The 56,835-nt window shown below is 66.4% G+C and carries 53 protein-coding genes and 4 tRNA genes (2 of these 57 cut by a window edge); 29 read left to right on the top strand and 28 right to left on the bottom strand.

Translation table 11 applies throughout. The annotated features are described in order from the left end of the window. The 4 genes from ACQP1G_RS43525 to purM all read left to right on the top strand — a co-directional run. On the top strand, positions 1-524 hold the 3' portion of the coding sequence (locus ACQP1G_RS43525; RefSeq protein ID WP_433209341.1) for an ABC transporter permease. 487 nt of this gene lie to the left of the window's left edge; only the last 524 of its 1,011 coding nucleotides appear in the window; the start codon falls outside the window, past its left edge; it ends in the stop codon at positions 522-524. Between the two features lie 35 nt (positions 525-559). Then, positions 560-1,654, top strand: a complete 1,095-nt coding sequence (locus ACQP1G_RS43520) for an ABC transporter permease (protein ID WP_433209338.1) — start codon at positions 560-562, stop codon at positions 1,652-1,654. Further along, positions 1,651-3,336 carry an ABC transporter ATP-binding protein gene (locus ACQP1G_RS43515; protein WP_433196179.1) on the top strand — a complete coding sequence of 562 codons (1,686 nt, stop codon included), beginning with the start codon at positions 1,651-1,653 and terminating at the stop codon, positions 3,334-3,336. Before ACQP1G_RS43520 ends, ACQP1G_RS43515 begins: the two co-directional genes overlap by 4 nt. A gap of 363 nt (positions 3,337-3,699) precedes the next feature. Beyond that, on the top strand, positions 3,700-4,779 hold the full coding sequence (gene purM, locus ACQP1G_RS43510; protein ID WP_433196177.1) for a phosphoribosylformylglycinamidine cyclo-ligase: 1,080 nt from the start codon (positions 3,700-3,702) through the stop codon (positions 4,777-4,779). An 844-nt stretch (positions 4,780-5,623) separates the two neighbouring features. Here the strand turns inward: purM and ACQP1G_RS43505 are convergent. The 4 genes from ACQP1G_RS43505 to ACQP1G_RS43490 form a co-directional block, all read right to left on the bottom strand. Next, a complete protein-coding gene (locus ACQP1G_RS43505; RefSeq protein WP_433196175.1) occupies positions 5,624-5,836 on the bottom strand; it encodes a DUF3073 domain-containing protein in 213 nt (70 codons plus the stop codon). 175 nt (positions 5,837-6,011) lie between these two features. Beyond that, on the bottom strand, positions 6,012-6,965 hold the full coding sequence (locus tag ACQP1G_RS43500; protein ID WP_433196173.1) for an asparaginase: 954 nt from the start codon (positions 6,963-6,965) through the stop codon (positions 6,012-6,014). After that, entirely contained in the window at positions 6,962-7,663 is a 702-nt protein-coding gene (locus ACQP1G_RS43495) for an MOSC domain-containing protein (RefSeq protein WP_433196171.1), read from the bottom strand. Before ACQP1G_RS43495 ends, ACQP1G_RS43500 begins: the two co-directional genes overlap by 4 nt. Next, complete coding sequence (locus tag ACQP1G_RS43490) at positions 7,663-8,778, bottom strand: YgfZ/GcvT domain-containing protein (protein WP_433196169.1); 1,116 nt, start codon at positions 8,776-8,778, stop codon at positions 7,663-7,665. The genes ACQP1G_RS43495 and ACQP1G_RS43490 overlap by 1 nt, the downstream gene beginning before the upstream one ends. A gap of 150 nt (positions 8,779-8,928) precedes the next feature. Here ACQP1G_RS43490 and ACQP1G_RS43485 point away from each other — a divergent pair, with 150 nt between their 5' ends. The 6 genes from ACQP1G_RS43485 (at position 8,929) to ACQP1G_RS43460 (ending at position 17,472) form a co-directional block, all read left to right on the top strand. Further along, positions 8,929-9,846: an aminodeoxychorismate lyase gene (locus ACQP1G_RS43485; protein WP_433196167.1), complete on the top strand. Its 918-nt coding sequence runs from the start codon at positions 8,929-8,931 to the stop codon at positions 9,844-9,846. Between the two features lie 176 nt (positions 9,847-10,022). Continuing rightward, entirely contained in the window at positions 10,023-11,519 is a 1,497-nt protein-coding gene (locus ACQP1G_RS43480; RefSeq protein WP_433196165.1) for a cytochrome ubiquinol oxidase subunit I, read from the top strand. Between the two features lie 9 nt (positions 11,520-11,528). After that, on the top strand, positions 11,529-12,560 hold the full coding sequence (gene cydB, locus ACQP1G_RS43475) for a cytochrome d ubiquinol oxidase subunit II (protein ID WP_433196163.1): 1,032 nt from the start codon (positions 11,529-11,531) through the stop codon (positions 12,558-12,560). 2 nt (positions 12,561-12,562) lie between these two features. Next, entirely contained in the window at positions 12,563-14,455 is a 1,893-nt protein-coding gene (gene cydD / locus ACQP1G_RS43470) for a thiol reductant ABC exporter subunit CydD (RefSeq protein ID WP_433196161.1), read from the top strand. Between the two features lie 68 nt (positions 14,456-14,523). Next, entirely contained in the window at positions 14,524-16,677 is a 2,154-nt protein-coding gene (locus tag ACQP1G_RS43465) for an ATP-binding cassette domain-containing protein (RefSeq protein ID WP_433209335.1), read from the top strand. Positions 16,678-17,031: 354 nt separating this feature from the next. Continuing rightward, the gene (locus ACQP1G_RS43460; RefSeq protein ID WP_433196159.1) at positions 17,032-17,472 is read left to right on the top strand and encodes a hypothetical protein; all 441 of its coding nucleotides are present in this window, start codon (positions 17,032-17,034) and stop codon (positions 17,470-17,472) included. A gap of 184 nt (positions 17,473-17,656) precedes the next feature. Here ACQP1G_RS43460 and ACQP1G_RS43455 read toward each other — a convergent pair whose 3' ends face one another. The 6 genes from ACQP1G_RS43455 to ACQP1G_RS43430 form a co-directional block, all read right to left on the bottom strand. Next, entirely contained in the window at positions 17,657-18,364 is a 708-nt protein-coding gene (locus ACQP1G_RS43455; protein WP_433196157.1) for an FABP family protein, read from the bottom strand. 182 nt (positions 18,365-18,546) lie between these two features. Beyond that, a complete protein-coding gene (locus ACQP1G_RS43450; protein WP_354959398.1) occupies positions 18,547-18,852 on the bottom strand; it encodes a DUF1416 domain-containing protein in 306 nt (101 codons plus the stop codon). 4 nt (positions 18,853-18,856) lie between these two features. After that, complete coding sequence (locus tag ACQP1G_RS43445; protein WP_433196155.1) at positions 18,857-19,690, bottom strand: sulfurtransferase; 834 nt, start codon at positions 19,688-19,690, stop codon at positions 18,857-18,859. A 31-nt stretch (positions 19,691-19,721) separates the two neighbouring features. Continuing rightward, on the bottom strand, positions 19,722-20,207 hold the full coding sequence (locus ACQP1G_RS43440) for a DUF4395 domain-containing protein (protein WP_433196153.1): 486 nt from the start codon (positions 20,205-20,207) through the stop codon (positions 19,722-19,724). 323 nt (positions 20,208-20,530) lie between these two features. Continuing rightward, a complete protein-coding gene (locus ACQP1G_RS43435) occupies positions 20,531-20,971 on the bottom strand; it encodes a thioredoxin family protein (protein ID WP_433196151.1) in 441 nt (146 codons plus the stop codon). After that, positions 20,968-21,774 (bottom strand): LmeA family phospholipid-binding protein, encoded by an 807-nt coding sequence (locus ACQP1G_RS43430; protein WP_433196149.1) that lies wholly within the window; start codon positions 21,772-21,774, stop codon positions 20,968-20,970. The genes ACQP1G_RS43435 and ACQP1G_RS43430 overlap by 4 nt, the downstream gene beginning before the upstream one ends. A gap of 249 nt (positions 21,775-22,023) precedes the next feature. Between ACQP1G_RS43430 and ACQP1G_RS43425 the strand changes: the two genes are divergently transcribed. The 6 genes from ACQP1G_RS43425 (at position 22,024) to pstB (ending at position 28,006) form a co-directional block, all read left to right on the top strand. Continuing rightward, positions 22,024-22,791, top strand: a complete 768-nt coding sequence (locus ACQP1G_RS43425; protein ID WP_433196147.1) for a winged helix-turn-helix transcriptional regulator — start codon at positions 22,024-22,026, stop codon at positions 22,789-22,791. 82 nt (positions 22,792-22,873) lie between these two features. After that, positions 22,874-23,785 (top strand): mycothiol synthase, encoded by a 912-nt coding sequence (gene mshD, locus ACQP1G_RS43420; protein WP_433196145.1) that lies wholly within the window; start codon positions 22,874-22,876, stop codon positions 23,783-23,785. Positions 23,786-24,032: 247 nt separating this feature from the next. Further along, entirely contained in the window at positions 24,033-25,148 is a 1,116-nt protein-coding gene (pstS, locus tag ACQP1G_RS43415) for a phosphate ABC transporter substrate-binding protein PstS (RefSeq protein WP_433209332.1), read from the top strand. A gap of 91 nt (positions 25,149-25,239) precedes the next feature. Further along, on the top strand, positions 25,240-26,232 hold the full coding sequence (gene pstC / locus ACQP1G_RS43410; protein ID WP_433196143.1) for a phosphate ABC transporter permease subunit PstC: 993 nt from the start codon (positions 25,240-25,242) through the stop codon (positions 26,230-26,232). Next, positions 26,232-27,137 (top strand): phosphate ABC transporter permease PstA, encoded by a 906-nt coding sequence (gene pstA / locus ACQP1G_RS43405; protein ID WP_433196141.1) that lies wholly within the window; start codon positions 26,232-26,234, stop codon positions 27,135-27,137. The genes pstC and pstA overlap by 1 nt, the downstream gene beginning before the upstream one ends. Positions 27,138-27,229: 92 nt before the next feature. Continuing rightward, the gene (pstB, locus tag ACQP1G_RS43400; RefSeq protein WP_355181844.1) at positions 27,230-28,006 is read left to right on the top strand and encodes a phosphate ABC transporter ATP-binding protein PstB; all 777 of its coding nucleotides are present in this window, start codon (positions 27,230-27,232) and stop codon (positions 28,004-28,006) included. Between the two features lie 93 nt (positions 28,007-28,099). Here pstB and ACQP1G_RS43395 read toward each other — a convergent pair whose 3' ends face one another. Further along, positions 28,100-28,585, bottom strand: a complete 486-nt coding sequence (locus ACQP1G_RS43395) for a MarR family winged helix-turn-helix transcriptional regulator (protein ID WP_433196139.1) — start codon at positions 28,583-28,585, stop codon at positions 28,100-28,102. Between the two features lie 104 nt (positions 28,586-28,689). Here ACQP1G_RS43395 and ACQP1G_RS43390 point away from each other — a divergent pair, with 104 nt between their 5' ends. Then, complete coding sequence (locus ACQP1G_RS43390) at positions 28,690-30,213, top strand: FAD-dependent oxidoreductase (protein ID WP_433196137.1); 1,524 nt, start codon at positions 28,690-28,692, stop codon at positions 30,211-30,213. A 78-nt stretch (positions 30,214-30,291) separates the two neighbouring features. On the opposite strand, the gene ACQP1G_RS43385 is transcribed toward ACQP1G_RS43390, so the two are convergent. Further along, entirely contained in the window at positions 30,292-30,687 is a 396-nt protein-coding gene (locus ACQP1G_RS43385; RefSeq protein ID WP_433196135.1) for a nuclear transport factor 2 family protein, read from the bottom strand. Positions 30,688-30,776: 89 nt separating this feature from the next. On the opposite strand from ACQP1G_RS43385, the gene ACQP1G_RS43380 reads away from it, so the two are divergent. Next, entirely contained in the window at positions 30,777-31,223 is a 447-nt protein-coding gene (locus tag ACQP1G_RS43380) for a MarR family winged helix-turn-helix transcriptional regulator (protein WP_433196133.1), read from the top strand. A 494-nt stretch (positions 31,224-31,717) separates the two neighbouring features. Here the strand turns inward: ACQP1G_RS43380 and phoU are convergent, their stop codons facing one another. From phoU to dusB, 3 genes are all read right to left on the bottom strand, one after another. Next, a complete protein-coding gene (gene phoU / locus ACQP1G_RS43375) occupies positions 31,718-32,380 on the bottom strand; it encodes a phosphate signaling complex protein PhoU (protein WP_433196131.1) in 663 nt (220 codons plus the stop codon). A gap of 101 nt (positions 32,381-32,481) precedes the next feature. Continuing rightward, positions 32,482-34,809: an LCP family protein gene (locus ACQP1G_RS43370; protein WP_433196129.1), complete on the bottom strand. Its 2,328-nt coding sequence runs from the start codon at positions 34,807-34,809 to the stop codon at positions 32,482-32,484. 236 nt (positions 34,810-35,045) lie between these two features. Beyond that, on the bottom strand, positions 35,046-36,167 hold the full coding sequence (dusB, locus tag ACQP1G_RS43365) for a tRNA dihydrouridine synthase DusB (RefSeq protein ID WP_433209329.1): 1,122 nt from the start codon (positions 36,165-36,167) through the stop codon (positions 35,046-35,048). A gap of 307 nt (positions 36,168-36,474) precedes the next feature. On the opposite strand from dusB, the gene ACQP1G_RS43360 reads away from it, so the two are divergent. Continuing rightward, the gene (locus ACQP1G_RS43360) at positions 36,475-37,671 is read left to right on the top strand and encodes an MFS transporter (protein WP_433209326.1); all 1,197 of its coding nucleotides are present in this window, start codon (positions 36,475-36,477) and stop codon (positions 37,669-37,671) included. After that, a complete protein-coding gene (locus ACQP1G_RS43355; RefSeq protein ID WP_433196127.1) occupies positions 37,665-38,717 on the top strand; it encodes a hypothetical protein in 1,053 nt (350 codons plus the stop codon). The genes ACQP1G_RS43360 and ACQP1G_RS43355 overlap by 7 nt, the downstream gene beginning before the upstream one ends. A gap of 34 nt (positions 38,718-38,751) precedes the next feature. Here ACQP1G_RS43355 and ACQP1G_RS43350 read toward each other — a convergent pair whose 3' ends face one another. Continuing rightward, positions 38,752-39,957 (bottom strand): acyl-CoA dehydrogenase family protein, encoded by a 1,206-nt coding sequence (locus ACQP1G_RS43350; RefSeq protein ID WP_433196125.1) that lies wholly within the window; start codon positions 39,955-39,957, stop codon positions 38,752-38,754. A 125-nt stretch (positions 39,958-40,082) separates the two neighbouring features. Here ACQP1G_RS43350 and ACQP1G_RS43345 point away from each other — a divergent pair, with 125 nt between their 5' ends. Together ACQP1G_RS43345 and ACQP1G_RS43340 are read left to right on the top strand one after the other, a co-directional pair. Then, complete coding sequence (locus ACQP1G_RS43345; RefSeq protein WP_433196123.1) at positions 40,083-41,873, top strand: CoA transferase; 1,791 nt, start codon at positions 40,083-40,085, stop codon at positions 41,871-41,873. Next, complete coding sequence (locus ACQP1G_RS43340) at positions 41,870-43,498, top strand: class I adenylate-forming enzyme family protein (RefSeq protein WP_433196121.1); 1,629 nt, start codon at positions 41,870-41,872, stop codon at positions 43,496-43,498. The genes ACQP1G_RS43345 and ACQP1G_RS43340 overlap by 4 nt, the downstream gene beginning before the upstream one ends. Positions 43,499-43,654: 156 nt before the next feature. Here ACQP1G_RS43340 and ACQP1G_RS43335 read toward each other — a convergent pair whose 3' ends face one another. The 9 genes from ACQP1G_RS43335 to ACQP1G_RS43295 form a co-directional block, all read right to left on the bottom strand. Next, complete coding sequence (locus ACQP1G_RS43335) at positions 43,655-44,452, bottom strand: metal ABC transporter solute-binding protein, Zn/Mn family (protein WP_433196119.1); 798 nt, start codon at positions 44,450-44,452, stop codon at positions 43,655-43,657. Beyond that, positions 44,431-45,273: a metal ABC transporter permease gene (locus ACQP1G_RS43330; protein ID WP_433196117.1), complete on the bottom strand. Its 843-nt coding sequence runs from the start codon at positions 45,271-45,273 to the stop codon at positions 44,431-44,433. Before ACQP1G_RS43330 ends, ACQP1G_RS43335 begins: the two co-directional genes overlap by 22 nt. Beyond that, positions 45,270-45,905 carry an ATP-binding cassette domain-containing protein gene (locus ACQP1G_RS43325; RefSeq protein ID WP_433196115.1) on the bottom strand — a complete coding sequence of 212 codons (636 nt, stop codon included), beginning with the start codon at positions 45,903-45,905 and terminating at the stop codon, positions 45,270-45,272. Before ACQP1G_RS43325 ends, ACQP1G_RS43330 begins: the two co-directional genes overlap by 4 nt. Next, positions 45,905-46,555 (bottom strand): sigma-70 family RNA polymerase sigma factor, encoded by a 651-nt coding sequence (locus ACQP1G_RS43320; protein ID WP_433196113.1) that lies wholly within the window; start codon positions 46,553-46,555, stop codon positions 45,905-45,907. Before ACQP1G_RS43320 ends, ACQP1G_RS43325 begins: the two co-directional genes overlap by 1 nt. A gap of 383 nt (positions 46,556-46,938) precedes the next feature. Continuing rightward, complete coding sequence (locus ACQP1G_RS43315; protein ID WP_433196111.1) at positions 46,939-47,520, bottom strand: hypothetical protein; 582 nt, start codon at positions 47,518-47,520, stop codon at positions 46,939-46,941. Positions 47,521-47,572: 52 nt separating this feature from the next. After that, on the bottom strand, positions 47,573-48,232 hold the full coding sequence (locus ACQP1G_RS43310; RefSeq protein ID WP_433196109.1) for a YcnI family protein: 660 nt from the start codon (positions 48,230-48,232) through the stop codon (positions 47,573-47,575). Positions 48,233-48,360: 128 nt separating this feature from the next. Then, the gene (locus ACQP1G_RS43305) at positions 48,361-49,038 is read right to left on the bottom strand and encodes an MspA family porin (protein ID WP_433209323.1); all 678 of its coding nucleotides are present in this window, start codon (positions 49,036-49,038) and stop codon (positions 48,361-48,363) included. A 63-nt stretch (positions 49,039-49,101) separates the two neighbouring features. Continuing rightward, complete coding sequence (locus ACQP1G_RS43300) at positions 49,102-49,770, bottom strand: MspA family porin (protein WP_433196107.1); 669 nt, start codon at positions 49,768-49,770, stop codon at positions 49,102-49,104. A 566-nt stretch (positions 49,771-50,336) separates the two neighbouring features. Continuing rightward, positions 50,337-51,179 carry an SDR family oxidoreductase gene (locus ACQP1G_RS43295; RefSeq protein ID WP_433209320.1) on the bottom strand — a complete coding sequence of 281 codons (843 nt, stop codon included), beginning with the start codon at positions 51,177-51,179 and terminating at the stop codon, positions 50,337-50,339. 209 nt (positions 51,180-51,388) lie between these two features. On the opposite strand from ACQP1G_RS43295, the gene ACQP1G_RS43290 reads away from it, so the two are divergent. Next, a complete protein-coding gene (locus ACQP1G_RS43290) occupies positions 51,389-52,042 on the top strand; it encodes a hypothetical protein (RefSeq protein WP_433196105.1) in 654 nt (217 codons plus the stop codon). A gap of 121 nt (positions 52,043-52,163) precedes the next feature. On the opposite strand, the gene ACQP1G_RS43285 is transcribed toward ACQP1G_RS43290, so the two are convergent. The 3 genes from ACQP1G_RS43285 to ACQP1G_RS43275 all read right to left on the bottom strand — a co-directional run bounded on the left by ACQP1G_RS43285 (position 52,164) and on the right by ACQP1G_RS43275 (position 54,237). Next, positions 52,164-53,126 (bottom strand): acyl-ACP desaturase, encoded by a 963-nt coding sequence (locus ACQP1G_RS43285; RefSeq protein WP_433196103.1) that lies wholly within the window; start codon positions 53,124-53,126, stop codon positions 52,164-52,166. A gap of 279 nt (positions 53,127-53,405) precedes the next feature. After that, entirely contained in the window at positions 53,406-53,993 is a 588-nt protein-coding gene (locus ACQP1G_RS43280) for a DUF937 domain-containing protein (RefSeq protein WP_433196101.1), read from the bottom strand. 171 nt (positions 53,994-54,164) lie between these two features. Continuing rightward, positions 54,165-54,237 (bottom strand) — tRNA-Lys (locus tag ACQP1G_RS43275). 850 nt (positions 54,238-55,087) lie between these two features. Between ACQP1G_RS43275 and ACQP1G_RS43270 the strand changes: the two genes are divergently transcribed. The 6 genes from ACQP1G_RS43270 to ACQP1G_RS43245 form a co-directional block, all read left to right on the top strand. Then, the gene (locus tag ACQP1G_RS43270; RefSeq protein ID WP_433196099.1) at positions 55,088-55,753 is read left to right on the top strand and encodes a TetR family transcriptional regulator; all 666 of its coding nucleotides are present in this window, start codon (positions 55,088-55,090) and stop codon (positions 55,751-55,753) included. 93 nt (positions 55,754-55,846) lie between these two features. Next, positions 55,847-55,919 (top strand) — tRNA-Glu (locus tag ACQP1G_RS43265). A 29-nt stretch (positions 55,920-55,948) separates the two neighbouring features. Then, a tRNA-Asp gene (locus ACQP1G_RS43260) sits at positions 55,949-56,022 on the top strand. A gap of 58 nt (positions 56,023-56,080) precedes the next feature. Continuing rightward, positions 56,081-56,154: transfer RNA gene (locus ACQP1G_RS43255), tRNA-Phe, on the top strand. A gap of 240 nt (positions 56,155-56,394) precedes the next feature. Next, positions 56,395-56,577 (top strand): DUF6374 family protein, encoded by a 183-nt coding sequence (locus tag ACQP1G_RS43250; RefSeq protein ID WP_433196097.1) that lies wholly within the window; start codon positions 56,395-56,397, stop codon positions 56,575-56,577. A 74-nt stretch (positions 56,578-56,651) separates the two neighbouring features. Next, positions 56,652-56,835 carry the 5' portion of an SPOR domain-containing protein gene (locus ACQP1G_RS43245; RefSeq protein ID WP_433196095.1) on the top strand. It continues 14 nt past the right edge of the window, so the window shows 184 of its 198 coding nt (coding positions 1-184); the start codon lies at positions 56,652-56,654; its stop codon lies off the right edge, out of view.

The raw sequence follows: 56,835 nt of genomic DNA, 5'->3' as shown, positions 1-56,835 counted from the left end.
CCGGCCGGGCGAGCACTCCCGTCGAGCTGCAACTGCAGCATGTTTCGCCGAAGACCAACATCATGGTGGTCGACGCAATCCTCTACGGGGACACCGGCAATCTGATCGATGTGCTGAAGCATGCGATATTGCCCGCGGTCGCACTCGGTCTGTTGACAGCGGGCATCTTCCTGCGCCTGGTGCGCGTCAATCTGATCCAGACGCTGCGCAGTGAATTCGTAGATGCCGCACGGGCACGCGGACTTTCGGCGCGGGTGGTGACGGGGCGACATGCCGTGCGCAACGCAATGATTCCGATCATCACGGTGATGGGTATGTATATCGCGACACTGCTCGGCGGTGCGGTGCTCACCGAGACCACCTTCGAATGGAAGGGGCTGGGCTATCAGCTCGCGGAATATCTGCATCAGCGCGATTTCATCGCGGTGCAGGGGATTGTCGCGTTCCTGGCGCTGGCGGTCGCGGTCATCAGCTTCCTGGTCGATGTCATTGTCGCGCTGATCGACCCGAGAGTGAGGTTCTGATGACCGCTCCGGAATTGGCGAACGAGCCACTGGTGATGCCGCCGGTGCCGTCGACGCAGCGCAGGCGGATCCCCGGATTACGGCTGTTCACCATGACCGCCGGATTGCAGCGGGTGACGCTGATCGTCGGACTCGGTCTGGTCGCGGTATTCGTCTTCGTGGCGATCTTCGCCCCGCTGATCGCGCCGTATGGGCTCGCCCAGAACTCTTCGGACGGTGTCGCCTTCGTCCCACAGCAACCGCCATCGGGTCAGCATTGGTTCGGTACATCGGTGCGCAGCGAGGACGTGCTGTCCCGGGTGATCTTCGGTGCCCGGACCGCGCTGTTCGTGATCGCGATCTCGTTGCTGATGTCACTGGTCGTCGGGGTACCGCTGGGATTGGTATCCGGATACATCGGACGTGCCCTCGACCGGGTGCTCGTACTGTTCATGGACGCCATCTACGCGTTCCCGACCCTGTTGCTCGCGATCGTCGTCTCCATCGTGGTCGCGGGTGGGCAGTCGAGCAGCTTCGGCGGCGTGCTGTCGGCGGCTGTTGCGATCACGGCGATCTATGTGCCGCAATACTTTCGAGTGGTTCGCAATGCGACCGTCGCGGTGAAGAACGAACCGTATGTGGACGCGGCCAGGGTTACCGGCGCATCCACCACTCGAATCATGTTCCGGCACATCCTCGCCAACGTCACCCAGTCGCTGCCGGTGATCGTCACCCTCAACGCGGGCGATGCCATTCTGACGCTGGCCGCGCTCGGCTTCCTCGGCTTCGGCATCGAGCCGACCCAGGCCGCCGAATGGGGCTACGACCTCAATAAGGCGCTCTCCGATGTCTCCAATGGCATCTGGTGGACCGGCATTTTCCCTGGCACCGCGATCGTCTTGGTCGTACTCGGCCTGACGCTGGTCGGTGAGAGCCTCAACGAGGTTCTCAATCCGTTGCTGCGTACTCGCCGGGCGCTGAGTCCGGCCACCGTCGCCGGCGACAGCGCGAGCGTCGGGGCCAGCGGTTCGATCGCCGGACTCGAAAAGGATGTTCCCGCAACCGAACTCACCGTCGCCGAACTGGATCTGCTCGAAAGCGATAGCGCCGCCGACAAAGACAGTTCCGCAGGGGAAGGAGTATCGCAATGACGGAAGCGGTCGCCGAGACCAAGCGTCCGGCGCTGTCCATCGAATCGCTGTCGGTCACCTTCGCCACCGACGCCGGGCCCGTTTACGCGGTCAGCAATGTCTCCTATGAGGTGTTCCCCGGCGAGGTACTGGCCATTGTCGGGGAGTCCGGCTCGGGCAAATCGGTGAGCTCGCGCACCGCAATCGGGCTGCTGCCGCATACCGCGCGGGTCGATGGCCTGGTCACCCTCGGCGCGGACAAGGTCACCTCGATGAGCGAGCGGCAGCTCACCGCCCTGCGGGGCGGGGCGATCTCGATGATCTTCCAGGAGCCGGGTCGAGCACTCGATCCGCTGTTCACGGTCGGCTATCAGATCTGCGAAGCATTGCGGGCGCACAGCGATATGAGTCGCAAGGCCGCCAAGGCCCGCGCGATCGAACTGCTGCGCATGGTCGGACTGCCCGATCCGGAGCATCGGGTGGACTATTACCCGCATCAGCTCTCCGGCGGCCAGAAACAGCGCGTGATGATCGCGATCGCGATTTCCTGCGAGCCGAAGGTGATCATCGCCGACGAACCGACCACCGCACTCGATGTCACCGTGCAGGCCGAAATCCTGGAGTTGCTACGCGATCTGCGCGATCGCATCGGCAGCGCCATCGTGCTGATCACGCACAACATGGGTGTGGTCGCCGATATCGCCGACCGGGTGGTGGTGATGCGCGACGGCAAGGTGGTCGAGCAGGCGCCGGTGGACGAACTGTTCGCACAGCCGAAGCAGGAGTACACCCGCAAGCTGCTCGCGGCGGTCCCGCATCTCGGCGCCGAGCAGTTGGAGCACGGCAGCGTCAAGGAGGTCGCCGACGCCGAGCCGGTGCTCGAGGTATGCGATCTGGTGGTGCAATTTCCCGGCCCGTTCGGCCGACCGCCTTTCCGTGCGGTAGACGAGGTCAGCCTGTCCATTCGACCTGGTGAAACCCTCGGCCTGGTCGGCGAATCCGGCTCGGGCAAGTCGACCATCGGCCGCTGCGTCGCCGCACTGCAACGCCCGACCTCCGGGGTCGTGAAGGTGCGCGGCCAGGACATCGCGGATCTATCGCAACGGCAGCTGCGGCCGATCCGCCGCCGCTTCGGCTTCGTCTTCCAGGATCCGGCCAGCTCGCTGAATCCGCGGCTCACCGTGGGCGAATGTGTTGCGGAACCGCTCATCGTGCACAAGGCGGGCAATTCCGAGGAGATCCGTGCCCGGGTACGTCACATGCTCGATGACGTGCAGCTGCCGGCGGGCACCGAGCGCCGCTATCCGCACGAACTCTCCGGTGGCCAGCGCCAGCGCGCCAGCCTCGCCCGCGCACTGGTGCTGGATCCGGATCTGTTGGTCGCCGACGAACCGACCAGCGCACTGGACGTCTCGGTGCAGGCGGCGGTGCTGGAGCTGTTCGGCAAGCTGCAGCAGGAGTGCGGCTGGGCCTGCCTGTTCATCAGCCACGATCTGGCCGTCGTCGACCAGTTGGCCGACCGGATCGTGGTGCTGCGCGACGGCGCGGTGGTCGAGCAGGGTGATCGTGATCGCATCCTGCGCCACCCGGAGCAGGAGTACACCCAACGACTGGTGGCCGCGGTGCCGGTGCCCGATCCGGTGGAGCAGCGTCGTCGTCGGGCGTCGTCCGCAGCGCTCTTCGCCACCGAGCAACTCGAATGAGCAACAGCGGCGCCAGGCGGGCATACAGATCTGTGACGTGGCGACTGATTTCGTACGAACATGGGTAACTCGTCGGGTATGCCCAGAACTCGTCCTAACCGTCGGTCCGGTGACCCGAGCTCATGGCACTTACGACCGGCAAAAGGTTCGGGGAGGCGGGCGAGCACATGGGGCAACTCGTCGGGCACGACCAGAAAGTGCTGCTCACTCAACTGTCGGCCCGGTGCTCGAGTCTCCTGGCACCGACGACCGGCCGAAGTCCCGGGGAGGGCAGGGGAGCCAACTCGCTGCAAGCTCGTTATCTGACTCCGGTAGCGTGAGCTGGCATCTATCCGCCGATTCGGTTTGGAGCTCTCCCCGAAAATGACTGAACAGACCCCCAGTGGTGCCGGTGCTTCGTACGCCGCGGCAGGCGTGAACATCGAGGCCGGTGACCGCGCAGTCGAGTTGTTCGGGCCATTGGCGAAGAAGGCCAGCCGACCCGAGGTGCAGGGTGGGCTCGGCGGATTCGCCGGACTGTTCGCGCTGAAGGGTAGCTACCGCGAGCCGCTGCTCGCGGCCTCCACCGACGGGGTCGGCACCAAGATCGCGGTCGCGCAGGCGATGGATAAGCACGACACGGTCGGCCTCGACCTGGTCGCGATGGTCGTGGACGATCTGGTGGTCTGCGGCGCCGAGCCGCTGTTCCTGCAGGACTACATTGCCATCGGCAAGGTCGTCCCGGAGAAGGTGGCCGAGCTGGTCTCCGGCATTGCGGAGGGCTGTGTCCGTGCGGGCTGCGCGCTGCTCGGCGGCGAGACCGCCGAACACCCCGGCCTGATGGATCCCGACGACTACGACCTGTCGGCAACCGGCGTCGGCGTTGTCGAAGCCGATTCGGTGCTCGGTCCGGACCGGGTGCGCCCCGGCGATGTGGTGATCGCCATGGGCTCATCGGGTCTGCACTCCAACGGCTACAGCCTGGCCCGCAAGGTGCTGCTCGATATCGACCGGATGTCGCTGACCGGGCATGTCGAGGAATTCGGCCGCACACTCGGCGAGGAACTGCTCGAGCCGACCAAGATCTACGCGAAGGACTGCCTCGCGCTGATCGCCGAGACCGATGTGCGCACCTTCGCCCACGTCACCGGTGGTGGACTGGCCGCGAACCTGGCCCGGGTACTGCCCGCGGGCATGGTCGCCGAACTTGATCGCGGCACCTGGAACCCGGCGCCGGTGTTCAAGATGATCGCCCAGCGCGGTCGGGTCGATCGGCCCGAGATGGAAAAGACCTTCAACATGGGCGTCGGCATGGTCGCCGTGGTGGCGCCCGAGGACGTCGACCGGGCCCTGGCCGTACTGACCGCACGGCATATCGCCTGCTGGACCCTGGGCACCGTCAAGAAAGCCAAGGACGCCGACGCGGTGCGTGCCGTGCTGGTGGGCGAGCACCCACGCTTCTGAATTCTTGGCGGCGCGGGCGCCGCGTGTTCGCGGCCCCCTTGGTCTCGCGTCCGAGCCGTCGAGACTCGCGCCTGCGGCGCATCGCTTCGACGACTCGGACGCGAGACGGGCCGCGAACGGGTCGCTCGTAAGACTCGCTCCGTGGTGGTCGCCGAGGTGCGGATCGTCAATACCCGGCGTACACCAGCCCAGCCGTCGGGACTCGAGACCTCGTCGTGTGCGCTTCGACGGCTGGGATGTGAGACGGGTCGCGAACGGGTCGCTGGTAAGACTCGCTCCGGCGGGGTCACCGAGGTGCGGATCGCTAGTACCCGGCGTACACCAGCCCAGCCGTCGGGACTCGAGACCTCGTCGTGTGCGCTTCGACGGCTGGGATGTGAGACGGGTCGCGAACGGGTCGCTGGTAAGACTCGCTCCGTGGTCGCTGAGGTGCGGATCGTTAGTACGCGGTGTGCAGCGGCCTAGCTGTCGAGACTCGAGACTTTGTTGCATGTGTTTCGACGGCTCGGATGCGAGTTGGGTCGCTTGTAAGACTCGCTCCGTGGGGGTTGCCTCGTGCGGGCAGTTCGGCTCCGGAGGTATGCGCGCCCAGCGGTCGAGACTCGCGATTGCGTTTGCAGGTGTTTCGAACGGCTGGATGCGAGTCGGGTCGCGAACGGGTCGCTTGTAAGACTCGCTCCGTGGGGGTTTCGTTGTGGCGCACTGAGATACACACCAGCGTCCCGCATCGTTCGATGCGGGACGCTGATGTATTGCAAGCCCCGAGTGGCTAGTCCGGTAACGCGATGTCAAAGGCTGAAGGGGGAGGCCCGTCGGCCTCCCCCTTCACACGTTTGATTTCGAGTCAGCGGCGCCAGTCGTTGTAGTCGTCGTCCTCATCCCAACGGGTTGAGGACTCGTCCGCGTCGTGCTCATCGGACAGCACACCACCACTCAGTTGGGAGGTGGGGCTACCCGAAAGCTCGCGCTGAAGGCTCGCGAAGTCAGTCGGCGCTGAGCTGTACTTCAGCTCGCGTGCGACTTTGGTCTGCTTTGCCTTAGCCCGGCCACGGCCCATGGCTGACCCCCTCGCGTCACTGCGGGGCGGCCTGGGGTTTGTTGGCGGCCCCGTTCGAATTAATACTCTTCCTGACAGACACTTTAGCGTGTGTCAGGCGGTCGCGCTTCCAGGAGTGGGGGAAGAACTCCCGAAGTGGTGCCGTTTGCCCGGTTGTCGCCATCCGGCCGCCCCCTTACACCACCCCGGGGATCGCTCGGATGACCCCGACTCTGGCACCGCCGCCGAGCACCGGAGGCGCCGCGAGTTCGGCGTGTACATCGGACCACTCGACTCCCATGCGATGCAAAATGGCCAGCGTCAGGGGGATTCGCGCGCGGTCGTGACCGTCGGCGATCTTGTACGCGAAGGCTGTTCCATCCGGTAGCGCGCCCGCGTGCACACCGTCCGCGCCGATCTTGCAGACCAGGCCGGGGGTCGCTCGCATGGTCAGCAAATCGGGTGCGTTCGTGCCGGAAATCACTCGCGGATGGGCGCGGATCGCATCGGCGACCCGACGCTCCGGCGAACCGGGGGCGGCGGTCGCCATGGTCGCGAAGGCGCGGGCCAGATTCACCAGCGAGACCGGGATGATCGGCAGTCCGCAGCCGTCGATGCCGAGATCGGTTTCGGGTTCACCGGTGAGTTCGGTAATGGTGGCGATCACCGATTGCTGCAGCGGATGGCCCTGGTCCAGGTAGTTCTCGGTGGGCCAGCCATTGATGGCGCAGGTGGCGAGCATGGCCGCATGCTTGCCGGAGCAGTTCATGTACACCCGGCGCGGTTCGGCGGATTCGTGTAGCGCCGCGGCCCGGGCATGTTCGTCTTGCGGCAGGTCGGGCGGGCATTCGAGGGCCTTCTCGTCGAAACCGAACCGGTCGAGCAGGCGCTGCACCAGCGCGATGTGATCCGGTTCGCCGTAGTGCGAGGCGGTCGCGATGGCCAGCTCCGCGTCGTCGAGCGGTTCGAAACCGTTGCGCAGTAAGGTGATCGCCTGCATGGGCTTATTGGTGGAGCGCGGGAAGATGGGGACGTGCACCTCGCCGAGTGCGAGGGTCGGTTCGCCGTCGGCGCCGAGGATCACCACCGAACCGCTGTGCACGCATTCGCGAAAGCCCGAGCGGACGACCTCGACGAGTTCGACGGTCATAGCTGGGCTCCTGTCCTCGCGTCATCGCCCCGCTGTTCGCGGGCGCGGCGAGCATTGGCGTGGCGGCGGCCGTGCCGTTCGATCTGCATCCGCACATCGTCGGAGATGGTCGGCTCGTCCGCGAGCAGGATCGCGAGCAGATCCGGATCGTCGCCGACGAACAGGTCGCGGACGGTGATCCCGTGCGCTGGCGTGTGCACGATGCGCACCTCGTCACCGGCTCCGATCGTGCCCTCGGTGAGTACGCGCAGGTAGGCGCCGGTATCGCTCTGCAGTGTGAAGCGCTTGACCCACTGCGCCAGACCGGACCAGTGCTGGAAGGTGGCGCAGGGCACCCGGGGTGCGCTCACCTCGAGCAGCGTGTCGCCGATCGCCCAGTGCGCGCCGATCACCGCATCGCTGACGGCCAGACCGCTGATGCGCAGGTTCTCGCCGAACCAACCCGCGGGCAGTTCGCGGCCCAACTCCGCGCCCCAGCGGCGGGCATCTTCCTCGGCGTAGGCGTAGACGGCCTGGTGTACACCACCGTGATTCTTGGTATCGCACACATGATCACCGTCGAGGCCGAGCGCACGCACGGCGACACGGTTGGGGATCGGCCGTTTATCGATCGCGGTGCGACCCACTGTGGACGGCACCGCCAACTCCGCGTGCACGACGCAGACCGCCAGCACTCGGGCGGAGCTATCGGGCTGCATCAGCGGCCACGCAACCGGTCGACCGCGAGGCGACCCGCCTGTGGTGCGTCGTCGGCGGGTACCGAATCCGGATCGATGGCGGCGGCGGTCGGGCCGGCGGTCAGCGCGGTATCGGCGGGGATGGTGCGTTTGATCAAAGCCAGTGCGATGGGCCCGAATTCGTAGTGGTCGATGACGGTGCCGAGCCTGCCGACGGCGCGACCGCCCGCGGTGACATCCTCGCCGGTGACCGGGCGTTCATCGGCGGAACCGTCCAGATGCACCAGCACCAGGTGGCGCGGCGGCTTGCCGAGGTTGTGCACCCGGGCCACCGTCTCCTGCCCGCGGTAGCAGCCCTTGTCCAGATGCACCGCGCCGTGCTCGTCGACACCGCCGATCCAGCGGGCCTCGTGCGGGATGGTGCGTTCGTCGGTGTCCAGGCCGATCCGGGGGCGCAGCGCAGCGACGCGCAGCGCCTCGAAGGCCCACATGCCAGCGGGTTCGGCACCGGCGGCGGTGAGGCTGGCCCAGCGGTCGGCGAGTTGGTCGCGCGGGATCACCAGATCGAAGGAGTCCGCGGTCGGCCACGGCATCCGGCGCAGGAAGCCGCCGTCCGGCAGCGGCACCGCCTCGTAGGTATCGGGAAGGGCAGTGATGCCAAGGGTTTCGATCAGCGCATCGGCTCGCGGGCCGAGCAGACTCAGCACCGCGTGGTCGGCGGCCCCGACCGGCTCGGCATCGGCCCAGAAGACCATCTTCGCCAGGAATTCCAGCAGGGCCGGTCCGCGATCGGCCTCGGTATCGATCCACACCGTGGCGTCCAATTCGGTGAGCACGAAGTGGTGCAGCACCCGCCCATTGAGATCGAGGTCGAGACTTTCGGCCGATCGGCCCTCGCCCAGGTTCGCGATGTGCTGGCTGGTGATGGTGTGCAACCAGGTCAGCCGCTCGGCACCGGTGATCTTCAGGACGAAACGATGCGATCGGTCGACGATCGCCACCCGTTGTGCGGCGGCGCGCTGTTCTGCGAAGGGATCCCCGTAGTGCCAGGCGACGGCGGCATCCGGCGAACCGGCCGCTCCCGCGACGGCGCCCGAGACAGCGAGGATGGGACTGGGTGCGACGACCACGGACACGTTGACCACTCTAGGCGCGAACCGGGAGCGGTGGCGTGCGCGGGTGTTGCGCGAGGGTCGCAACCGCATGGGGCGCAACTGTGTCATGGGGGCTTACAGAACTCGTTCATGACCTAGGCGCGGTCCTGCAACACCGCCTACGCTCGTCCCATGGTGGATCGAGTTCTAGTAACACTCGACGGCGCCGTCCAAGATCCGGACGCGCCGTTGTTGTTTGCCGACGACATCGGCGTGCTGCGCGGCGATGGTGTCTTCGAGACGATTTTGGTTCGTGGCGGGAACGCGTGCGCGATCGAATTTCATCTGGGCCGACTGCGCCGTTCGGCGCAGGCGCTCGATCTACCCGAGCCCGAGCTGGGTAAATGGCGAGACGCGGTCGAGACGGCGATGAAGGAATGGGGGACCGAGCGCGAGGGCCTGCTGCGGTTGGTGCTCACCAGAGGTCGCGATACGGAGCTGTCGGCACCGTCCAGCGTCACCTCGGGTGATCTCGCCGCTGCCGTGCCGGTGCCGACCTCCTATGTGCTCGTACTCCCGGTACCGGAGCGGGTGCAGAAGGCGCGCACCGATGGTGTCGCGGTGGTTTCGCTATCGCGCGGTATCTCGGTGGACCTGGCGCAGGCTGCGCCATGGCAGCTGCTCGGCGCGAAGACGCTCTCCTATGCCACCAATATGGCGGCGCTGCGGTTCGCGAAGCGGATGGGCGCCGATGACGTGATCTTCACCAGTACCGAGAACCGGGTGCTGGAGGGGCCGCGCTCGTCGGTCGTGATCGCCAGGGACAACCGTCTGATCACTCCGCCCGCGAAGAACGGCGTGCTGCCCGGGGTCACCCAGCGCGCGCTGTTCGCCGAGGCCGAGAAGGCCGGGTGGAAATGCAGCTACCAGCCGCTGTTCACTGCCGATCTGCTGACCTGCGACAGCATCTGGCTGCTGTCGAGCATCACGCTCGCGGCTCGGGTGAATTCGCTGGACGGACTGCGCATGATGGCGCCGGACAATGCCGCCGAGATCATCGAGTTGGTGGACCGAGCAGTGGAGCGGGCCGGGGCCATCGGCGATTGGTGAGTTCGGCGGGCCGTGATCTTCGTCCTACTACGGCGTGTAGGAGTGCGTGGCGAGCTCGGAAAACGGGTCGTTGAGGGGCTGGGGCCACGGTGTGTCGTGGCATGAGACCTCTTGATCGACCCTTTCCCGGGCGTACTCTTTACTACGTCATGTCGTAGATCGGCAGGAGGTCGGTTTTGAGCGTCCTGGACTTATCGCGTTGGCAGTTCGGCATCACAACCGTCTACCACTTCATCTTCGTGCCTTTGACGATCGGTCTGGCCCCCGTCGTGGCGGGCATGCAGACCGCTTGGGTGATTACCGGCAAGGAATACTGGTACCGGCTGACCAAATTCTTCGGAAAGCTGTTCCTGATCAACTTCGCCCTCGGTGTCGCCACCGGCATCGTGCAGGAGTTCCAGTTCGGCATGAACTGGAGCGAATACTCCCGCTTCGTCGGTGACGTCTTCGGCGCACCGCTGGCACTGGAGGCGCTCGTCGCGTTCTTCCTGGAGTCGACCTTCCTCGGTCTGTGGATCTTCGGTTGGACGCGGTTGCCCAAAAAGCTGCACCTGGCCACGATTTGGCTCGTCGCGATCGGCGTGAACGCCTCCGCGTACTTCATCGTCGCGGCCAACTCGTTCATGCAGCACCCGGTCGGCGCCAAGTACAACCCGGAGCGCGGGCGGGCCGAGCTCACCAGCATCTGGGAAGTGCTCACGAATAACACCACGCTGGCGGCATTTCCGCATGTGGTCGCCGGCGCCTTCCTCACGTCGGGCACCTTCGTCGTCGGCATCTGCGGCTGGTGGATGGTACGCAACGCGCGCAGCGGTGACGAGACGAAAGTCGAAGAGGCGCGCACCATGTGGCGTTCCGGCGGCCGCGCTGGCCTGTGGGTGATCGTGATTGCGGGTGTCGCACTGTTCTTCACCGGCGACGTACAGGGCAAGCTGATGTTCGAACAACAGCCGATGAAGATGGCCTCGGCGGAATCGTTGTGCAATACCGCAACCGATCCGGATTTCTCGGTACTGACCATCGGCACCCACAACAACTGCGACAGCGTCACGCATGTGCTCGAGGTGCCGTATGTGCTGCCGTACCTGGCCAAGGGCAAGTTCAGCGACGTCACGCTGGACGGCGTCACGGATCTGCAGCACGCGTACAACGCGAAATTCGGTCCGGGCGACTACCGACCCAATCTGTTCGTCACCTACTGGTCCTTCCGCGCCATGATCGGCCTGTCGGCGGGGGCGATCTTGCTCTGGCTGGTCGGCCTGTGGCTGACCCGCGGCGGCCGGATCACCGATAAGCGCTGGTACTCGTGGCTGTGTCTGATCGCCATCCCGACCCCGTTCCTGGCCAATAGTGCGGGCTGGGTTTTCACCGAAATGGGTAGGCAGCCTTGGGTTGTCGCGCCCAACCCGACCGGTGACCAGCGGCTGCGGCTGATGGTGCAACAGGGTGTCTCCGACCATGTCCCGGGCACGGTGATCACCTCGCTGGTGGTCTTCACGCTGCTGTACGGCGCGCTCGCGGTGGTGTGGTTCTACCTGATGCGGCGGTACACGGTCGCCGGACCCGAAGCGCCAGTGACGATTCCGCCCGGCGGGCCGGACGATACCGGGGGCCCAATGGACCGTCATCGCGCCGAAGAACCCCCTGTCGAACAGCTTTCGTTCGCCTATTAGGAGCCGACGATGAATCTGCAACAGTTCTGGTTTCTGCTGATCGGCGTCTTGTTCACCGGCTACTTCGTGCTGGAGGGCTTCGACTTCGGGGTCGGCATGCTGATGCCGATCCTCGGCAGGGGCAGCGATACCCGACGGCGGGTGGTGCTCAACACGATCGGACCGGTGTGGGACGGCAACGAGGTGTGGTTGCTGACCGCGGGCGGTGCGATGTTCGCGGCCTTTCCGGAGTGGTATGCGAGCCTGTTCTCCGGCTTCTATCTCGCGCTGCTGCTGGTGCTCGTCGCGCTGATCGTGCGGGTCTGCGCCATCGAATACCGCAGCAAGATCGATGACCCGCGATGGCGGGCCTGGTGTGATACCGCGATCGGAATCGGCTCCTGGGTACCGGCTCTGGCGTGGGGCTGGTTATTCGCCAATGTGGTGCGCGGAGTGCCGCTGAACGAGAAGAAGCACATCACCGGTTCGGTGTGGGATCTGCTCGGGCCGTACGCGCTGCTCGGCGGGCTCACGACCGGATTGCTGTTCGCGCTGCACGGTGCGGTCTTCCTGGTGCTGAAAACCGGCGGCGAGGTGCGTGACGACGCGGTGAAGACGGTGCGTTTGCTGCTGGTGCCGACCGCCCTCGTGGTCGGTGTATTCGGTGTGTGGACGCAGCTGGCCTACGGCAGCCGATGGACCTGGATTCCGTTGGTGCTGGCCGTGATCGGGCTGGTGATCGCCGCTGCGGCGAGCCTCGTCGAGCGCGATGGATGGGCCTTCGTCGGCACCGCGGTCACCACCGCGGCGGCCACGGTGCTGCTGTTCGGGTCGCTGTACCCGAATGTGCTGCCTTCGACCATCAGTGATCTGTTCGACCTGACCATCGAGAATGCCTCGTCGACGCCGTACACGCTGAAGGTAATGAGCTGGGCGGCCGTGGTCGTCACACCCGTGGTGCTCGGCTACCAGGGTTGGACGTATTGGGTATTCCGCAAACGGATTACCGTCGAGCAGATTCCGGCGCCGATCGGCCTGCCATTGGAAAGTGCCAAGGACTGACCATGGCTCGTCCGCCCGTCGATCCCCGGCTATGGAAGTACGCCCGCTCGGCCCGTCGCTACCTGGTGCTGAGTGTGGCGCTGTCCCTGGTGATCACCGGCTCGATCGTGGTCACCGCGGTCGCGGTGGCGAAGGTGCTTGCCGGGGTCGTCACCGATCCTGGTCGGCGCTCGTTCGGCGCATGGGCATTCGAATTGATCGTGCTCGCGGTCGCCATCGGCTGCCGGGTGCTCGCCACCTGGGTGCAGTCCCGGCTCGCGCACCGCGCGGGGGCCACCGTGGTCGCGGAACTGGAGACCGCCGTGCTGGCCGCCGGTGCGCGCCTGTCACCGCGCGAACTCGAAACTCGCCGAACCGAACTCGCGGTGGTGGTGAGCACCGGACTGACCGGGCTGCGGGCGTATCTCACCGGATATCTGCCCGCACTGCTCCTCGCCTGCCTGGTACCGCCGATCGTGCTGGTTGTCATCGGATTCCACGATCCGATCTCCGGTGTCATCGCGGTGGTCACCCTGCCGCTGATCCCGGTCTTCATGATCCTCATCGGTCTGCTCACCCAGGGGCGCGCGGAAGCCACCTTGACCGCGACCACCCGACTATCCGATCAACTGCTCGACCTGTTCGCCGGTATGCCGACGTTGCGTGCCCTCGGCCGGGAAGGGGCCGTCGATGCCGGCGCGACGAACAGTTCGCGGACTCGTTCGATGGAATATCGGGTGCGCGAACTCGGCGATGCGTTGCGGCAGCGCACAATGCGCGCGCTGCGGATCGCCTTCCTGTCATCGATGGTGCTCGAACTGCTCGCCACACTGAGCGTCGCACTGATCGCGGTCTCCATCGGCCTGCGGCTCGTCTACGGCGAGATGAGCCTCTATGCCGGGCTGGTGGCGTTGATCCTGGCGCCGGAGGTCTATCTGCCACTGCGGATGGTCGGTGAGCGTTTTCATGCGGCGCAGGACGGCATGGCGGCCGCGGACAAGGCCTTTGCCATTCTGGAACCGGAATCCGCAGCTGCCGAAGGTGATTCGGCGGGGCAACGGGCGGCTTCGGAGGTCGCGCAGGCTGGGGCGAGAAGTGTACCTGCCCGAGAAGCTGTGTCCGGTTGTGAGATTGATTCAACGGCGGATTACGGCGGCGGCGATGGTGATGTGGTCGGAAGCGGAGGGATCGGGAACGAGCCGGGTGGCGGCATGGAATTCGCGGGTGTCATCGAGATACGCGATCTCGATGTGCGGGCTCGGGATGGCTTCGCGCCCGCCGGATTGACGGCGGTATTGCGGCCCAACACGGTAACCGTACTGACCGGTCCCAATGGGAGCGGGAAATCGACTGCGCTGCAGGCGATCCTAGGTCTGATCGCACCCGAGCACGGTGCGGTGACCGTCGACGGCATCGACGTGCGCAACCTGGATCAGCATCTCTGGTGGTCCCGGGTGGCCTGGCTGCCCCAGCGTCCGGTCCTGGTACCGGGCACCCTGCGCGAGAACCTCGAATTGCTCGGCGCGCGCGCACCCGACACCACCTCGACTGATGCAGTTCGCCTGCGCGACGAACTCGAAGCCGCCTGCACCGCAACCGGATTCGACGCGGTGCTGGACGAACTCCCCGATGGTTGGGACACGGTCGTCGGCATAGGCGGCATCGGCCTGTCACTGGGCCAGCGCCAACGTCTGGCCCTCACCAGAGTCCTGGCCGCCGACCGCTCTGTCCTCCTCCTGGACGAACCGACCGCCCACCTGGACCCCGTCGCCGAAGCGACAGTCCTCGCCGCACTGCGACAGCGAGCCCGCGCGGGCGCCACCGTAATCGTGATCGCCCACCGCCCAACCCTGCTCGCCGCCGCCGACCACATTGTCCGAGTCCGCTGCACCGAACCCCAGGCGGTCCCATCGTGAACAGTAGGAGTGACACTTCGGCCACGTCGGCGCGCGGCGGTCGCACGGTGATCGCCGATATGCGGCGGATGTGGGCGCTGCTCGAGTTGTCTCCTTGGCGGATCGCGGTGGCGATCGGGTGGGGTGTGCTCGCGCTGGGTAGTGGGCTCGGGCTGGCGGCGCTGGCGGCGTGGTTGATCGCCCGCGCCTGGGAAATGCCACCGGTCCTCGACCTGAGCGTCGCGGTCGTCGCCGTACGCGCCCTCGGCATCTCCCGCGGACTGGCCCGATACCTGGAACGCCTCGCCACCCATGATGTCGCGCTTCGCGCGATGACAATGGCCCGGACAACCGTCTACCGAACCCTCGCCCACTCCGATATTTGGATGCGACGCGCGATCCGGGGTGGGCATTCGGACGGAGCGGCCGCTGCCACCGAGATATTCGATGGGTCGGGTCGGCGTGCCGCGGTGTCCGTCGACACGATCGGTGCCGAGGGTGCGCAGGAGTGTCTGCCGGTCGGCGAGGCGGATTCGTCGTGTGCCGATGGTGCGGTGTCCGTCGATGCGTTCGGTGTCGGGAGTGCGTCGGCGCAGGGCGTGTCGGTCAGTGCGGCGGATTCGTCGCGCGCGGCGTCCGTCGACGCGTTCGGTGTCGGGAGTGCGTCGGCGCGGGGCCTGTCGGTCGGCGAGGCGGATTCGGTACGTGCGGACGGTGCGTCGTTGCGGCGCGGGGACCTGCTGGTTCGAATCGGTAGCGATATCGACGATCTCGGTGCGATGGTGGTGCGCGTCCTGGTGCCGATTGCGGTCGCGATGGTGTTGTCGGTGGCGGCGATCGGGCTGTTGGCCACCATTTCGGTGGGGGCGGCGGCGATACTGGCCGCATCGCTCGCCGTCTCCGGGATTGTCGCGCCGTGGTTGTCGGGGTGGGCCGCCAGGACGGCCGAGCGTACGGTGCGCGTCGACCGCGCCGAATTCACTGCGCGGGCGCTCACAGTTCTCGACCACGCGGGCGAACTGCGCATCGCGGGCAAGCTGGATGCCGCGCTGGCGGCAGCGGAGCGCGCGGGGCGACGTGCGGTCGCCGCCGAGGATGCCGCGGCCGCACGCAGCGCCTGGGCGGCCGCCGCGACCCCACTCTCGATCGGTACGAGCGTCCTCGGTGCTCTGCTGGTCGGCATCGCCAGCTACGGCCAGCATGGCGGTGATCCGGGCGCGATGACCCCGATGGCCCTCACCGTCCTTGTCCTGCTCCCGCTTTCGGCGTTCGAAGCGGTAGCCCCCCTCCCCGCCGCGGCCCAGTCTCTGACCACGGCCCGCGCCGCCCTCCATCGCCTGTCCTTGCTCGCGGCCGCGGAATCCGCGCGATCGACCGCACGAGACCCGTTGGTGCGGAATCTCTTCGACCGAATCGTCACCGGCTCCAGCATGAACGGCCGCAGCGCATCGCCGCGAGATCCCTGGCCGGGCAATCTGTCCGGCCGCGCCGAGGATGGCGCGGGAGGCAATGGCCGCAGCAGTGGCTCGGCGCCGGGCCGGGAGCGGCATCCATCCGATGGCCCCGGCGGCGATGACGAGGCCATCGGGGACGGCGCTGCGCGGAACTCGTTGCTGGGCAAGCCACCTGAACGGCCCGAGGGGCGGCGGATTGCCATTGTCGGTCCGAGTGGCGCCGGTAAGACGACCTTGCTGATGGCTTGGGCCGGGTTGTTCGATACGCCTGAGCCAGGGGTGACGTTCTTTGCCGAGGATGCGCATATCTTCGGCACCACCGTGCTGGAGAACCTGCGTGTGGCGCGTGGTGATCTCACTTCGGAGGAGGCCGAAAAGGCGTTGTGCACCGTGGGGCTCGGGGAATGGGTGGCGTCGTTGCCGAATGGTGTGGATACCGATCTGGTAGGGGGCGCGGCGGCGGTGTCGGGTGGGCAGCGACGTCGGATTCTGCTTGCGCGTGCGCTTATTTCGCCCGCGCGGGTGTTACTGCTCGACGAGCCGACCGAACATCTCGAGGCGGCGGCGGGTGCTCGACTGCTGTGCGATCTGCTCGATATCGATAGCGGGCTGGTCGAATCCGACCGAATTGTGGTTGTGGTCACCCATCAGCTGCCGCATGAGCACCGCGCCGACGTGGTCCTGCACGTAGGCGCATCGGGCCAGGTCACGACCGAATATTCGGCCTCGGTCCGGCCCGATGAGCGCACCGATTCCGCCACCCGAGAAATTCCGTTGCCGACACGCTGACTCCTGGCTAGATTCGTTCGTACACGAGGAAGGAGGTGGTTCGAAGAATGTATGTTCAAAGGACTTGTGAGGTGGCTGTCCGCTAGCGCCACCGCTGCAACGGATCTCCGTTCGCGCGAGCGCTCAGCGAATCCAAGGCAGCCACCCGGCCCCCGAGCTACCGGTCTAGTCCGACCGGGACCCATGCAGGCTTCACCGCCAGCGGGGTATGGCTCGGGGGCCGTTCCTTGTTCGGGGCCCGGTGTTCGGCCGCGGTGGGCTATGGGCGGGTCATGCATTCGGTGTGGCTCCGGGGCCGTTCGGTTTTCGGGAGCGGTAAGGTCCTCCGTCGGGTTTCGATATGAGGGGTAGGCGATGTCGTCGGAGGGTCTTGCAGCTGTGGTGGGTCGCCGGATCAGGGCGATTCGCCGCATGTTCTATGTGCACGGCACCGATGTCGATCGCACCGAAGGCCCCATCGAGCTGACCTTCGACGACGGATCGGTCCTGCTTCTGGACGCCGGAACCGATGGCGAGGAACTGCGTGTCGGATCAACCCCCTGGCGTGACCCCTTCGCGGGCGTCAGCGAACCCGAGTACATCGAATATGTGGCGGAGTCGGGCAAATACACCGCCTTCGACGTCGGTTCGGAACCCCCGTACTCCCGGCTGCTCGGCTATCGGATCGCCGCCGTCTCCGAATCCCGCCTCCACGACGACCGCCTTCGCGCCGCCGTCCTCGAGGTCAACGGCTCGAAACTCGCCGTCGAAACCCTCGCCGACGAATTGCTCGTAACCTGGCACCCCCAACGATGACGAGCAGCCACGCGCACCGACGGCACACGCCTTTTTGAGACGGCATACGCGCAATCACGCGTATGTGGTGACGAATGGCAGGTGTGCCCTCCTACGCGGCGGTGTCCAACCTGCGATTCGGGACAACAAAGCGCCCCGCTGTCCTGGTGGTCGAGGCGCGGGGCGGGGGGTGGGGGGTGGCGAACTAGCCGATGTATCGGCGTAGGCGGGCCGATAACCGGGGCTCGAGTGGGCCGTCGGCGACCACTCGCTCCTCGACGTAAGCCAGGTCACCACCTTCGACAATGCCGTACAGGCGCTTGGCGCCGCCGACGACGATGCCGGACTGACTGCGGATGACGACATCGGTGGCCAACTCCCAGGAGGACTGGGTCAGCGCGGTGCCGTAGAAGAGTTCGACGATGCCGGTGCTGTGGGTCAGCAGCAGTTCGATGACTTCGTCGTCGCCGTCGATACCGACGCGCCAGAAGCCGCTCTCGCGCAGATCCGGACCGCCGTAGGAACCATCGGATTCGATCACCCAGGAACGGGAGTCCCAGGACAGGTAGTCGCCACCGTCGTGGGAGACGATGATCTGTTGGCCGAAGCGGTAGTCGCCGCGCTCGGGATCGTTGCCCTCGCCCTCGCCGCGCCACACGCCGACCATCGGCAGCAGCGCGAGCATCGATGAACTCAGATCCGGGCCGAGTCGCAGATTCGCGGTGTCCTCGGGTAGCGGCAGGTCCGGTAGCACCGGAATATTGCGCGCACCGGTCGATTTCGCCCGCTCGGCTGCCTCGGCCACGGCCGCGTCACCACTGCGACGAGCCGACGGCTCGGCAGGACCGTTGCCGTTCATTTGTTCACTCGCTCGCTCGGCCGGGTTGGAACCTTCGCTCGCGAGTTCACTCATGATTCGGTGAACAACCGGTAGAAGACGTACAGGCCGAACCAGCCGATCAGAACGGCCACGGCCACCAGCAGAATCTCGAAGAAGAGGACCACATTTGGAGTCTAACGACTTGTGCCCCGCCCAGCACATCGGCCCCGTTGCTTCCCCATGACCAGGGAAAACAACGGGGCCGATGTCAGTAACTACTTAGCGACGGCGACGTCCACGGCGTGGATGCCCGCGCCCTCCGGACGGACCTCGGCCGAGCCGTTGCCCGACGAGGACAGCGCCCGCACGGTCCACGCGCCCGGTGCCGCGAAGAAGCGGAAGTCGCCGGTGCCCGAGGCGACGACCTCGGCGGTGAAGTCACCGTTGCCATCGAGCAGGCGCACGAACGCGCCGCCGACCGGCTGACCGTCCGAGCTCAACACGCGGCCGGTGATGACCGTTTCCTTCTCGACGTCGACTCCGGCCGGAATGGCCTGGCCCTGGGTAGGTGCTGCGCACATGTGATCAGGCTCCCAACTCGATAGGTGCACCGACGAGCGAGCCGTATTCGGTCCAGCTGCCGTCGTAATTCTTGACATTCTGATGGCCGAGCAGTTCCTGCAGCACGAACCAGGTGTGCGAGGAACGCTCGCCGATGCGGCAGTAGGCGATGGTGTCCTTGGCCCCGTCCAGCCCGGCCTCGCCGTAGATCTCGGTCAGCTCGGCATCGGACTTGAAGGTGCCGTCCTCGTTCGCGGCCTTGCTCCACGGCACGTTGATGGCGCCGGGGATGTGGCCGGGACGCTGGCTCTGCTCCTGCGGCAGGTGGGCGGGAGCCAGGATCTTGCCGGAGAACTCGTCGGGGGAGCGCACGTCGACCAGGTTCTTGGCGCCGATGGCGGCGATGACCTCGTCGCGGAAGGCGCGAATGGTCAGGTCGGGGGCGGCGGCCTTGTACTGGGTGGCAGGGCGAACCACAGCATCTCGGGACAACGGACGACCGTCCAGTTCCCACTTCTTGCGGCCGCCGTCGACCAGCTTGACGTTGTTGTGGCCGTACAGCTTGAAGTACCAGTAGGCGTACGCGGCGAACCAGTTGTTGTTGCCGCCGTAGAGCACGACCTCATCGTCGTTCGCGATGCCGCGCGCCGAGAGCAGATCGGAGAACTGCTCCTGGTTCACGAAATCGCGACGAACCTGATCCTGCAGGTCCTTCTTCCAGTCGAGCCGGACGGCACCCTCGATGTGGCCGCCGTCGTAGGCGGAGGTGTCCTCATCGACCTCGACGAAGACGACGCCGGGGGCGTTGAGGTTCTCTTCGGCCCAGTCAACGGAGACCAGGACATCGGAGCGGGCCATGTTGTTCCTTTCGGGGTGGTGACTTGCAGGGTCAGTTCGCCGGGGACGGGTTCCGGCGGAGGCGGGCGACCAGCGGATAGATCTGGCAACCCAGGCAGATCCCGAACGCCGCGTTCAAAAACGCCGCGAACAGGGCGAAGCCGACGAACACCGCGCCGACGACGGTGGAGCCGACCAGGAAACCCAGCAGGCTGACGGCGCTGAAGACCAGGCCGAGTAATTGGGCGAACCGCAGCGGGGCCACGGGTTCGGTTTCGACGGTCGGACCGATTCGCGGCGCGACGAATGCCGCGAAGATCCGGCCGTAGGGGTGTCGCCGCGGGCCATAGGCCGCGCCGATCGCGAAGACCACCGCCTGCAGCGCGATGAGCACCGTGGCGAGCGGCGTCGAGAAGACGGCGGCGAGCAGGACCAGAACCAGCACGCCGGTGGTGACCCACGCGGCGAAGCGCGGACCGCGGACATCTACGACCCGAATTTCGTTCTCGGCGAATGTATTTCGAGAAATTGTGGACATTGTGCGTACTCCTGCGCTGAAAAGTGCTGTTGGCGGGAAAAATTGCCAGTTCGTCGGGGGATCAAGAGATCACTCGCACGACGGACGCAGGTCGGCATCAGGAATTCTGAGGGAGCCGACCGCTCAGCCACACAGGCAGCAACAACCACCGAGGCGACACAGATCAACTGTGCGGCGTCGGGTGAGCATCAGCTCGTGGTTGGCTTGCACGCAGAGGAGTTTACCTGGTTCCGACGGAGAATTGGACCCGGGGTTCGTCACAGTTGCTATGAACCCATGTCACGCCCTGTTTTTTCACCGTCAGCCGCAATCCGCCGGAAGAGTTATCCCACGGTCAGTGGTGCGAGCGCGGTCCGTAGGGCGGTGGACTTGGGGACGCCGGAGATCCGGAATCGTTCCCGCCCTTCGATATCGAAGACGAAGGTGGTCGGCAGCGAGAGCACATTCAGCTCCTTGGCCAGCGCGGGCTCGGCATCGATATCGATCTCGATATCCCGCGGCGGGCGCGGCGATCCGGCCAGTTCCTCGGTCACCCCGGCGACCACCCGGCGCACAGCGGCGCACGGTCCGCACCAGTCGGCGGAAAAGTGCAGCACCGCGGGACCGGAGCTGTCGACGCCGACCGAGGCCAGTAGTTCGGTACGCGCCGATTCGGCGGGCGCCTCGGTGTCGCTGGTGCGCAGCTTGCCGTCGCGTCGCCGCAGCACCATGCCGACCGCGATCGCGGCCAGCACCATCACCAGCAAAATTGTGATTTCAATCATGGTCGACGCAATCTGTCCAGGTCGATTGTCACGTTCTCGGCCTTGCCCTCGACGACGATCTGACCGCCCATCGCGAAGACGTTGGTCGGCCGCAGACCGAACGGCAGTTCATTGGTGTCGATGGTCCGGGTGAACTGCTCGAGCACCTTCGGTCGCTCGGCATCGGTGACGACCGCGGTCGTGGTGGCATCACCGGTGCCGTGGTAGATGCCGGTCGCGATGATCTTCACCTGATCTCCGTCGACTCGGAGGTCGGCCGTCACGCTCACATTGTCATTACCGAGCGGTGCACCGGGCTTGCTCGGCGTCTTGCCCGGCATGGTGCCGGTGAGCAGGAGCTGACCGCCGGTGGTCATTCCGGATCCGCCCGATCCGCCCGTTCCGTCGGATTTGTTCCCCGGTGCCGAATGTACTTGCAGGTCAGGGATTTTGAAGAGCCGACCGAGCTCGGTCGGCTCGAGCCACATCGACCCCTCGACCCGATCCACCGGCACCGCGCGCACGTTCCCATCGGTGAGATCGCCGACCGATAGGTGTGCTCCGGTCAGCATCGCCCCGACCGAAATTTCACCCGGGATGTCGGGACGCATGACGTGCGCGCGGACTTCGACACTCTGGTATCGGCCGCCGAACGCCTGGGTAAGAAATGGGAACCCATAAATGATCACGTCGGGATCCGCACTGAGATCGGCGCCAACGCGCAGAGCGCGTGACACGCGGTACTCCGAGTAGGCGGCGACGCCGAAATCGATGACTACCGCCAGTCCCGCGAGGCACAGCAGCCCGATAATCAGCTTCCGCATGCTGGCAACACTAATAGCAGGGCCGGTCGGGGGCCGCCGTCAGCCCGCGCTCGGCCGAGGACAGGACCGGCGGCCGTCGACTCGGCAGTGCGTTTCGAGTATCGAATGTCTCGCTCGAGATGCCACACTGACCCCGGATGGCGAGGTCATCGGTGTTTACGCGCTAATCTTGCACCGATTACCTGTGATTAGCGACGTGGCCCCGGCGGTGTGGCTGTTGTCCGGAGCTACTAGATGGGAGGAGGGCTTGTGGAGCTGCTCCTGCTGACCTCCGACCCCAACCCGGAGTCGGTACTGCCCGCTCTGTCGCTGCTGGCGCATAACGTGCGCCCGGCGCCGACGGAGGTGGCGTCGCTGCTGGAGGCGGGGACCGCGGATATCGCACTTGTCGACGCCCGTACCGACCTGGCCGCGGCCCGTGGTCTGTGCCGACTGCTCGGCAGCACCGGTTCGTCGGTGCCGGTGGTCGCCGTGCTCACCGAGGGCGGGCTGGTCGCCGTCAATGCCGACTGGGGCCTGGACGACATCCTGCTGCCCGGCACCGGACCGGCCGAACTGGACGCTCGGCTGCGGCTGCTGGTCGGCCGCAACGGCGGCGTGGCGAGCCCGGAGAACACCGGCAAGATCACCCTGGGCGAGCTGGTGATCGATGAGGGCACCTATACGGCCCGGCTGCGCGGTCGCCCGCTGGATCTCACCTATAAGGAATTCGAACTCCTCAAATATCTCGCGCAGCATGCCGGCCGGGTCTTCACCCGGGCCCAGCTGCTGCAGGAGGTCTGGGGCTATGACTTCTTCGGTGGCACCCGCACGGTCGACGTACATGTGCGACGCCTGCGCGCCAAACTCGGCAGCGAATACGAATCGCTGATCGGCACCGTCCGCAACGTCGGCTACAAGGCCGTTCGCCCGGCCCGCACCGCCGCCAAGGGCGAACCCGTCGCCTTCCCCGACGACGAAGCCACCGAAGGCACCGACGACTCTCCGCCTGTGACTGTCAACGGCTCCGTTCAATAGCGGGCGATCGCCCGGAATGACGAGCCGGACTCGTGCGTTCGCTGCGGTGACGACGGTCGGTACGACGAGGGAGACGTGACTCATGGGTGAGACGACACTGCGGTGGAGCGATCGGCTCGACGCCGAAGCGGCGCGCGCGGTCCGCGCACTGCTCGAGCGGGCGGCCGCGGCCGACGGTGTCGCGCCGGTCTCCGAACAGGCCGTGCTCTCGCTGGCCGCGGCCGATTCCGGGGCCGAGCATCTGGTGGCGGTGCGTGCGGATGCCATCGTCGGTTACGCGAATCTTGTTCCGGCCCATGGCGACCACCCCACAATGACCGAGGTCGCCGTCGATCCTGCTGTCCGCGGCAATGGCATCGGGGCGGAATTGGTCTCCGCCGCGCTCGACCGGGGCGGACCCGGAGCTCGCGTATGGGCGCACGGCGATCGGCCGGCGGCCAAGGCGCTCGCGACCCGGCTGGGACTGCGCACCGCACGGGAGTTGTGGCAGATGCGGCGCTCATTGGCAACACCGGAGCTACCCGAGCTGGCGGTACCGGAAGGCATCGCACTGCGGACCTACGCGGGTCCGGCCGACGACGCCGAACTACTGCGCGTCAACAACGCGGCCTTCTCCTGGCATCCGGAACAGGGCAGCTGGTCCGAACGCGATATCGAGGTGCGGCGCGACGAGTCCTGGTTCGACCCGAAAGGTCTGTTCATCGCGGTGGATCCCGCCGATCCGGACCGCATCCTCGGATTCCATTGGACCAAGGTGCATTACGAGGAGGATCCGCCGGTCGGCGAGGTCTATGTGGTCGGCATCGATCCGGCCGCGCAGGGGCGCGGACTGGGCCGTCTACTCACCCTCGCGGGCCTGCGCTACCTGCGGGAACGGGATCTGGCCGAGGTTCTGCTCTACACCGAGGCCGATAACACCGCGGCTGTACGCACCTACACTCGACTCGGCTTCGCTCCTGCGCATATCGACGTCGCCTATTCGGCTCGTGACTGAATAACAAGCGGCCCGCGGGGGTCAATCGAGTAACACTGGGGCAAATGTCACATATAACGGGCCCAATAGCGCCGGGCTGTTCACCCTCTGTTCACTCAGCCTGGTCCAAATGTCAACCGAGCGACCTTACGTTACATACGGGCGGCACGGTTGCCGCCTGGTGCGCAAGTTCCCCGCGAACGGCACCACGAAACCCGCCCGGGCCGGTGAGGGACCGGGCGTGTCGAACGCGATTCCCGGAGGAATAGTGAACTTCAAGCGCAGCAGCGCCATGATCGGTGTGCTGGCCGCAGTTGCCATGCCCCTGGCCGCCTGTGGCAGTGATGACAACTCGACCAGCGGTGATAGCAGCAATGTCGCCAAGGTCGACGTCGCCTGCGGCGGCAAGAAGGCCCTCAAGGCCAGCGGCTCCTCGGCGCAGAAGAACGCGATGGAGCGCTTCATCGCCGCCTACGAGGGCAACTGCAGCGGCCAGACCCTGAACTACACCTCGAGCGGTTCGGGCGCCGGTGTCAACGAATTCCTCGGCAGCCAGACCGATTTCGCCGGTTCCGACTCGCCGCTGAGCGCGTCGAAGGGTGAGCCTGCCAAGGCGCAGGAGCGCTGCGGCGCCCCGGCCTGGAACCTGCCGACCGTCTTCGGCCCCATCGCGGTCACCTACAACATCGACGGCGTGAGCGATCTCGTCCTCGACGGCCCGACCCTGGCCAAGGTCTTCACCGGCGCCATCACCTCGTGGGATGCCCCCGAGGTCAAGGCGCTGAACCCGAAGGCCACCCTGCCGTCCGGCCCCATCGCGGTGATCTTCCGTTCCGACGAGTCGGGCACCACCGACAACTTCCAGCTCTACCTCGACGCCGCCTCCGACGGCGCGTGGGGCAAGGGTGCCGGCAAGACCTTCAACGGCGGTGTCGGTGAGGGTGCCAAGGGCAACGAGGGCACCTCGGCCGCCATCAAGAGCACCAAGAACTCGATCACCTACAACGAGTGGTCCTTCGCCAAGGCACAGAACCTGTCGATCGCGCAGATCGTCACCTCGGCGTCCAAGGACCCGGTCAAGCTGACCCCGGAGTCCGCGGCCAAGGCCGTCGACAGCGTGAAGATCAAGGGTGAGGGCAACGACCTGGTGCTCGACACCTCGTCGTTCTACAAGCCGACCGCGGCGGGTGCCTACCCGATCATCCTGCCGACCTACGAGATCGTCTGCTCGAAGTACGCCGATGCCGACACCTCCAAGGCGGTCAAGGCATTCCTGACCTCGGCCGTCAACAACGGCCAGAAGGGTCTGGACACGGCGGGCTACGTCGCGATCCCGGACAAGTTCAAGACCAAGCTGACCGCCGCGATCGCCGCCATCAACTGATAGCCGCCACGCCATGACCGTGCACCCTGAGGTGACCGCCGCGGGCCAGTCGGACTCGACTGGCCCGCGGGCGGCTGGAGATACTGCCCCTATGTCGAGTGAACCGAGCACCGAACCGGCCTCACCGAAGGCCCCGGCCGCAGCACAGGCCAGGAAAGGCCACAGCCAAGGGGCCGAGGTCGTCTTCCGGTCGCTAGCCACCGCGGCGGGTGCGACGGTCGTGGCGGCCATCGCGCTGATCGCGCTGTTCCTGCTGATCCGCGCCTGGCCCTCGATCATGGCGAACGAGGCGAACTTCTTCACCAGCACCGAGTTCAACACCACCAATGCCGACCACTTGCGGTTCGGTATTCGGGACCTGCTCATGGTCACGGTGCTGAGCTCGGTGCTGGCGCTGGTGATCGCGGTGCCGATCGGTGTCGGCATCGCGCTGTTCCTGACCCACTATTCGCCGAAGCCGATGGCGCGTCCGTTCGCGATGCTCGTCGATCTGCTCGCGGCGGTGCCGTCGATCGTGTTCGGTCTGTGGGGCTTCCTGGTGCTCGCGCCGCGGCTGGAACCCGTCGAGACATTCCTCAACGACAAGCTCGGCTGGTTCTTCCTGTTCTCCGACGGCAATGTGTCGATCTCCGGTGGCGGCACCATCTTCACCGCGGGCGTGGTGCTCGCGGTCATGATCCTGCCGATCATCACCTCGGTCTCCCGTGAGGTCTTCAACCTGACGCCCGTCTCGCATATCGAGGCCGCGCAGGCACTCGGCGCGACCAAATGGGAGATGGTCCGGATGACGGTGCTGCCCTACGGCCGCAGCGGTGTGATCGCCGGATCCATGCTCGGCCTCGGCCGCGCGCTCGGTGAGACGATCGCGGTGCTGGTCATCCTGCGCACCTCGGCGCAGGCCGGACACTGGTCGCTGTTCGACGGTGGCTACACCTTCGCCTCCAAAATCGCCGCCGCCGCTTCGGAATTCAGTCAGCCACTGCCGACCGGCGCCTATATCGCGGCTGGCTTCGTGCTGTTCGCGCTGACCTTCATCGTCAATGCGCTGGCGCGGCTCGTGTCCGGTGGAAGGGTGAACGGGTAATGACCACCACGACGACTCTCGACAAGCCGGTCAAGGCGCCCACCTTCCGGCATGTCAGCACGGCCCGCCGGATCAAGAACAACATCGCGACCGCGGTGGTCTGGATCTGCTTCGCCATCGCACTCGTGCCGCTGGTCTGGGTGCTGTTCATGGTGGCGTCGAAGGGCCTCGAATCCGTCGTCTCGCCGGACTGGTGGCAGAAATCGCAGAAGGGCATCCTGCCGGATCAGACCGGTGGCGGTGTGTACCACGCGATCTACGGCACCATCGTGCAGACCCTCGTCGCCGCGATCATCGCGGTGCCGCTCGGCATCATGGCCGCGGTGTACCTGGTCGAATACGGCCGTGGCGTGCTGGCCAAGGTGACCACCTTCATGGTGGACATCCTCGCGGGTGTGCCGTCCATCGTCGCGGCCCTGTTCATCTTCGCGCTGTGGATCGCGACATTCGGCTTCCCGCAGAGCTCCTTCGCGGTATCGCTGGCCTTGGTGCTGCTGATGTTGCCGGTGGTGATCCGCAGCACCGAGGAAATGCTGAAGCTGGTTCCCGACGAATTGCGCGAGGCGTCCTACGCACTCGGTATCCCGAAGTGGAAGACCATCGCTCGGATCGTCGTGCCGACCGCGGCGCCCGGCATGATCAGCGGCATCCTGCTCTCGCTCGCCCGCGTCATGGGTGAGACCGCGCCGGTACTGGTGCTGGTCGGCTACAGCAAGTCGATCAACACCAACCTCTTCGACGGCAATATGGCCTCGCTGCCGCTGTTGATCTACCAAGAGTTGGCGAATCCGGAGCCTGCGGGCCGGGCGCGGGTGTGGGGTGCGGCGTTGACGCTGATCCTGCTGATCGCCCTGCTCTACGCGGCGGCCGCGGTCGTCAACAAGTTGCTCACGCGGAACCGATGACCGCATGAGCGGGTCAGGCCCGGAGGCGGCAGCTTGCGTAACCACGTAGGGCCCACGCTCATGCACATTCAATACAGCGAACGGATATTCAGATGGCCAAGCGCATCGACGTCAAAGACCTGAACATCTACTACGGCAAATTCCACGCGGTTGCCGATGTCAAGCTGTCGGTATTGCCGCGCAGCGTGACCGCCTTCATCGGCCCGTCGGGTTGCGGTAAGTCCACCGTGCTGCGTTCGCTCAACCGGATGCATGAGGTGACCCCGAATGCGCGCGTCGAGGGCGCGGTACTGCTCGACGGCGAGGACATCTACGGCTCGCAGGTCGACCCGGTCGGCGTGCGCCGCACCATCGGCATGGTGTTCCAGCGTCCGAATCCGTTCCCCACCATGTCGATTCGCGACAATGTGGTGGCCGGGCTGAAGCTGCAGGGTGTGCGCAACAAGAAGGAGCTCGACGAGGTCGCCGAGCGTTCGTTGCGTGGCGCCAACCTCTGGAACGAGGTCAAGGACCGCCTCGACAAGCCGGGCGGCGGCCTCTCCGGCGGTCAGCAGCAGCGTCTGTGCATCGCGCGGGCCATCGCGGTGTCGCCCGATGTGCTGCTGATGGATGAGCCCTGTTCGGCGCTGGACCCGATCTCCACCTTGGCGATCGAGGACCTGATCACCGAGCTGAAGAAGGAATTCACCATCGTCATCGTCACCCACAACATGCAGCAGGCCGCGCGTGTGAGTGACCAGACCGGCTTCTTCAACCTGGAGGCGCAGGGCAAGCCGGGCAAGCTGATCGAGATCGACGATACCGAGAAGATCTTCTCCAACCCGGGCCAGAAGGCGACCGAGGACTACATCTCCGGTCGCTTCGGCTAAGCGCTCTGCCGCCTCCCCGAACCCTTCGGGCGCCGGACTCCGGTGCTCGAAGGTGGCGTTGGCGGCTGGCGCAGGCCACCGGCGTGGATGCCGCTAGTCGGTGGGAGCGTCCTCGACAAGGGTGTCCAGGTGCGTCGAAAGGTCGTCGATGAGGCGGCCGAGCAGACTGACGAGGTCCCGCTGGTCGGATTCGGTCCACTCGGACAGGGCGTGGTCGAACCAGCCGTTGATGACCCGCAGGTAGCGGCCGATCAGCTTCTCGCCGCTCGGGGTGAGAGTGATCAACCGGGCGCGCTGGTCATCCGGGTCCGGCACGCGGTGCACGAGCCGCCGCCGCTCGAGACCGTTGAGCTGGCGCGTGACGTGCGGGCCGGCGACCTGCATCCGGGTCGCGATTTCCCCGACCCGCAGCGGACGCCCCGCAGATTCGAGGATCACCAGGATCGTCACGGCCGGCCGCTCCAGAGTGATTCCGGCTGCGCCGGTTGCGGTTTCGAACAACTGCCCGCGGCCCAGCGTGCTGCTGAGCTGAGTCATGCGCGGCAGAAGCCCCTTCAGTGCATCGTTGTCGCTGCTCATCCACTCACCTTGATTAGATACCTAAGTTAGGTATACGGTACTCGCATCCCGATCGGCCGACCAGGAAGACAGCTGGCCGAATAAAAGATACCCAAGGTAGGTAGATGAAAATGACGACCGCCATGACCTCGACCGATGTTCTGATCGTCGGCGCCGGCCCGACCGGGCTCACCCTGGCGATCGACCTGGCCCGCCGCGGTGCCGACTACCGCATCGTCGAACGCGCCGAAGGCCCCAGCACAGCATCGCGAGCCAAGACGATCCAGCCGCGGGCCCTGGAGGTCGCCGACGATCTCGGCGTGATCGATCGCGTGCTGCAACTGGGTCAGGTGCACGTGCCGACCCGCCACTACGACCGTGACCGCGTGATCTCCGAGGCGGTATCGACCGCGCTGGGAATGTCCGGTCCCGGGGTGCCGTATGCGCCGGTGTGGTTGTCGCAGCCGCTGTTCGAGCAGGTCCTGCGCGACCGGCTCGCCGAACTCGGTGGCCGGATCGAGTGGGGAGCCGAGGTGACGGCCGTGACGCAGACCGCTGACGCCGTGGAGGTGAGCGTGTCTGCGGCGACCGGTGAGCGGCGGATGCGCGCCCGCTATGTCGTTGGCTGCGATGGCGGGCGCAGCGTGGTACGCAAGCAAAGCGGCGCCACACTCGAGGGCATCTCCTACGGCGAGCACCGCTGGTGGCTCGGCGACGTGCGCATCACCGGCCTGGACCGGCACTGCCAGCACGTATGGATGAGCCCCGAGCACGGGATCTTGTCACTGTTCCCGCTGCCCAGCACCGACATCTGGCAGTTCCAGGCGTCGATCCCCGCCGACGACCTCGATCCGGCCGCGCCGACACTCGAGCTGTTCCGGCGCTTGTTCAGCGAGCACACCGGTCTGGCGGACGTCACCATCGACGACGCAGGCTGGTTGTCGTTGTACCGGATCAACGTCGCCCTGGTCGACCGATACCGGTGCGGCCGGGTCTTCCTCGCCGGTGATGCCGCCCATGTCCACTCACCCGCGGGCGGGCAGGGCATGAACACCGGTATCCAGGATGCCTACAACCTCGGCTGGAAACTTGCCGCGGTCCTCGATGGTGCCGGCGAGACCTTGCTGGACACCTACGAACTCGAACGTCGCCCGGTCGCGCAGGCGGTCCTCGACGACAGCACCTCCCGCCTGCACACCCTCATGCGGTCCGCCGGCAACGGCTCCGGAGCTGCTGCGGTGCGCGGGCTCACCGACGACTTCACCACTGGGCTCACCATCACCTACGCCGATAGTCCCCGCACCGGCTCGGGACCGCACGACACCCGCGTTCGCGCCGGTGACCGCGCTCCCGACGCCGTCGCCGACGCCTCGACCGGCCATCGGGTGCGGGTATTCGATCTGCTGCGCGGCCCGCACTGGACCCTGCTCACCTTCGATCACGGCAACCCGCAGAACTCGAATCACACGGACCTGCCCAGCCCGCTGCGGACGATCCGGATCACCACCGACTCCACCGCGACCGGACCTGCCACAGTCATCGACAGCGACGGCGCTATCCATCGCAATTTCGACATCTCCAGCGACACCGCAGTACTGATCCGCCCCGACGGCTACATCGCCACCCGCGAACCGGTAGCCGTGCCATGAATCAGTAACGAGCCCAGGGGTCGTGAGATTCAGCGGGTCGACGACGGGGGATCTGTTGCGGGCGCTGTCGCGGCACCCTCAGCGGGCGCTACCCAGGTCTCGATCCTCCGTGCGGCCCGACAGCATGGTGGTGGTCTCGATGATCTGTCGGAAGCGACCGTCGGTGGCGAGTTCGGCGAAGACCAGCACCTCGAACGCGACCTCGCTGCCGTCGGTCTTGCGGGCGTGGATGGTGTGCCGGTCGGCGTAGCGGTCACCGGCGATCAGTTCGTCGTGTACCTCGACGCGCCCATCGGTGACGACGCCCCGCAGATGCGTGATGTGCTCGACGAACTCCGCGTGGTCGCTCCACACACCGTCGGTGCGCTGCCGGTAGTCGTCGGTGAAGTGCCGCGCGAAGGCTGTGTCGACATCGATCTGCCGATCGAACAGCAGGTCGGTGAGCGCGGTGGCGATGCTGGTGGTGGCGGTCATGAGGTAACTCTCCTTCGATCATTTGCGTGCATCGTGCACGCAGTTGACCATATATCAAATGCGTGCACGATGCACGCTATTCTGGAAGCATGTCACAACAGGGGATCGGCGCCCAGGTCGCCGAGGCAATCGCAGAATTGCTGCGCCGGCGAACCCGGGAGGGCATCTACGCCGAACTCACCGAGGGCCTGGACCCTGCGGTGGATACGGCGACCTATCCGGTACTCAGCGCCCTGGCTCGCTGGGGTCCGCGCAGCGCGGCCGCACTGGCCGTCGAGATCGGTCTCGACCGCTCGGTGGCCAGCCGCCACGCCACTCGCCTGGAGCGAGCCGGTTTGGTCCGCCGCGCCCCGGATCCCACCGACGCCCGAGCGACCCTGCTCAGCCTGACCGAACGCGGCGAGCGGGCGGTCGAGGTCATGCGCCACCGCCTCGCCCGGCGCCTCGACCGGCACCTGGCCGCCTGGCCCGAGGACCAGGCCCGCGCCTTCGCGGTCGCACTGACCCGATTCGTCCACGAGGAACCCTTCGGCTGACCTCCTATGGCTCGGTCGAAGGGGACGTCGATCGTCACGCAAACGAAACATGCCGAGCGACTGGGTATCTCGGTGAGGTGATCACGAAACGTGTTCCAGAGCCATCTCAACTGGCCGTCACCTGGGTGAACATCTGGCCGCTGCTGGGGAGTTGCAACTGGCAGCTGTCACTGCGACTCATGGAAGTGTGCAACCAAGGCGCCTACCCGGCCCGCTCCGTCACGGGGTAGTTCGGCCGCTGTCGGCCATGGAACCGCCCGACAACACGCAACAGGTGAATATGCGACCTCACCAGTCCGGAAACCCAAGTCAGCCGTCCCCGGTGAGCTACCCATATGCTCGCGAAATCAGCTGAACCGGTTCGATATACGAAGGCCCGCACTACGGTGCGGGCCTTCGCTATGTCCGACAATGCTATTCGCGAGCACCGGGACCCAGCAGCTGGATCCCGGCAGCGTGTCTTGTTGTCCGGCAGGATATCTCGTCGGGAAGGACTACGCCTCGGCGTCGGGGTCCGGCGGCAGCATGCCGGTGACCAGGAAGATCACCCGACGGCCGATTTCCACCGCATGGTCGGCGAAGCGCTCGTAGTAGCGGCCCAGCAGGGTCACGTCGACGGCCGCCGCGACGCCGTACTTCCAGTCGCGGTCCATCAGCAGCGTGAACAGGTGACGGTGCAGATCGTCCATCGCCTCGTCGTCCTCGTTGAGCTGCGCGGCGCGCTCGGGATCGCGGGACTCGAGCACCTCCTTGGCGCTCTCACCCATATTCACTGCGATCCGGCCCATTTCGGCGAAGTAGCCGTTCACCGATTCGGGCAGGGCGTGGTTGGGGTGGCGACGCCGGGTGACCTTGGCGACGTGCAGTGCCAGCGCGCCCATCCGGTTCACATCCTGGACGATCTGGATCGCGCTCACTACCTGCCGCAGATCGCCCGCCACCGGCGCCTGCAGCGCAAGCAGGGCGAACGCCTTCTCCTCGGCGTCGGTGATCATTTCGGCGATCCGGTCGTTCTCGGTGATCACCGACTCGGCCAGAGTGAGGTCGGCTTGGAGCAGTGACTGGGTGGCCCGGTCCATCGCCGAACCCGCCAGACCGGCCATCTCGCCCAGCAGGTGGGCAAGATCGGCCATTTGCTCGTTGTAGATGACACGCATGAAAACAGACATTAGTGCCCAGTGCTGACCTAGTCACCAACAGTGGGTTAATGGGTGGTGCCGAACATTAGCGACGGTGTTGCCCCAGTTCGGGGCCGTACCTACTTGCAGGTGTCGTCGGCGGCGTTGACGTGCTCCAGATCCGAGGGCAGTGTGACCGGCGCCGCACTCTTGGATTCGATGACATTCGAGATCGGATCGCCCACCGGTGTCGGAGTGCGCACGGTGCCAGCGTAATCGGCGCCGATGACAACCTCGACGATGCCGCCCAGATCATTCGCCTGCTCCACGCTCGCACCCGGCAGGGAGCTGGCCACTGTCGCGGCCTCGGCCTCATGTCCGGGCCCGTAGCGAACCTTGGTCGCGACCTCGGTATTGCCGCCGGAGTAATTGCCGGTGTTGTAGATCTGGAAGCCCTGGTTGCCCAGTTTGGTTGCCGCGCTATTGGCCACACCAGGCGTTCCCGAACCATTGGAGACCAGTAGCGACACCGTGCTCGGATCGACCGCGAACAGCTTCGGCGGCGCCGGTTGCGCCGACGGGATGGACCCGGGAGCCGGAGTCGATTTCTTCTCACCGGGCAGCGGCTGGTCGTCGATGACGGCGCGGAAGATCGCCTTGATATCGGATTCGCGGGGAATCTCGTTGCCGTAGGAGGTGGTGCCCGCGGTCGGGATGGTCAGGAAGGTGACCGCGCCCGCGTCGACCTTCTGCAGCGAACGGCCCAGGGTCAGCAGGTCGGTTGGCTGGACCTTGTCGACGAAGGTGTGGCTGGTGAATGCGGAGATGAAGCCGTTCAACTTGCCGGGATCGAAGAGCACTCGGCTCGACAGCGCGCCGCGCAGCAGCGAGGCCAGGAACCGCTGCTGGCGGTTGATCCGGTCGTAGTCACTGCGTTCCTCGCCGTAGACGTGCCTGGCGCGCACATAGTTGAGTGCGGTCGCGCCGTTGATGCGCTGTCGGCCCGGAGTTTCCAGCACGGTGCCGAGAATGCCGTCGACGATCGGCTTGGGGGTACAGACATCGACGCCGCCGACCTGGTCGACCATCGCCTCGAAACCGGCGAAGTCGATGCCGATGAAGTGTCCGATGCTCAGGCCGGTCATCTTCCGGATCACATTGACCAGACACTTCGGACCGGCGAGTGCGTACACGGCGTTGAGCTTGTCGCCCATGGCCGAGGGGAAGACCTCGTTGGTGTACTCGGCCTTGTCGTTATCCCAGCCGTTGCACTGTGGCCGGGTGACATCCAGATCGCGCGGGAATGAGACGACCACGACCCGCGAGCGGTTCTTGGGGATATTCACCAGCATGACGGTGTCGGCGCGCGAGCCCTCGGCGTCGTCGAGCGTGCCGGCGCCGACCTGTCCGTTGACGCCTGCGCGGGTGTCGGTGCCGACGAGCAGATAGTTCTCATCGCCGAGCTGTGCGCCCGAGTCGACGACATCCTCGGGATGGTCGTCGAGCGCGGAGACCTGGGTGAAGCCATTGGCGGTGGAACGTAGATAGCTCCAGCCGCCGCCGGTGACCAAGAGTGCGACCACAGCGCAGATCGTCATGGCGGCCCGGCCGGCGAGCTGCAGCCGCTTATTGCGGCGCTGCCGACTCGCGGCGAGCCGGGACAGGCCGACGCGGGTCGATGCCGCCGCGGTCTTCGGGGCGTCCGGATCGGTGGTCGGCCAGCCGGCGCCGCGCTTCTTGGTGCGTGGGGCGTCCTCGACCGGCGCAATGACATCGGTGACGACCTCGGGCGGTTCCGTCGCACCGGACGCCGTCGTGGTGCGGCGCTTCGCGGGGCGGGTGGCGGACGGGGTGCCCGCGATGTCGTCGACGACCGCGGAGGACGCGGTTCGGCGGGTAGTCCCGGACGAGCGTGGCGGTGCGTCGGCTTTGCTGGCGGCTGGCGTGCCCGATGTGCGGGGTGGCGTGTCGGCCTTGCGTCCGGCTGGGATGCCCGACGTGCGTGGTGGCGTGTCGGCCTTGCGTGCGGCCGGGGTGCCCGATGTGCGGGGTGGCGTGTCGGCCTTGCGTCCGGCGGGGATGCCCGACGTGCGGGGTGGCGTGTCGGCCTTGCGCCCGGCGGGGATGCCCGATGTGCGTGGTGGTGCATCCGCCTGACGCCCAGCAGCGCTCGATTTGCGCGGTGGGACGTCGGACTGTCGTGCGGGGTCCGCGGACCGGGGCGGGGCGGATTCCGGGGGCTTCGCACCGGCGGGTTCGGACCGCCGCCTGCGTCCGGAGCGTTCGTTGTCGACCTTCTGGACCAGGTCCTGAACCGTCAGGGGGGCAGAGCCGGAGTCGGGATCGGTATGTCGGGCTCTGCGGGACGACCGTGCGCCATCCCGATCGGTGTTTTCCGCCGTGGGATAGCGCTCCCACGGGGCGCGACCTCCGGGCCGTGGCGACTGCCCGTGCCGATCGTCACCCACCTACGAACCTCGCTTTTCGTCTCCGCTGCCGTTTCGGCCGCTTTCGACCGGCATGACCGATTCCGCCAATGATAACGATTCCGCCACGGTGAGCCAGCCCAGCGTGAAATCAACGTGCCGCAGAGATGTTCCGATACTGCGTGCGCGCAGGTGGGACGGGTTTGTGACGATCGCATTTCAGTTGCGATTGCACGCTGATCGAACTGTGACCACTGCGTGCGGCGCGCGCGGAAAGATCAGCCCCCGCTGTGCATCAGATCCGCGCCCGCGGGGACGGCCGGATCATCCGGATCGTCGAGCCAGCCGTGCGGCAGCGCTACCTTGCCCGGCGACCCCTGGCGGCCGCGCGGCCCCTCGGCATCGCGGGGGAACGGCGCGGTCGGGTCGAGTTCGCCGATGAGGTCCTGCAACTGAGTGAGGCTCGACACAGTGGCGAAGGAGCGGCGCAGGTCGGCACCGACCGGGAAGCCCATCAGATACCAGGCCATATGTTTGCGCAGATCGCGCATGGCCTTGTCTTCACCGAGGTGTTCGGCGAGCAGTGCGCCGTGCCGGTACAGCACCTCGCCGACCCGGCCGAGGTTCGGCGCCTCGGGCAGCGCTTCGCCGCGCAGTGCCGCCTGCAGTTCGGCGAACAGCCACGGGCGGCCGAGGCAGCCGCGCCCGACGACGACTCCGTCGCAACCGGTTTCGTCCATCATGCGCACCGCGTCGGCGGCGGAGAAGATATCGCCGTTGCCGAGCACCGGGATCGTGGTGACGGCTTGTTTGAGTCGGGCGATCGCGGTCCAGTCGGCCTGGCCCGAATACCGCTGTGCGGCGGTGCGGGCGTGCAACGCGACGGCCTTGGCGCCTTCGGCCTCGGCGATGCGACCCGCATCCAGATAGGTCAGGTGGTCCTCGTCGATGCCGATGCGGAACTTCACCGTCACCGGGACACCAGCGGGTTCGGCACCCGAAACCATCGCCTTGACGATCTTGCTGAACAGCGCGCGCTTGTATGGCAGCGCCGCGCCCCCGCCGAGGCGGGTGACCTTCGGCACCGGACAGCCGAGATTGAGATCGATGTGATCGGCCCAACCCTCGCCGACAATGATCCGCACGGCCTCACCGAGGGTGGCCGGATCCACGCCGTACAGCTGCATGGAGCGTGGATGCTCGTCCTCGTCGAAGGACATCATGTGCAGCGTCTTCTCATTGCGCTCGACGACCGCGCGTGCGGTGATCATTTCGCAGACATAGATCGACGTGGAGCTGCCGAACTCCCGGCACAGCTTCCGGAACGCCAGATTGGTAATGCCCGCCATCGGCGCGAGCACCACCGCCGGATCGACCGGATACGGCCCGATCCGCAGCATGCTCTTGGCCTCGGCAGTGATCGTCACGGCAACCAGTGTCTCATCAACTACCTGGCCGCTCCCAAGCCGCAGGTGCTGACCGTGCGTTGATTCACCTTTCGGGTGCCGCGCGGTTTTTGTTCGGTGTCGGGCGTCACCTACGGGCGTGCCCATCGGGCAGTTGCACGCAGTGGCGTCCCGCGTGACGCGGAGGGTGCCGGAGACCGAGCCGGAGCGCGCTTGCTCGGAACCGATGTGACGTCACGTCCGACTACTGCGGTTCGGGTCGTCGATCGGGCGGCGCGCGTGGGAGGAGAACGTGGTGCGGATGCGACTGCAGGTCGGTGCGGATCGGGTGGCGGTGGCAGCTGTGACGGCCGCGCTGACCGCGGTGATGGGATTTTCCATGCTGCAGTTGTTCCTGCTCGGTGCCCTGGGGCCACGGATCGTGCCGGATTTGGGGATGTCACCGGCAATGCTCGGGTTCACGACGACGGTCGGGTTCGGGACCGCGGCGGTGCTGTCGCCGATGGCGGGGCGGGCGGTGGATGTGCTCGGTCCGCGGCGGTGTTCGGTCGGGTTGTTGTTGCTGGTCGCGTTCGTCCTCGTGGTGATCGCGGTCGCACCGGGGTATGTGGTGCTGATGGTGGCCGTCGGTCTCGGCGGTGCACCGCAGGCGTTGGCCAATCCGGCGACCAATAAGGCGATTCTGGCGGCGGTGCCTGTGTCGCGGCGTGCGGGAGTGACGGGGACGAAGCAGTCCGGCGTACAACTGGGTGCGGTTGCCGCCGGACTACCGCTGACCGCGATGGCAGCTGTTGTCGGTTGGCGGGGTTCGGTGGCGCTGGCCGCGGGGACCGCAGTGGTGGCCGCGCTCTGGATCCGGCGAACGTTACCCGCCGATCCGCACCGAATCGAACAGGCTGCCAACGGTATCGGCCTCGCTACCGAGAGCTCGAGTGTGGTGCGCTGGCTGGCGGTCTATTCGCTGTTCCTCGGCGCTGGCATGGCCTCGATCAACACCTACCTCGCTCTATTCGGTGAACAGCGGATCGGGCTCGGTGCGGCGACCGCGGGGATGCTGGTCGCGGTCCTCGGCGTGGCGGGGATCGCGGGCCGGATCGGTTGGGCGAAGGCTGCGGGTAGACCGGGTGTGGCCGTGGTGTTGCCTGCGGGGTTGGCATGTGGGTCGGCCGTCGCGGCATTGCTGCTGGCCGCTGCACCGCTGGTGGACGGGCTGATATGGGCGGCGGTGATCGCGGTCGGCACGTTCGGGATGGCGGGTAATGCGGTGTCGATGGTCGTGGTGATCCAGCGGGCCGCGCCCGGCCGGGCGGGCCGGGACTCGGCGCTGGTGTCGGCTGGCTTCTTTTCGGGGTTCGCGCTGGGCCCACCGCTTTTCGGCGCTCTGCTGCCCGGGATCGGGTACAGCCGCGGATGGTTGATGGTCGCTGCGGAATTCGCTATCGCCGCGGTAGTGGCCACGGTGTGGGCGCTGCGAGACCGGGTACCGCGACCGTGCTGACTTCGGCACCGAACTGGGCCGAGATGGCATTGGACGCGGTGTTGGAGCGTACCGCGGCCACCTATGCCGCTGTCGGGCAACGGTTTCCGCTGTATGCGGATAGCGCGTCGGGTGCCTGGACGACGACGTCGAAAGGCTCGTGGACCGGCGGCTTCTGGGCGGGTCTGCTGTGGCTGCGAGCCCGCCATACCGGTTCGCAGCCGGATCGGTCGGTGGCGGCCGAAGTGACCGGCCGGTTGGCGCACTGGGTCGACGCCGATACCTCGACCCGCGGGCTGATCCTGTGGTACGGCACGGCTTTGGCGGGCGATGGTGGTGCGGCCGAGGCGCTGCGGGATGCCGCCGCTCGAGCTTGTCTGGCCGGATTCGATGACGAACTCGGTGTGTTGCCGTGGGGTTCGGCCTTCGGCGGTGAGCGACTGTCGGCGAGGGTGGATGGGGTTCCCGGCGTAGTGCCGTTGTTGGGATCGATCGCCGGTGCGGGCCGGGCAGTCGCTCGTAGCCACCTGGACACCCATCTGCGACTGTGGCAGGCCGAGCCCGTTGGCAGACCGGCCTGGTGGTGGGTCGACGGCGCATGGGTACCGAGTATTTCGCCGCGCGCGGGCTGGAGCCGGGGCCGGGCGTGGCTGTTGCTGGCACTGGCCGATGCGGCGTGGTACCTCGACAGGGACTATCGGGTGGTCGCCGAGCGGCTGGTTGATATCGGGTTGCCGTTGGTTCCGGGCGCCGAAGCCGTCTCGGATGCCGTGCCGGATACCTCGGCGGCGGCGATCGAGGCGGTGGCCTTGCTCAAACTCGCTGCCGTGCAGGAAGTTCCACGGCATGCGGTGCGCCTGCGCGGTAGGGCGACCGACATCGTCGGGCGTTTGGTGGCGACCCATCTGAGTGGCCGTGGCGGCGCACGCCCCCCGGGCATGCTGCTCGACGGTTGTTACGACCTCGATCGCGGATCGGCCACCGCCCACGAACTCATTTGGGGTGACTACTTTCTCGCGCTCGCACTGGCCATCCACACCGGCTCGGTCGCGCCGTTCGAGACCTGACCGAGTCGCGATGCGGTCCCGGGGGCGAGTCGACTCACCGCTGTTGGCGCAGCACCCGGCTGGCGACCGCTTCGATATGCAGCTCGTCGGGTCCGTCGAGGATGCGCGCCATCCTGCCGGTGCGCAGCAGTGCGGGCAGCGCGGTGTCGGGGCCGAGTCCGGCGGCACCGTAGATCTGAATCGCGGCGTCGGCGACCTGTTGCAGTGTGCGAGCTGCGGCGACTTTGGCGAGTCCGGCTTCCACACGGGCGTCATGCCCCGCATCGATCAGTGCTGCGGCCTTGTGCACCAGCGGTCGCGTGCTGCGGATGGCGAGCAGTGACTCGAAGACGTGCTGCTGCACCAGTTGTCGGTCGGCCAAGGGGCCGTGTGCTCGGGTGCGGCTGCGGGCGCGGTCGCACATCAGCGCAAATGCGCGTTCGGCTTGCCCGAGCCAACGCAGGCAGCGCAGGGTGCGCCCGAGTTGTAGCCGCTCAGCGGCGATCGACAGTGCCCGGCCGGGCTCGCCGATCAGGTGATCGCCGGGTATGCGGACCCGGTCCAGGGCGATCTCCCACTGCCCGCCCACTCCCAATACAGGTAGTTCGCGGATGACCCGAACGCCGGGAGCGTCGGCGGGTACGAGCAGCAGGGACAGGCCGTCGCGGCTCGGCCCGGAACCGTGGGTGCGAGCCAGGACCGTGATCAGGTCGGCGTCGGCGGCTCCGCTGATGAACCATTTGCGGCCGGTCACCGTCCATGAGCCGTCGGGTTCGGCACGCGCGGAGGTGGCGGTCATTGCGGGATCGGTGCCCGGAGTGTCGGGTTCGGTCATTGCGTATGCGGCCCGCAGTTCTCCGGACACCAATCGCTCGAGGTAGGTATCGCGCACCGCGTCGGTCGAGTGTCGTTGCAGCATCCGCACATCCAGTAGTGATGTCGACCCGAGTACCGAGGGGCCGTGATCGCTGGCGCCTTCGGCTTCGGCCAGCCGCACGTAGTCGGCGAAGGGGAGACCTTGTCCGCCCAGTTCGATGGGCAGTGGCAATGCCCACAATCCCGCGGCGCGTGCGGCGGTTCGCAATTCGGTCAGTGCGGCCGCCGCTGTCGGCCCGCCCGCGTCGAGACCGGGTTCGTTGGGCACCACCCGCTCGTCGACAAATGTCGCTACTCGGTCACGCAGCAGCTCGGGGGCAGCGTCCGTCGGCGCGGCGGCCTGTGGCGCAGCGATGGTGGCGCTCTGAGATGTGAACGGGGTCATGACTTCTCCTCCGCGCTGGACGGGAACCCGGGGGCTCGCCGCCACGACTGCTCTTCGACGTGGAACTGGTCGGTGGCGACCGCCGCCGAGTTCCCGTGCAGGCGCGACCGTGCAAAAGGAGAGCCATGACATCCGGCACCATGCGGACCACCGGCCACAGCTCATTACCCCTGCGGGGCATGCGGTTGCACGCGGCGGGCCCACCGGGTCCGATCGCAACCGCCGTCGATCATTTGCGCTTGCTCGGTGCGGATCCGGTGCGCGGCGAGGGCGATGCACTGACTCTCACCGGCCCCGACGGTCTGTCCGTCGCGGCCGAGGTGTCCTGGGGAGTACCTGGCAGCCAAGTCGTCGACGAGGCGACCGCACAGGCCGCGGCCGGGTTGATGTTCGTGCACGGCCGCCGTGACGGGACACCGCGTGGACTGGCGGTCGACTACGTGAGTACCGCCGCCGGAATCCTCACCGTCCAAGGGCTGCTTGCCGCACTCGTCGGACGGGCCCGTGGTACCTCGGCGACCGCGGTCGACGTCGCGGTCGATCGGGTGGCCCTGCTGACCGTTTCCCAATATCTGGCGGCGGCGTGTGCCGATGACGACGAAGCCGTGCCGTTGGGTCCCGGCGGGCCGCCGTTCAGCACTGCCGACGGTGTCCGGTTCGAGGTGGAGGCATTGGACGTCGAGGTGTGGGCCGAGTTCTGGCGAGAGCTGGACGCTCCGGCGCAGGCATTGCGAAAGGGGTGGCGGCCCTTCCAATTCCGCTATGCGACAGCGTGTGCGCCCATACCCGAGGACCTGCATCACACCACCGCACGCCACACCTGGGTGCAGGTTCGGGCGGCCGCGGAATCCTCCGGCGCCGATGTTTGCCGATTGCATACGTTGGGCGAGCGGGCCGAGGAGATGCGCGTCGGTGGTGCGGATACCACGCCATGGGAATTCGCTCTCGGTGCGGAAGACCGCAGGGCCGCTGGCATTTCCGGGGCGCGGGTGGATCGTCCGCTCGCGGGCCTGACCGTGCTGGAAGCCGGACGTCGGGTGCAGGCCCCGCTGGCGGCTCACCTGCTCGGTTTGCTCGGCGCGGATGTGGTGCGGATCGAGCCCCCGGGCGGGGACCCGCTGCGCGGCATGCCACCGACCTGCTCCGATATCTCCGCGCGCTGGCTGGCCCTGAATCGCGGCAAGAGCGCGGTGGAGGTCGATATCAAATCCGCGATCGATCGAAAGCGGTTGTGCGAGTTGGCCGCCGACGCCGATGTGTTCCTACACAACTGGGCGCCGGGTAAGGCCGAACAACTCGGCCTCGGCGCCGACGATCTCTCGGCCGCCAACCCCGGGCTGATCTACGCCTACACCAGCGGCTGGGCCGGTCGACTCGCGGACGCGCCCATGGGCACCGACTTCATGGTCCAGGCTCGCACCGGAGTCGGCGAGGCGGCACGTCCCGCCGAGGAAGCCCCGGTTCCGTCGCTGATGACACTGTTGGATGTGCTCGGCGGCATGCTCGGCACCGAAGCGATCCTCGCGGCCTTGCTGTTGCGCGAGCAGACCGGCCGGGGCGTGCGCGTCGAGTCCGCACTGCTGGCCGCGGCGAATCTGCTCACTGCGCCCGCACTGGACCGGATCCGCGCTGGCGCGGACCCGCGTCGCCCTGCCGGCTTCCGCCGCCCGTTGCCGACCGCCGACGGGCTGCTGGCCCTGGCCGATGAAGACACCGCATCCGCCACCGGTCACGCCGCTCGACTATGCGAGCTGACCACCGAGGACGCGGTTGCCCTGATGCGCGACGACGGTATCCGAGCCACCGCCGTCACCACCGATCTCGCCGAACTGCCCGCCGATCCCCGCTTCCTCGATGCCATGCGCACGGATGCGTATGGGGCCGTTGCCGTTTCGTCTCCCTGGAGCTTCCGATGACCGTCGCTATCCACGATCTCGTTCCGCACCGGCTCCGTCGCGTCTGGGCGGCCGACGGTGCGTGTCCCGATCTCGACCTGTATTCCCTGTTCCGCGCACAACGATGTATGGACCCGCACCGCACCGCCCTGCTCGATGCCAAGGGCAAGGTCTGCTACACACAGCTCGACCGGCTGGTCCGACGCCTCGCGGCGGGCCTCGCCGATGCGGGTATCCGCCCCGGAGACGTTGTCGGCGTGCAGCTTCCGAACTGCCGCGAAGCCGTCATCGCCGATCTGGCGATAGCCGCGCTCGGCGCCGTGGCGTTGCCGTTTCCGGCCGGCCGGGGGACGCGGGAGGCCGAATCGCTCTTGCGCCGCGCCGAGGCCGTCGCGGTCCTGGCGGCGATCGACTTCCGGGGCCGCACGCACGCGGCGGATCTATCCGAATTGCTCGACCGGTTGCCCGCGCTGCGCTTCGTCGCCGCCGTCGGAAAACAACCGGTGCCCGACCGCTGCCTCTCGTGGGCCGAATTGCTTCGTGCGGACGGCGATACGTTCGTCCCGGCCCGCCCCGACCCCGATACCGCGGCGCGCATTTTGGTCTCTTCCGGTTCGGAGGCCGAGCCGAAGATGGTTGCCTACTCCCACAATGCGCTGGCTGGTGGTCGAGGCAACTTCATGGCCTCGCTGCTGGCCGATGGCGAATCACCGCGCAATCTGTTTCTCGTCCCGCTCGCGTCGGCATTCGGCAGCAATGGCACCGCCGTCACGCTGGCCCGCCACGGCGGCACCCTGATCCTGCTCGATCACTTCACTCCCGAGGCCGCGCTGGCCGCGATCGAACACCATCGCCCGACGCACGTCCTCGGCGTGCCGACCATGGTCCGAATGATGCTCGAGCACAACGTATCCGCTACCGACACCGCATCGTTGCGAGCGCTGGTGCTCGGCGGTTCGCCCCTGGACCGAGCCACCGCCGAAGAAGCCGAACGGGCCTTCGGCTGCGCGGTCGTCAACCTCTACGGTTCGGCCGACGGCGTGAACTGTCATACCGATCTCGGCGAAACCGATACGGCCGCAGCGGGTCCCGGTCTTCTCGTAGGGCGCCCGGATCCGCGCGTGGCCGAAATCCGCATTTCCGACGTCGGTACCGGCGCCATTGTCGCGGTCGGCGAAACCGGGGAGATCGTCGCCCGCGGACCGATGACCCCGCTCTGTTATGTCGGCGATCCGGAACTCGACGCTCGTTACCGCACCGAGGACGGCTGGGTCCGCACCGGCGATCTCGGCGTACTCGACCCGGACGGTCGCCTGCATGTCGTCGGCCGGATCAAGGACATCGTCATCCGTGGGGGCGCGAATATCAGTGTCGCCGAGGTCGAGCAGGTGCTCGCCGGACATCCGGATATTCGGGACGTGGTGTGCGTCGGTGTGCCACACGGGATATTGGGCGAGCGCTTGGCCGCCTGCGTCGTACCCCGCCCCGGCGGTGCGCCGGATCTGGACAGCCTCTGTTCGCATCTGCTCGACCAAGGCCTGGAACGCGCCAAACATCCGGAGTCGCTGTTACTGCTCGACGCGCTGCCGCTGACCCCGGCGGGCAAACCGGACCGTGCCGCGATCCGACACCGTCTGGCGAACTGAATCCCTCATGGCCACTCTCTCATTCGGCAGGCCCGATACCGCCAGCCCATGACCGGCCGCCGAGAGCCTCCCTCGACCAAGATCAACGGCGCACGGTGTGCGGCATCCCCGAGAAGCGCGCACAGCCGGGTGCCGTTGATCTTGCTGCGGCGATCGTCAGCTCGCCGACATCGCCTTCTTCAGCGCGGCGGCCGCATCGCGGTAGACCGTGAGCAGTTCCTGGTCCTGCCCCGGGTAGTTCACGATCGAGACCTGCTTCGCGCCCGAATCCGGCAGCACCGCCCCGGTCGACATATGCGCGTTGTCCAGCACGAACTGCGGCTTCTTCGCGGCGAGTGCCGACAGCTGTCCGGCTGTCACGGCCTCCGGCCCATAGGTGCCGACGATATCTGCACCCGCCAATTGCGCCGCCCATGTCGAAAAGACCTGTGCCACAACGGTCGGCTGCTTACCACCGGGCCAGGCTGCCCGGACGTCCCTGCCGAGCTCGTCGTATTCGGCGGTGAACGCCGTGGTCCACGCGTCGGCGGCCGAGGCCGTACCGAATTCGGTGCCCAGCGCCTTGACCTGCGCAGTCGCCTTGTCGGCGGAATTGTCGAGGTTCACTTCGATCAGTTTCGCCTTCGACCCGGCGGCTTCCTTGATCTTGGCCGCGAACGGCTCGAACGGCGCGTACAGCACGAAGTCCGCCTCGGCGACGGCGGTCAGATCCGACGGCTTGGGATCGTAGTCGGGTGCGTGATGTACCGACGCGGGCACGATGACCTTGACGTCATGCGCGCCAGCGGCTTTGGCGAATGCCGCCTCCCATGTGGTGGTGGCGACGATCTTGGGATGAGCGTGCTCGCCATGGTCGACACTGCTGGTGGAGCAGCCGCCGAGCAGTACACCCGCGGCAATGGCGAGACCTGTCGTGAAGGCCGCACTCGAGGTCAATGGGTGGAAACGTGCCATGAGCTGTATCTCCGTTCGGGGATCAGGTGGGCCACGAGAGCGACTGCCCCCGCGGTGAGTACGAGGACCGGCCCCGGTGGCAGGTCGAAGGCCAGGGCCAGCAGAAAGCCGACCAGGTTGACGCAGACGCCGATTCCGATGGCCCAGTAGATGATCGAGGTCAGCGAATGCCCCATGCGGCGCGCGGCCAGGGCGGGCAGCAGGGTGAGCGCGTCGACGAGCAACGCCCCCGTGAGGCGTATCGCACCCGCCACCGCGACCGCGACCAGCACCAGCAACACCAGCGTGAGCCGTTGTACCGGCACACCGGAGACCAGCGCCAATTCCCGATCGTGCAGCAGCAGTGCCAGGTCACGCCGCCGCCACCGGAACAGCGCGGGCACCACGACGGCAAGTGCCGCAAGCACAATGACGTCCTGAGTGCGCACCGAGAGGATGGAGCCCCATAGCAGCGAGAAGGCCGATGAGGCATTGACTCCGGCTATCGCGAGTACGAGCAGGGCCGCCGCGATGGCCAGACTCATCAGCAAACCCATTGCCCCGGAAAGGCTTTCCGGAGTGCGTGCCAACGGACTTATTCCGGCTCCGGCGATCGCACACGCCACCAGCCCGCACAGCGCCGGATCGAGCCCGGTCAACATCCCCACCGCGGCGCCGAGCAATGCGACATGCATCATCGCGAACCGCACCGGGATGATGTCGAGCCCGACGATCACCACTCCGATCACCGGCAACCCGAGCGATCCGAGTACCAGCGCCACCCCGGCGCGGCGCACCGGCACCAGACCGAGCAAATCGACCAAGTCCGCGGGCCCGTTCACGCCACCTCCCGCAACCGGCCCGCGGCCATCTCCAGCACGCGGTCGCAGCGCCGCGTCAGCGCACGGTCGTGGGTGACCACGACAAGCGTCACGCCCAGCCCGGCGAGTACCTCGCCCGCTTCTTCCTGACCCGCGAAATCCAGTGCGGCCGTTGGCTCGTCGGCGAGCACAACGCCCGCGCCCGCCGCCACACAGCCAACCGCGCGTGATAAGTGCATCCGCTGCAGCTGCCCGCCGGATAGGGTGTCGAGCGGTCGATCGACCAGTGCGCCGACGCCGAGCCGGGTCGCCATGGCTTCGGCCCGGGCCTGGTCGCCGGAACTGGCCAGCAGCTCACCGGCCAGTAGCGGGAACCGGCCAGCGGCGGGCCGCTGCGGGATCCACGCGCAGACCCTGCGCCGCCACCTCTGCTCAGCTGCGCTCTTGCCGCCGCGCCCACCCACGACGATCTCGCCCCGCGCGGCGGTGTGCAGGCCGAGCACCGCACGCAGCAGCGTCGTCTTGCCCGAACCATTGGTGCCGGTCAAAGCGACGCGCTGGCCAGCGGATACGGCGAGATCGATATCGCTGACCACCTCGACGCGGCCGTGTCGACACGACACACCCGCCAAGCGCAGGTCCAGCCCAGCCATCACACCACCTCCGCGATATCCGGCACGACCCGATCGACCGCGATACGCGCACGGGGCAGTAGTCGCAGCCGAGCCCCGATCGGTTCCGGTGCCTCGGGCACCGGGGCCGGTGTGTCCGCGGCGGCCAGTTGGGCGACCAAGCTTTCGCGCGCGCGAGCGACCCGCGAGCGGATCGTCCCGACCGGGCACCCAACGGTCTGTGCGGCCTCGGCATAGGACAGGCCGAGGACCTGGGTGAGCACGAACGCCTCCCGTCGCTGTTCGGGCAGGCCACGCAGCAGATCGGCGATGGCCAATTCCTCAGGGAAATCCGGTATCTGGCGGTCGCGACGCTGGTCCGCGCTCACCTGCCAGTCTTCCAACTGCGCGTTCTTCGGCCGCACCGATGCGCTGCGGTACCGGTCCACGACCACTCGTCGCGCGATCGACAGCAACCACGTTCGTGCGGTGGATCGCCCGGCGAAACGCGGCAGGCTGCCCATCGCGCGCAGGAATGTCTCCTGGGTGAGATCGTCGGCGGACTGCACATCGGTGAGGTGTGCGATGAATCGCCACACGTCTCGCTGGGTGGCCCGGATGAATTCCGCCAACGCGCCCCGGTCGCCCGCCCCGGCCGCGAGCGCCAGCGCGGTCAGTTGATCGTCGGACATGAGCGGGATCCAGATAGACACACCCGACCGATCGGAGCAAGTGCGAGAAGCGGGAAGGCTGGTGGGGGAACGGAATTGCCGCTGCAAGTCAGCAGCCGCGGGGATATCGAAGACATTTCGCAGAGTTTCGTTCGGCGACATCGCGAGGCGACGTCGAAATGAACCGGCCGTCGGCTGATTCCGGCGCACCACGCGGCACGCCGGGCAGCGGGTGAGGGCCGCTGGGCGTGAAGGCTCGCCACCGGCATCCGCTGGGGATGCTCGGACATGGCGGCTACGTCCACCACCTGCATCCGCCGGACTGTGCGATAGGTCGCCGATAGCGGCGTACACGATCCAGCGCGATGGCAACCAGGGTCATCCCGGCAACCGGTGGCGGACTCTCAGTAGGAGACCACGCCGACCGGTGGCCCGCGCCGGGCCAGGACATATCGCAACAGGACACCGCGCAGTGGCGGCACCCGACGGTCGAACACAGCCGCAGCGCCGGTTCCGATGTCGGACACCACCGGGTGGATCAACACCAGCAACAGCGGCGCCAAGGTCCGCACGTAGAGCGCGGCAAACAGCGCGAAAAGCGCCCGCTCGCCGCACCAGAGCCACACCGCGCAGACCAGCGCGGTCAAGCCGTGCCCGGCGATCATGGCAAGCGTCTCGGCATGCGTTGCCGCCGTGGCGGTATGGGATGAACCGTGTCCACCCGACATCGACGACATACCGAACCACAAGTGCAACGCCACCTGCATCACGAGCAGCCCACCACCGATGGCGACGATGCCTCGTTGCCGGTCGGCCAGCGCCCACGCCAGCGACCCGGTCGCGGCGAACGCCAGTACCAGTGCCGATACGGGCACGGCATGTTCGGAAATCTCCGCGTGCCCGATAGCTGACAGCAGTACGCCGATCGCCGCGAACATCGACGCGCGTATCACCCGCAGATCGGGTGATACGGGCAAGCGGTTCATAGCACCGTTCATCGTCGCATTCGCCCACTGGTCGGCATACGCAGGGCTGCCGTCAAGCCTTGCGGCGCACCACCTGTAGGCCGACAGCGGTGCTCGAGCCGAGCGCGCCGACCACAATTCCGATGACGCCGAGCCAGCGAGCGGTGGTGTCGCTCGATGATCCACTGCTGGGCGACGCCGAGGGAATATCGCCGTGGTTTTCGGCGCCACCGGACTGCCTCGCCGCCAATTTCAGTGCTGGCGCCGGATATTCGGGTTCGGCGCCCGTCGTCGACTCCTGGTCCCACTTGACGACCTTGCCGTCGGCATAGGTTTGCACCGCGGGCATGGTGAGTCCGTCGGTGTCGGGCAGTCCGTTGGCCAGGACCGAGAACTGACCGAACTGGTCGGGGCCGATCCCGCCACCGGGCTCGGCGGTCCAGGTGATGTCGGTGGTATTGCTGGCGGTGTCCTTGTGCACCACCGCCTTCCAGCCCGCCACCGCCTGGGTGTCGGCGGCGGTGACACCGGGGATGCGCACCATCAGCTCGGTGGTCGCGCTGTTGGTGGTCGATTCGTTGGGAACCCGGAAGGTCAGCACTGCCGAACCACCACGAGACGCGTCGGGGGCGGACACACTGACGTGGGCGAATGCGGGGGCCGCTGCGACTACCAGCGCTGCAGTGGCTGCAGTGCCGGTGAACGCGGCACGCGAAATCAAGGAACGGTTCATCGGCGAAATCTCTCCTTCATTTCGAGGAATAGAACGCAGCGATGCTCGTCGATGACGATAGTCATCCCGGGGCCCTATCTCGCGGCAATCCGATTTCTGGATCGAGCCGCTGTTGATCGAGGTCTATCTCAGCCGATGCTGAATGGTTGACCCCAGGCGGTGACCCAGGTGACGACACTGCCGGTCTCCACCTCGACGCTCACAAACGAGCGAGCCTGTGCATAACCCGCGCACCCGTTGAGGCCGATGGTTTCGTCGGCCCAGGACACTCCGCCGCTCGTGCCGCTGAATTCATGGCGGAACCGGTGGACCTCCTGGCCGAAGTCGTCGGCCTGCTCGAGGTCGAGCAGATGGAACGAGGTCGACTGGCCGGGGCCAAGGGTCAGGTTGGCACCGCTGCTGGCGCCGACACCCGGTTTGATGTTCTGCCCGTCGCTCCAATCGAGGGTGCCTTGCACGCCACCGTTTCCCCCGCCACCGGCGATATCGACCTGGCAGCCGACCACGTAACCCGGGTCGACCCGCCCGCCTTTCACTCCGGCGCCCGACAACTCGACCGATGCCGTTGCCGATACCCACGCATTGCGGTGCAACGGTGTCGACCCCATCGACGGGTTGATATTCGCCGACTCACCGCTGAGGGTGATCTCGATGACGGTGCCATCGGACAGGGTCTTGGTCAGATGTGCACCCGGCAACGGTACGAACGTATCGGCGTTCGCCGCACCAGCGGAGCAGAATCCGAGACCGACAGCGGTCACGGCGGCCGTCCCCGCGAGCCGTGCGACAGTCCTGCGGTTGAAGATCATTTCATTCCCTCTGGGTTGAATTCGACTGAACGAGAAGAGATTCCATGGATTCGACCGCCGTCAGCCGATGCTGAACGGCTGCCCGTAGAGGGTCGTCTTCGAGTAGTGATCGCCGATGATCTCGACGACGGTGTAGGCCCGCGCCTGGGCGTAGCCCGCGCAACCCTGGATCTCGATCTCGGCATCCTGGTACTCGACCGAGTAGGTGCCCGGCTTCAGGATGTCCTTGTAGTCGATTTGAACGAATTCGACCTGACCAGGGCCGAGGTTGACGCCGACCGAGCCGCCGAGGCCGCCGCCGCTGAGGTTGATGCTGCCGGAAACACCCGCGGAGATGGCGTTGTCGGCAATGCTGACCTGGCAGCCGACGAGGTAGCCGGTGCTCAGCTGCGAGGTCCCGTGTGTCGAGGAGTTGTTGGTGCCGGATGCGCCGCTCGGGCCGTTGTTCGGGCCGACGGTGCCCTCGGGCGTCTCGGTCACCTCGGCGATCGCATTGCCCGAAACCCAAGCGACGCGCCCTGCGCCGTTCGCCGATAGCGACGGCGACACGATCGCTCGTTCACCGTTGCGGGTGATTGTGACCCCCGGACCGGCCTTCTGACCGTCCGGTAGCGGGACGAAGACGTCCGCATTCGCCGCACCGGTCGACAGCAGTCCGACAGCGACCACCGCGCCCGCACCGGCGATACCGATACTCCGGCGCGGACCAGACTTGCGATAGTGCGTCATAGTTCCCCTCATCAGGTGTTTCCCATGCGATTGAGACGGTTCGCGATGCCCATCCGATCCCGGGCATCGGCCGTAACCTGATCTGTAGTCGGGGTCCGAGCCGCGCAAGTTCCGATAGCAAACCTGTGGCATGAGTCACTGACGTTGCAGCCCACGCAGCGGCTGGCGCATCGTCGGCCCACGCTGGCGCTGACCGGGCAAGAGGAATCAGGTGGCACGCCGCCACAACCGCCGCGACACAACCGCCGCGCCGGTCGGTCCGGCAGGGGGCGGCCATGCTGGTGCGGCACCGCGGACGCGGTCGAGGACGGCGCCGGCTCGCTCCGGAACAGTGTCGCCGCTCTCGTCGATGCGCATGGGCAACGTGGTCAGCGCGATGTGGATGGTTCTCGAGGGACTTCAAGCCTGGCGCGCGGCGGAGCTGTCGAGCTCATATTGTGCGCGCTGGGGGTGGAACATGAGGGAGCTCGGCGAATCGCCACCAGCCCCTGCCCGCCCATACGCTCGAAATCTGATTTTCGGCCTGAAAGGCCGAGTGCTGCTTGGGCTCAGATGTGCGGAGCGCCTTATTCGCCGCGGAGTCTGCGGTGGTAGATCTCGCGTACCGCCGGATCTGGTTGGGCATAAGCCGTTGTCGCACCGGTCAATTCGGCGACGGCGAGCTGTGCGCGGTAGGGCAGCAGCTGGGCCGACTTGATGATGGCCGCGAGTCTGCGGGGGACGGTGGTCAGTGGCTTGTTCGTCAGCACCGATTTCACGATGGCCTGTGCGACATCCTCCGGATCGACCGTGGTCAGCGGCGTGATCCAGTGCGGCATATTCGCACCGGCCGACAATTCGGTGCGGACGATGCCGGGTAGCACCGCGCCCACGTGCACGCCGTGCTCCTTCATCTCGAGGTGCAGTGCCGAGGTGAACCCGACCACCGCGTGTTTGGTCGCACAGTAGGTGGCCAGGCCCGGAAAGCCCTGTGTCCCAGCCAAAGATGCGATATTGATCAGGTGTCCGCTGCCGCGGTCCTTGAACCGTTCGACGGCAAGCCGCGAACCGTGGATCACCCCGTTGAGGTTGATGGCGATGATCCGATCGGTCATCGCCTCGTCCTCGTCGATAAACAGACCGGTCGGCATGATTCCCGCATTATTGACGAGCACGTCCAACGGCCCCAACTCGCCGTCCACGGTGTCGAGGAAGGCGGCGAACGAGGCCCGATCGGTGACATTCAGCGGTAGACCGACGATCTTGGCATCCGGGTCGGCGCCCAACTCCGCCGCCGTCTTGGCCACCAGTTCGACATCGATATCGCCGATCGCGACCGCGGCGCCCGCCGCGAGAAATGCCTCGGCGGTGGCACGTCCGATACCGCGCGCCCCTCCAGTGATCGCGACAACCTTGCCGGTGAGCCTCACGTCGCCCTTCGATGTGCTGGACATGTCATCGGCCTCCTACGGTCCTATTCGGCGGCAATACCACCAGTGTCGAGCTTTGCCGCCGGATCGTGCGCGGATTCGGTATAACCCCAGCGCAGCGCTAAGGGCCCTCCGGCCTTCTCGTACGCCCTCAGTAGCCTGTTACTCGCGGGTATCGCCCGTGACCACAGACTCATCGGAGAGGGCGAATGACCGAACGGACCGAGGGCACCACATCAGACGGGGACGGCGACTCCAGTGTGGAGTTGGACAAGACTTCCGAGACGAAAGCGTCCGATGCGAAAGCCGACAGGTCGGGCCAGCGATCGCAGCGGCAGTCGGGAACCGTGTCGATTCGCGTCTCCACCGTGGTCCTCGGTGCGGTAATCGGCGCATTGGCGATCGCGGTTTGTATGTTGACCGGATTTCTGTGGTCGGCGCGCGCCGATCTCGCCGATCAAAAGGATCGGGCGGCCGCGGACAAGAAGGCCGAACAGGTGGCCACCGAATACGCGGTCGGCGCGGCAACCGTCAATTACCAGGACATCCCGTCCTGGGTGGCCAAGCTGAAGGCGAATACTGTTCCGCCGCTGGCGAATAAGTTCGATGCGACCGCACCCAAGCTCGAACAGATTCTGGTTCCGTTGAAGTGGAACTCCACCGCCGCACCGATTACCGCAAAGGTGATGTCGGATCAAGGCGGTATCTACAAAGTCGATGTGTTCGTAAATGTGAGTTCGACGAATGCGCAGAGCCCGGAGGGTGCGCAAACAACGGTGACCTACAACGTCACGCTGGATAAGAACTCGGACTGGAAGATCACCGATGTCGGCGGCGTCGGCGGCGCACTGCCGCTGAAGTAGGGCCGCCGGAGTTTCGGAGGTTGAACCTATAAACTCGCCGACGAGATCGGCGTTGCCGGACATAAACGCGCCGCCGCCGGAGAAATCCGACGGCGGCGCGTTGTGGTTTGCGGGGTCTGGATCAGCTGGCGACCCCGGCGAGTTCCCGCTTCTTCGCCTCGCGGGCGAGCATGCGGTCGCGCTGCTCTTCGAACTTGATGACATCCTGGCCCAACTTCTCCAGGAACAGGCCGAGCCGCTCGCGAACGGCCTCACCACGCGCGGTGTAGTCGTTGCGCTCGAAGATGCTCCACTTCTTGAGCACCGGCTGCACCACCTCTTCGAGGTGCTGACGCAGGTCGTAGATGCCGTGCTTGGCCATCAGTACACCGTTGCGGCGGAAGTTGGGCATGCCAGCGCCTGGCATCTGGAAGTTCTCCAGGATCAGGGTGATCGCCTCGATGGCCTGGTCGGGGGACAGATCCAGGGCCGCGCCGCACATATTGCGGTAGAAGATCATGTGCAGGTTCTCGTCGGCGGCGACGCGCTGCAGCATGCGGTCGGCGATCGGGTCGTCGCAGACCCTGCCGGTATTGCGGTGGCTGACCCGGGTGGCCAGCTCCTGGAAGGTGACGTACGCAACCGAGTGCAGGAAGCCCGCATCGGCCTCGGTGGGGGAGGCGAACCCGTTGGTCATATGGACCATGCGCGCCTCTTCGAGCGCCACGGGATCGACGCCGCGGGTGACCACGAGGTAGTCGCGCATGACGATGCCGTGGCGGTTCTCCTCGGCGGTCCAGCGGCCCACCCAGGTGCCCCAGGCGCCGTCCTGGGAGAAGTTCTCAGCGATCTCGCGGTGGTAGGAGGGCAGGTTGTCTTCGGTGAGCAGATTGGTGATCATGGCCGCCTTCGCGACCTCGCTCAGGCGGGACTGCTCCGGGTCCCAGTCCACCCCGCCGAGTGCCGCGAAGTTGCGGCCTTCATCCCACGGGACGTAGTCGTGCGGATGCCATTCCTTTGCCAGGGAGAGGTGCCGGTTGACGTTTTCTTCGGCAACCGGCTCCAACTCCGTGAGCAGCTCGAGTTGAGTCAGATCCCTTGCCATATACAAGCCCTTCATGTGTGCGTGCGCTCTTGCGGGTCAGTCTCCCGAGTAGACCGGTGTCGATGCGGCCATACCTTACGGCACCGTAGGTGTGATGCGAAACGCATCCGGCTGTCAAAAGACACCTCGTGATAGAGGTCATACGCCGACGTCGGCGTTCGACAGCCATCCCGAGTGTAGGGGCTCGGCCCGCAGCGATGGGTTTATCGCTACCGGCCGTCAGTCGTTAGCCCGGCGTGCCGCAACGCACATGGTCGGGAGTGTCGCGGCGGATGTTGTTCAGCGCTTGCTCCCGAAGAGGCCGCCGAGGATGTTACCGAGCGCACCACCGGCGTTCTTGGCCAACGCTTCTCCGATCGCGCCGCCGATGCCGCCGCTCTTGCCGCTGCCGCCGAGCAGACCACCGAGTATGTCGCCGATGCCGCCGCCGGACGGTGTCTGCGGTGCCGCGGCGCCATCGCCGCCACCGGACATCTGCTTGGCCAGGTAGGCCATCACGATCGGAGCCAGCATCGGCAGCAGCTCGGCAACCAAGTCCTTGCCGCCGGTGCCTTCGGTCGCGCCGAGCGCGCTGATCACCGTGCTCTTCTCCGCGCCGAAAACCTTGTCGACGATCTTCGACCCGTCGGCGATATCGACCTTGTCGACATCCACCGCGCCCTCACCTTCGATGAGTTCGCCGTGCTGGTCCAGAGCGCCGACCAAGGAGGCCGCGCCCTCGGGCTCGGTCGCCCTGGCCTGCAATCCGCCGAGCAGCGTCGGCATTGCCGCCTTTACCGCATTCGTTGCGGTGTCCTGGTCGACGCCCAACTTCTCGGCGATCTGTGCGATGGGAACCTGGGAGAGCAACTCATCGAAGGAAGTCATCAGCTCCGCCTGTTGTCGAGGGATGCCCCCGGTGTGCGGGGACGCGCCCACAGTAGGGGAAGAACCGCGCGAAAATGAGCTGATTCGTCGTCGGTATCGGTGCGCGTCGCGGGTGCGCACGGGCCGGAAAAAGACTCAGGCGTCCGGTTTGTCACCGGACGCCTGACAGGGTGCCCCCAGTAGGGCTCGAACCTACGACCTGCGGATTAAAAGTCCGTAGCTCTACCAACTGAGCTATAGGGGCGCGGAGGGACAGTGTAGTGGGCCTGGCGCGGATCGGGTAACCGGGGGCGGGGCGGGTCGCGAGTGCCGCGGTTCGGTTCGCTCGGGGTTGCCGGGCGGCGCAGTCGAGTCATGCTGTTGCAGCGGGTAACACGATGCGTGCGCGCGGCGATGCTGCCGGTAAACGTTTGGTACCCAGCTTTGTTCATTCTGCCCGTGCCGAGCTACCATCCAATCATGTTGCGTACCAATATCTTTGGATTTGCAGGGGGTGTAGGGCCAGCGCGCGGGGGGACGCAGCGAGGCGGCTGGCTGGTGTCGCGTGGTCGGCATCGCGGCGACCGGTCCGCTGGTCGGCTCGGGTGAACAGCGCTGCGTCGCTGTCGAATTCGGGAATCCGAAGGGCTCCGTCGTGTGATTGCGCGATGTTAGCTGTAACAGATATCTGGATGTTTCAGCGGCTCGGGTCTTCGGTTTGCCGCGTGTCGGATGGCCTTTCCGGGTACGGTGACGACTTGGTGAATTACGGAGGAATCGCCGACTTACCCGGCGATCCGGAATTCGGCTTATCGTTGTTGTGCCCGAACGTGTCGCGACCGGTACGGCCGATCGTGACTTCCTACGAGTCGACGCCGGGGGAGGCAGATCCGAGACGAAGTAATGCCCAGGTGCGCACCCCCTGCGGCGCACCTGGGCAAGAAAACTATACCAGCTGGTGTGTTTCAGGATTTCCGCAAGTTTTCGTACCGAAAGTTTGAAACTGGGCGAAATCCCGGTTTGAAGTATTGATAAAACTCATAACTTCGCGCCAAGGGTCCGTTCCTTTGGGGGGCACCGTTTGGCGGCGAGTAGGCTTCGGAGGCGTTTCGAGCATGGCACGGCAGCAAGAGCGGGCCCGCCGGACACGCGCGGCGATAATCAGGTCCGCCGCCGTTGAGTTCGGGAAGAGCGGCTATGCCGCTGCATCGCTCAACCGCATATTGGAAGGTTCACGCGCCACCAAGGGCGCCATGTACTTTCATTTCGATTCCAAGGAAGACCTGGCACGCGCCGTGCTCGAGACCGCGGTCGAACGATACCGGGCATCGGCCGAGCGTTGGCTCGCCAGAACGGATCTCGGTCCGCTCGACGTTCTGCACGGGATGGTCGACGAGATTGCATTGCGGCTCGAGCACGACATCATCGTGCAAGCCGAATTCCGGCTGATCATCGAACCGGACTTCTACCGCGACGTGCAGACCGGCGGCGGTCGGATCCTCGGCCGCGCGACCAGAGCGCTCGCGATCCGCGCCATCGATCAGGGGCAGCTGCGCGCCGACGCCGATCCGGACCGCTTCACACGCACCCTCTCGGCCGCACTGGCGGGCCAGCGCTACCTGGTCGACATCCTCGGCAGTGGGGTCGATCTGCGCACCCGGTTCCAGGAGGCGCTCGAGGTCGTGGTCGAGGCGATGGCGACCCAGGAGTGGGTCGAGAAGTTCCGCAATGACGGCTGGCGCGCCCAGGCTCGGCTCGAAGAGCTCGGTTTGGGAGCCTGAACAGCCGATTTGGGAAACGTGGCCGGTCTGTCATAAGCTATCCCAGCTCCCAACGGACAGCCGTTGAAGCCGATCCGGAGAAATCCGGGGCGAGCCCCCTTCGTCTAGCGGCCTAGGACGCCGCCCTTTCAAGGCGGTAGCGCGGGTTCGAATCCCGTAGGGGGTACGGTCTTCGGATCGTTGGAAGTAACGCAAGGCCCTGTGGCGCAGTTGGTTAGCGCGCCGCCCTGTCACGGCGGAGGTCGCGGGTTCGAGTCCCGTCAGGGTCGCAAGTAAGCGCCGGAGCAATCCGGCGTTTCGCGTATGGCATTCACCATAGGTGCCTGCGGCCAGGTAGCTCAGTTGGTACGAGCGTCCGCCTGAAAAGCGGAAGGTCGCCGGTTCGATCCCGGCCCTGGCCACTGAATCCCCTCGACATAACACCTGGTCGGGGGGATTTTTGCGTCTATATCCGCGTGGACACCTGCTCGTCGTGGACCACTGTTGACTGCCGAGAACCGAGGTTCGGCGCACGGTCGAATTGTGAGGTTCGTCTCTTTCGCTGATTCGCTCATCGATAGCCCTTGCTGCTGTCGCGCGTATCGGCCTGCGCTTGCGATGTTCGCTATCGAAACTTTGTTCGATTAAGGTAGTCTTCGCTCATGCCGGACCTTTCTCGCCTCGACCGGGCACGGACGAACCTCGAGCAGGTTCGCGGGCAACTCCTCGACGCTGCCGCGTTCGGCAAGCACCTGACTCCCGAGCAGTTGGAGAACGCGGCCGGAAAGATCGGCGAGGGTATGCGAATCCTCCTCGAGGCGACCCAAGGGCGCGCCCGCGGATAGATCGCCCATCCGCACCGATCGGCTCCTGATCCCGTATGGCCGGAAATCTCGGGTGTGGTGATCATGGTGGTGAGATGCTGAGGGGTATGGCGGAGAAGTGGTACTACTGCTTGAAGCATCAGCGGGCCGAGAATGGGAAGCAGTGCTGGTTCCGGGATCGGATGGGGCCGTATCCGGATCGGCAGACGGCTGAGCGGGCGTTGGAGATCGTGCATGCACGCAATGCCCGGGAGGATGCTCGGGATCGGGATTGGCGCG

The organism is Nocardia sp. CA-107356 (assembly GCF_050946365.1).
In the GTDB taxonomy this organism is placed as follows: domain Bacteria; phylum Actinomycetota; class Actinomycetes; order Mycobacteriales; family Mycobacteriaceae; genus Nocardia.
Note: the sequence above shows the minus strand (reverse complement) of the source record. Positions and strands in the feature narration are given on the sequence as shown.

Coding starts and splice junctions, on each gene's coding strand:
- ACQP1G_RS43390 (WP_433196137.1), top strand. CDS start 28,690: ATGAAAATGACGACCGCCATGACCTCGACCGATGTTCTGATCGTCGGC.
- ACQP1G_RS43495 (WP_433196171.1), bottom strand. CDS start 7,663: ATGCAGCCCGATAGCTCCGCCCGAGTGCTGGCGGTCTGCGTCGTGCAC.
- ACQP1G_RS43310 (WP_433196109.1), bottom strand. CDS start 48,232: ATGAACCGTTCCTTGATTTCGCGTGCCGCGTTCACCGGCACTGCAGCC.
- pstB (WP_355181844.1), top strand. CDS start 27,230: ATGGCCAAGCGCATCGACGTCAAAGACCTGAACATCTACTACGGCAAA.
- ACQP1G_RS43455 (WP_433196157.1), bottom strand. CDS start 18,364: ATGAGTGAACTCGCGAGCGAAGGTTCCAACCCGGCCGAGCGAGCGAGT.
- ACQP1G_RS43280 (WP_433196101.1), bottom strand. CDS start 53,993: ATGACTTCCTTCGATGAGTTGCTCTCCCAGGTTCCCATCGCACAGATC.
- ACQP1G_RS43515 (WP_433196179.1), top strand. CDS start 1,651: ATGACGGAAGCGGTCGCCGAGACCAAGCGTCCGGCGCTGTCCATCGAA.
- ACQP1G_RS43465 (WP_433209335.1), top strand. CDS start 14,524: ATGTGGGCGCTGCTCGAGTTGTCTCCTTGGCGGATCGCGGTGGCGATC.
- ACQP1G_RS43325 (WP_433196115.1), bottom strand. CDS start 45,905: ATGGCTGGGCTGGACCTGCGCTTGGCGGGTGTGTCGTGTCGACACGGC.
- ACQP1G_RS43345 (WP_433196123.1), top strand. CDS start 40,083: ATGACATCCGGCACCATGCGGACCACCGGCCACAGCTCATTACCCCTG.
- ACQP1G_RS43360 (WP_433209326.1), top strand. CDS start 36,475: ATGCGACTGCAGGTCGGTGCGGATCGGGTGGCGGTGGCAGCTGTGACG.
- ACQP1G_RS43300 (WP_433196107.1), bottom strand. CDS start 49,770: ATGACGCACTATCGCAAGTCTGGTCCGCGCCGGAGTATCGGTATCGCC.
- ACQP1G_RS43505 (WP_433196175.1), bottom strand. CDS start 5,836: ATGGGCCGTGGCCGGGCTAAGGCAAAGCAGACCAAAGTCGCACGCGAG.
- ACQP1G_RS43450 (WP_354959398.1), bottom strand. CDS start 18,852: ATGTGCGCAGCACCTACCCAGGGCCAGGCCATTCCGGCCGGAGTCGAC.
- pstC (WP_433196143.1), top strand. CDS start 25,240: ATGTCGAGTGAACCGAGCACCGAACCGGCCTCACCGAAGGCCCCGGCC.
- ACQP1G_RS43250 (WP_433196097.1), top strand. CDS start 56,395: ATGCCGGACCTTTCTCGCCTCGACCGGGCACGGACGAACCTCGAGCAG.
- ACQP1G_RS43290 (WP_433196105.1), top strand. CDS start 51,389: ATGACCGAACGGACCGAGGGCACCACATCAGACGGGGACGGCGACTCC.
- ACQP1G_RS43285 (WP_433196103.1), bottom strand. CDS start 53,126: ATGGCAAGGGATCTGACTCAACTCGAGCTGCTCACGGAGTTGGAGCCG.
- ACQP1G_RS43500 (WP_433196173.1), bottom strand. CDS start 6,965: ATGACCGTCGAACTCGTCGAGGTCGTCCGCTCGGGCTTTCGCGAATGC.
- phoU (WP_433196131.1), bottom strand. CDS start 32,380: ATGCGTGTCATCTACAACGAGCAAATGGCCGATCTTGCCCACCTGCTG.
- cydD (WP_433196161.1), top strand. CDS start 12,563: ATGGCTCGTCCGCCCGTCGATCCCCGGCTATGGAAGTACGCCCGCTCG.
- ACQP1G_RS43435 (WP_433196151.1), bottom strand. CDS start 20,971: ATGATTGAAATCACAATTTTGCTGGTGATGGTGCTGGCCGCGATCGCG.
- ACQP1G_RS43430 (WP_433196149.1), bottom strand. CDS start 21,774: ATGCGGAAGCTGATTATCGGGCTGCTGTGCCTCGCGGGACTGGCGGTA.
- ACQP1G_RS43395 (WP_433196139.1), bottom strand. CDS start 28,585: ATGAGCAGCGACAACGATGCACTGAAGGGGCTTCTGCCGCGCATGACT.
- mshD (WP_433196145.1), top strand. CDS start 22,874: ATGGGTGAGACGACACTGCGGTGGAGCGATCGGCTCGACGCCGAAGCG.
- ACQP1G_RS43520 (WP_433209338.1), top strand. CDS start 560: ATGCCGCCGGTGCCGTCGACGCAGCGCAGGCGGATCCCCGGATTACGG.
- dusB (WP_433209329.1), bottom strand. CDS start 36,167: ATGCTGCGGATCGGGCCGTATCCGGTCGATCCGGCGGTGGTGCTCGCG.
- purM (WP_433196177.1), top strand. CDS start 3,700: ATGACTGAACAGACCCCCAGTGGTGCCGGTGCTTCGTACGCCGCGGCA.
- ACQP1G_RS43315 (WP_433196111.1), bottom strand. CDS start 47,520: ATGAACCGCTTGCCCGTATCACCCGATCTGCGGGTGATACGCGCGTCG.
- ACQP1G_RS43380 (WP_433196133.1), top strand. CDS start 30,777: ATGTCACAACAGGGGATCGGCGCCCAGGTCGCCGAGGCAATCGCAGAA.
- ACQP1G_RS43350 (WP_433196125.1), bottom strand. CDS start 39,957: ATGACCCCGTTCACATCTCAGAGCGCCACCATCGCTGCGCCACAGGCC.
- ACQP1G_RS43270 (WP_433196099.1), top strand. CDS start 55,088: ATGGCACGGCAGCAAGAGCGGGCCCGCCGGACACGCGCGGCGATAATC.
- ACQP1G_RS43440 (WP_433196153.1), bottom strand. CDS start 20,207: ATGTCCACAATTTCTCGAAATACATTCGCCGAGAACGAAATTCGGGTC.
- ACQP1G_RS43340 (WP_433196121.1), top strand. CDS start 41,870: ATGACCGTCGCTATCCACGATCTCGTTCCGCACCGGCTCCGTCGCGTC.
- ACQP1G_RS43485 (WP_433196167.1), top strand. CDS start 8,929: ATGGTGGATCGAGTTCTAGTAACACTCGACGGCGCCGTCCAAGATCCG.
- pstA (WP_433196141.1), top strand. CDS start 26,232: ATGACCACCACGACGACTCTCGACAAGCCGGTCAAGGCGCCCACCTTC.
- ACQP1G_RS43445 (WP_433196155.1), bottom strand. CDS start 19,690: ATGGCCCGCTCCGATGTCCTGGTCTCCGTTGACTGGGCCGAAGAGAAC.
- ACQP1G_RS43320 (WP_433196113.1), bottom strand. CDS start 46,555: ATGTCCGACGATCAACTGACCGCGCTGGCGCTCGCGGCCGGGGCGGGC.
- ACQP1G_RS43460 (WP_433196159.1), top strand. CDS start 17,032: ATGTCGTCGGAGGGTCTTGCAGCTGTGGTGGGTCGCCGGATCAGGGCG.
- cydB (WP_433196163.1), top strand. CDS start 11,529: ATGAATCTGCAACAGTTCTGGTTTCTGCTGATCGGCGTCTTGTTCACC.
- ACQP1G_RS43385 (WP_433196135.1), bottom strand. CDS start 30,687: ATGACCGCCACCACCAGCATCGCCACCGCGCTCACCGACCTGCTGTTC.
- ACQP1G_RS43335 (WP_433196119.1), bottom strand. CDS start 44,452: ATGGCACGTTTCCACCCATTGACCTCGAGTGCGGCCTTCACGACAGGT.